Origin of the sequence: Acidovorax facilis, from assembly GCF_050626955.1 — a bacterium.
Taxonomy (GTDB): domain Bacteria; phylum Pseudomonadota; class Gammaproteobacteria; order Burkholderiales; family Burkholderiaceae_C; genus Acidovorax; species Acidovorax facilis.
This window is the reverse complement of sequence record NZ_CP192460.1, coordinates 2,591,153-2,646,476: the sequence shown is the minus strand read 5'-3', so window position 1 is coordinate 2,646,476 and position 55,324 is coordinate 2,591,153. Positions and strand designations below refer to the sequence as shown.

General features: G+C 64.1%; 55 protein-coding genes (2 of these 55 cut by a window edge). 36 read left to right on the top strand and 19 right to left on the bottom strand.

Annotated features, from left to right (window positions below; all coding sequences use genetic code 11):
• Positions 1–275, top strand: the 3' end of a protein-coding gene (locus ACQ4MJ_RS12000) for a hypothetical protein (RefSeq protein WP_431152538.1). Its footprint begins 484 nt before the window's first position; the window shows 275 of its 759 coding nt (coding positions 485–759); the start codon falls outside the window, past its left edge; it ends in the stop codon at positions 273–275.
• Here ACQ4MJ_RS12000 and ACQ4MJ_RS11995 read toward each other — a convergent pair whose 3' ends face one another.
• A complete protein-coding gene (locus ACQ4MJ_RS11995; RefSeq protein WP_218299375.1) occupies positions 276–458 on the bottom strand; it encodes a hypothetical protein in 183 nt (60 codons plus the stop codon). It abuts the gene before it with no gap.
• 13 nt (positions 459–471) lie between these two features.
• Here ACQ4MJ_RS11995 and ACQ4MJ_RS11990 point away from each other — a divergent pair, with 13 nt between their 5' ends.
• The 13 genes from ACQ4MJ_RS11990 (at position 472) to ACQ4MJ_RS11930 (ending at position 15,234) form a co-directional block, all read left to right on the top strand.
• Entirely contained in the window at positions 472–4,473 is a 4,002-nt protein-coding gene (locus ACQ4MJ_RS11990) for a tape measure protein (RefSeq protein ID WP_431152539.1), read from the top strand.
• Between the two features lie 3 nt (positions 4,474–4,476).
• A complete protein-coding gene (locus tag ACQ4MJ_RS11985) occupies positions 4,477–4,887 on the top strand; it encodes a hypothetical protein (protein WP_431152540.1) in 411 nt (136 codons plus the stop codon).
• Between the two features lie 2 nt (positions 4,888–4,889).
• Positions 4,890–8,576 (top strand): hypothetical protein, encoded by a 3,687-nt coding sequence (locus ACQ4MJ_RS11980; protein WP_431152541.1) that lies wholly within the window; start codon positions 4,890–4,892, stop codon positions 8,574–8,576.
• A 15-nt stretch (positions 8,577–8,591) separates the two neighbouring features.
• Positions 8,592–9,752, top strand: a complete 1,161-nt coding sequence (locus ACQ4MJ_RS11975) for a hypothetical protein (protein ID WP_431152542.1) — start codon at positions 8,592–8,594, stop codon at positions 9,750–9,752.
• A gap of 3 nt (positions 9,753–9,755) precedes the next feature.
• Positions 9,756–10,499: a hypothetical protein gene (locus tag ACQ4MJ_RS11970; protein ID WP_431152543.1), complete on the top strand. Its 744-nt coding sequence runs from the start codon at positions 9,756–9,758 to the stop codon at positions 10,497–10,499.
• Positions 10,496–10,867 (top strand): hypothetical protein, encoded by a 372-nt coding sequence (locus ACQ4MJ_RS11965; RefSeq protein ID WP_431152544.1) that lies wholly within the window; start codon positions 10,496–10,498, stop codon positions 10,865–10,867. Before ACQ4MJ_RS11970 ends, ACQ4MJ_RS11965 begins: the two co-directional genes overlap by 4 nt.
• Before the next feature lie 10 nt (positions 10,868–10,877).
• Complete coding sequence (locus ACQ4MJ_RS11960) at positions 10,878–12,719, top strand: hypothetical protein (protein WP_431152545.1); 1,842 nt, start codon at positions 10,878–10,880, stop codon at positions 12,717–12,719.
• An 8-nt stretch (positions 12,720–12,727) separates the two neighbouring features.
• Positions 12,728–12,949 carry a hypothetical protein gene (locus ACQ4MJ_RS11955; protein WP_431152546.1) on the top strand — a complete coding sequence of 74 codons (222 nt, stop codon included), beginning with the start codon at positions 12,728–12,730 and terminating at the stop codon, positions 12,947–12,949.
• 81 nt (positions 12,950–13,030) lie between these two features.
• Positions 13,031–13,588 (top strand): glycoside hydrolase family 19 protein, encoded by a 558-nt coding sequence (locus ACQ4MJ_RS11950; RefSeq protein WP_431152547.1) that lies wholly within the window; start codon positions 13,031–13,033, stop codon positions 13,586–13,588.
• Positions 13,585–13,995: a DUF1353 domain-containing protein gene (locus tag ACQ4MJ_RS11945; RefSeq protein ID WP_192429854.1), complete on the top strand. Its 411-nt coding sequence runs from the start codon at positions 13,585–13,587 to the stop codon at positions 13,993–13,995. Before ACQ4MJ_RS11950 ends, ACQ4MJ_RS11945 begins: the two co-directional genes overlap by 4 nt.
• Positions 13,992–14,138 carry a hypothetical protein gene (locus tag ACQ4MJ_RS11940; protein ID WP_192429855.1) on the top strand — a complete coding sequence of 49 codons (147 nt, stop codon included), beginning with the start codon at positions 13,992–13,994 and terminating at the stop codon, positions 14,136–14,138. The genes ACQ4MJ_RS11945 and ACQ4MJ_RS11940 overlap by 4 nt, the downstream gene beginning before the upstream one ends.
• Positions 14,135–14,299 (top strand): hypothetical protein, encoded by a 165-nt coding sequence (locus ACQ4MJ_RS11935; RefSeq protein ID WP_431152548.1) that lies wholly within the window; start codon positions 14,135–14,137, stop codon positions 14,297–14,299. Before ACQ4MJ_RS11940 ends, ACQ4MJ_RS11935 begins: the two co-directional genes overlap by 4 nt.
• 140 nt (positions 14,300–14,439) lie before the next feature.
• Entirely contained in the window at positions 14,440–15,234 is a 795-nt protein-coding gene (locus ACQ4MJ_RS11930; RefSeq protein ID WP_431152549.1) for a DNA adenine methylase, read from the top strand.
• Between the two features lie 520 nt (positions 15,235–15,754).
• Here ACQ4MJ_RS11930 and ACQ4MJ_RS11925 read toward each other — a convergent pair.
• Genes ACQ4MJ_RS11925 through ACQ4MJ_RS11915 form a run of 3 tightly spaced genes read right to left on the bottom strand, consistent with a single transcriptional unit; the run spans position 15,755 to position 16,475 of the window.
• On the bottom strand, positions 15,755–15,937 hold the full coding sequence (locus ACQ4MJ_RS11925; protein ID WP_431152550.1) for a hypothetical protein: 183 nt from the start codon (positions 15,935–15,937) through the stop codon (positions 15,755–15,757).
• Complete coding sequence (locus ACQ4MJ_RS11920; RefSeq protein ID WP_431152551.1) at positions 15,934–16,161, bottom strand: hypothetical protein; 228 nt, start codon at positions 16,159–16,161, stop codon at positions 15,934–15,936. The genes ACQ4MJ_RS11925 and ACQ4MJ_RS11920 overlap by 4 nt, the downstream gene beginning before the upstream one ends.
• A complete protein-coding gene (locus ACQ4MJ_RS11915) occupies positions 16,134–16,475 on the bottom strand; it encodes a hypothetical protein (protein ID WP_431152552.1) in 342 nt (113 codons plus the stop codon). The genes ACQ4MJ_RS11920 and ACQ4MJ_RS11915 overlap by 28 nt, the downstream gene beginning before the upstream one ends.
• Before the next feature lie 141 nt (positions 16,476–16,616).
• On the opposite strand from ACQ4MJ_RS11915, the gene ACQ4MJ_RS11910 reads away from it, so the two are divergent.
• The 4 genes from ACQ4MJ_RS11910 (at position 16,617) to ACQ4MJ_RS11895 (ending at position 19,225) form a co-directional block, all read left to right on the top strand.
• Positions 16,617–17,276, top strand: a complete 660-nt coding sequence (locus ACQ4MJ_RS11910; protein ID WP_431152553.1) for an SOS response-associated peptidase — start codon at positions 16,617–16,619, stop codon at positions 17,274–17,276.
• Positions 17,273–17,581 carry a hypothetical protein gene (locus ACQ4MJ_RS11905; RefSeq protein WP_431152554.1) on the top strand — a complete coding sequence of 103 codons (309 nt, stop codon included), beginning with the start codon at positions 17,273–17,275 and terminating at the stop codon, positions 17,579–17,581. Before ACQ4MJ_RS11910 ends, ACQ4MJ_RS11905 begins: the two co-directional genes overlap by 4 nt.
• 305 nt (positions 17,582–17,886) lie before the next feature.
• Positions 17,887–18,525, top strand: coding sequence for a DUF6806 family protein (locus ACQ4MJ_RS11900; protein WP_426307409.1), 639 nt, complete (start codon positions 17,887–17,889; stop codon positions 18,523–18,525).
• Positions 18,526–18,688: 163 nt separating this feature from the next.
• Complete coding sequence (locus ACQ4MJ_RS11895; RefSeq protein ID WP_426307411.1) at positions 18,689–19,225, top strand: M48 family metallopeptidase; 537 nt, start codon at positions 18,689–18,691, stop codon at positions 19,223–19,225.
• 84 nt (positions 19,226–19,309) lie between these two features.
• On the opposite strand, the gene murI is transcribed toward ACQ4MJ_RS11895, so the two are convergent.
• The 3 genes from murI to ACQ4MJ_RS11880 form a co-directional block, all read right to left on the bottom strand.
• Positions 19,310–20,179, bottom strand: coding sequence for a glutamate racemase (murI, locus tag ACQ4MJ_RS11890; RefSeq protein ID WP_055399529.1), 870 nt, complete (start codon positions 20,177–20,179; stop codon positions 19,310–19,312).
• Positions 20,180–20,347: 168 nt separating this feature from the next.
• On the bottom strand, positions 20,348–21,934 hold the full coding sequence (locus tag ACQ4MJ_RS11885; protein ID WP_431152555.1) for a fumarate hydratase: 1,587 nt from the start codon (positions 21,932–21,934) through the stop codon (positions 20,348–20,350).
• Positions 21,935–22,128: 194 nt separating this feature from the next.
• Positions 22,129–22,491, bottom strand: coding sequence for a hypothetical protein (locus ACQ4MJ_RS11880; RefSeq protein WP_431152556.1), 363 nt, complete (start codon positions 22,489–22,491; stop codon positions 22,129–22,131).
• Positions 22,492–22,827: 336 nt separating this feature from the next.
• Between ACQ4MJ_RS11880 and fumC the strand changes: the two genes are divergently transcribed.
• Positions 22,828–24,213, top strand: a complete 1,386-nt coding sequence (gene fumC, locus ACQ4MJ_RS11875) for a class II fumarate hydratase (protein WP_218299394.1) — start codon at positions 22,828–22,830, stop codon at positions 24,211–24,213.
• Between the two features lie 112 nt (positions 24,214–24,325).
• Here fumC and ACQ4MJ_RS11870 read toward each other — a convergent pair whose 3' ends face one another.
• The 7 genes from ACQ4MJ_RS11870 to ACQ4MJ_RS11840 all read right to left on the bottom strand — a co-directional run bounded on the left by ACQ4MJ_RS11870 (position 24,326) and on the right by ACQ4MJ_RS11840 (position 31,021).
• Complete coding sequence (locus tag ACQ4MJ_RS11870) at positions 24,326–25,099, bottom strand: Crp/Fnr family transcriptional regulator (protein WP_431152557.1); 774 nt, start codon at positions 25,097–25,099, stop codon at positions 24,326–24,328.
• Positions 25,100–25,244: 145 nt separating this feature from the next.
• Positions 25,245–26,405, bottom strand: a complete 1,161-nt coding sequence (locus tag ACQ4MJ_RS11865) for a DNA topoisomerase IB (RefSeq protein ID WP_431152558.1) — start codon at positions 26,403–26,405, stop codon at positions 25,245–25,247.
• A 212-nt stretch (positions 26,406–26,617) separates the two neighbouring features.
• Positions 26,618–27,316 carry a response regulator gene (locus tag ACQ4MJ_RS11860; protein WP_431152559.1) on the bottom strand — a complete coding sequence of 233 codons (699 nt, stop codon included), beginning with the start codon at positions 27,314–27,316 and terminating at the stop codon, positions 26,618–26,620.
• Positions 27,313–28,896: an ATP-binding protein gene (locus ACQ4MJ_RS11855; protein WP_431152560.1), complete on the bottom strand. Its 1,584-nt coding sequence runs from the start codon at positions 28,894–28,896 to the stop codon at positions 27,313–27,315. Before ACQ4MJ_RS11855 ends, ACQ4MJ_RS11860 begins: the two co-directional genes overlap by 4 nt.
• 20 nt (positions 28,897–28,916) lie before the next feature.
• On the bottom strand, positions 28,917–29,219 hold the full coding sequence (locus ACQ4MJ_RS11850) for a hypothetical protein (RefSeq protein ID WP_233573368.1): 303 nt from the start codon (positions 29,217–29,219) through the stop codon (positions 28,917–28,919).
• A gap of 165 nt (positions 29,220–29,384) precedes the next feature.
• Entirely contained in the window at positions 29,385–30,245 is an 861-nt protein-coding gene (locus ACQ4MJ_RS11845) for an intradiol ring-cleavage dioxygenase (RefSeq protein WP_431152561.1), read from the bottom strand.
• 203 nt (positions 30,246–30,448) lie between these two features.
• Positions 30,449–31,021 (bottom strand): TIGR00645 family protein, encoded by a 573-nt coding sequence (locus tag ACQ4MJ_RS11840; RefSeq protein WP_218135473.1) that lies wholly within the window; start codon positions 31,019–31,021, stop codon positions 30,449–30,451.
• A 223-nt stretch (positions 31,022–31,244) separates the two neighbouring features.
• Here ACQ4MJ_RS11840 and acs point away from each other — a divergent pair, with 223 nt between their 5' ends.
• Together acs and ACQ4MJ_RS11830 are read left to right on the top strand one after the other, a co-directional pair.
• Positions 31,245–33,239: an acetate--CoA ligase gene (acs, locus tag ACQ4MJ_RS11835; RefSeq protein ID WP_431152562.1), complete on the top strand. Its 1,995-nt coding sequence runs from the start codon at positions 31,245–31,247 to the stop codon at positions 33,237–33,239.
• A 268-nt stretch (positions 33,240–33,507) separates the two neighbouring features.
• Positions 33,508–33,990 carry a LapA family protein gene (locus ACQ4MJ_RS11830; protein ID WP_121506940.1) on the top strand — a complete coding sequence of 161 codons (483 nt, stop codon included), beginning with the start codon at positions 33,508–33,510 and terminating at the stop codon, positions 33,988–33,990.
• 156 nt (positions 33,991–34,146) lie between these two features.
• Here ACQ4MJ_RS11830 and ACQ4MJ_RS11825 read toward each other — a convergent pair whose 3' ends face one another.
• Positions 34,147–34,452 (bottom strand): c-type cytochrome, encoded by a 306-nt coding sequence (locus ACQ4MJ_RS11825; protein ID WP_055400490.1) that lies wholly within the window; start codon positions 34,450–34,452, stop codon positions 34,147–34,149.
• Positions 34,453–34,565: 113 nt separating this feature from the next.
• Here ACQ4MJ_RS11825 and ACQ4MJ_RS11820 point away from each other — a divergent pair, with 113 nt between their 5' ends.
• Genes ACQ4MJ_RS11820 through ACQ4MJ_RS11795 form a run of 6 tightly spaced genes read left to right on the top strand, consistent with a single transcriptional unit; the run spans position 34,566 to position 39,944 of the window.
• Positions 34,566–34,808, top strand: a complete 243-nt coding sequence (locus ACQ4MJ_RS11820) for a TIGR04438 family Trp-rich protein (protein ID WP_055400492.1) — start codon at positions 34,566–34,568, stop codon at positions 34,806–34,808.
• Positions 34,809–34,856: 48 nt separating this feature from the next.
• Positions 34,857–35,933, top strand: coding sequence for a GDP-mannose 4,6-dehydratase (gene gmd / locus ACQ4MJ_RS11815; RefSeq protein ID WP_431152563.1), 1,077 nt, complete (start codon positions 34,857–34,859; stop codon positions 35,931–35,933).
• Positions 35,934–35,982: 49 nt separating this feature from the next.
• Entirely contained in the window at positions 35,983–37,104 is a 1,122-nt protein-coding gene (locus ACQ4MJ_RS11810; protein ID WP_431152564.1) for a glycosyltransferase family 4 protein, read from the top strand.
• Between the two features lie 37 nt (positions 37,105–37,141).
• On the top strand, positions 37,142–37,945 hold the full coding sequence (locus ACQ4MJ_RS11805; RefSeq protein WP_431152565.1) for an ABC transporter permease: 804 nt from the start codon (positions 37,142–37,144) through the stop codon (positions 37,943–37,945).
• A gap of 26 nt (positions 37,946–37,971) precedes the next feature.
• Complete coding sequence (locus ACQ4MJ_RS11800; protein WP_431152566.1) at positions 37,972–38,736, top strand: ABC transporter ATP-binding protein; 765 nt, start codon at positions 37,972–37,974, stop codon at positions 38,734–38,736.
• Positions 38,733–39,944 (top strand): hypothetical protein, encoded by a 1,212-nt coding sequence (locus tag ACQ4MJ_RS11795; protein WP_431152567.1) that lies wholly within the window; start codon positions 38,733–38,735, stop codon positions 39,942–39,944. Before ACQ4MJ_RS11800 ends, ACQ4MJ_RS11795 begins: the two co-directional genes overlap by 4 nt.
• Positions 39,945–40,047: 103 nt before the next feature.
• Here ACQ4MJ_RS11795 and ilvD read toward each other — a convergent pair whose 3' ends face one another.
• A complete protein-coding gene (ilvD, locus tag ACQ4MJ_RS11790; RefSeq protein WP_121419613.1) occupies positions 40,048–41,754 on the bottom strand; it encodes a dihydroxy-acid dehydratase in 1,707 nt (568 codons plus the stop codon).
• Positions 41,755–41,875: 121 nt separating this feature from the next.
• On the opposite strand from ilvD, the gene ACQ4MJ_RS11785 reads away from it, so the two are divergent.
• Entirely contained in the window at positions 41,876–42,802 is a 927-nt protein-coding gene (locus ACQ4MJ_RS11785) for a LysR family transcriptional regulator (protein WP_306554119.1), read from the top strand.
• A 24-nt stretch (positions 42,803–42,826) separates the two neighbouring features.
• Entirely contained in the window at positions 42,827–43,654 is an 828-nt protein-coding gene (gene lgt / locus ACQ4MJ_RS11780) for a prolipoprotein diacylglyceryl transferase (protein ID WP_218299405.1), read from the top strand.
• 103 nt (positions 43,655–43,757) lie between these two features.
• Here the strand turns inward: lgt and ACQ4MJ_RS11775 are convergent, their stop codons facing one another.
• Positions 43,758–44,597 (bottom strand): alpha/beta hydrolase, encoded by an 840-nt coding sequence (locus ACQ4MJ_RS11775; protein ID WP_431152568.1) that lies wholly within the window; start codon positions 44,595–44,597, stop codon positions 43,758–43,760.
• 518 nt (positions 44,598–45,115) lie between these two features.
• On the opposite strand from ACQ4MJ_RS11775, the gene ACQ4MJ_RS11770 reads away from it, so the two are divergent.
• The 6 genes from ACQ4MJ_RS11770 (at position 45,116) to ACQ4MJ_RS11745 (ending at position 51,860) form a co-directional block, all read left to right on the top strand.
• Entirely contained in the window at positions 45,116–45,784 is a 669-nt protein-coding gene (locus tag ACQ4MJ_RS11770) for a GntR family transcriptional regulator (RefSeq protein WP_121508748.1), read from the top strand.
• Positions 45,781–47,304, top strand: coding sequence for a malonyl-CoA decarboxylase (locus ACQ4MJ_RS11765; RefSeq protein ID WP_121419616.1), 1,524 nt, complete (start codon positions 45,781–45,783; stop codon positions 47,302–47,304). The genes ACQ4MJ_RS11770 and ACQ4MJ_RS11765 overlap by 4 nt, the downstream gene beginning before the upstream one ends.
• Positions 47,305–47,476: 172 nt before the next feature.
• Positions 47,477–48,478, top strand: coding sequence for a Bug family tripartite tricarboxylate transporter substrate binding protein (locus ACQ4MJ_RS11760; RefSeq protein ID WP_055401430.1), 1,002 nt, complete (start codon positions 47,477–47,479; stop codon positions 48,476–48,478).
• 141 nt (positions 48,479–48,619) lie between these two features.
• Positions 48,620–49,423, top strand: coding sequence for an enoyl-CoA hydratase/isomerase family protein (locus ACQ4MJ_RS11755; RefSeq protein ID WP_431152569.1), 804 nt, complete (start codon positions 48,620–48,622; stop codon positions 49,421–49,423).
• 50 nt (positions 49,424–49,473) lie between these two features.
• Positions 49,474–51,027 carry a malonate--CoA ligase gene (locus ACQ4MJ_RS11750; RefSeq protein ID WP_431152570.1) on the top strand — a complete coding sequence of 518 codons (1,554 nt, stop codon included), beginning with the start codon at positions 49,474–49,476 and terminating at the stop codon, positions 51,025–51,027.
• Positions 51,028–51,431: 404 nt separating this feature from the next.
• On the top strand, positions 51,432–51,860 hold the full coding sequence (locus ACQ4MJ_RS11745; RefSeq protein ID WP_431152571.1) for a hypothetical protein: 429 nt from the start codon (positions 51,432–51,434) through the stop codon (positions 51,858–51,860).
• 227 nt (positions 51,861–52,087) lie between these two features.
• Here the strand turns inward: ACQ4MJ_RS11745 and ACQ4MJ_RS11740 are convergent, their stop codons facing one another.
• Complete coding sequence (locus ACQ4MJ_RS11740; protein ID WP_431152572.1) at positions 52,088–52,786, bottom strand: LysR substrate-binding domain-containing protein; 699 nt, start codon at positions 52,784–52,786, stop codon at positions 52,088–52,090.
• A 137-nt stretch (positions 52,787–52,923) separates the two neighbouring features.
• Complete coding sequence (locus tag ACQ4MJ_RS11735) at positions 52,924–53,367, bottom strand: universal stress protein (protein ID WP_055395188.1); 444 nt, start codon at positions 53,365–53,367, stop codon at positions 52,924–52,926.
• A 107-nt stretch (positions 53,368–53,474) separates the two neighbouring features.
• On the opposite strand from ACQ4MJ_RS11735, the gene ACQ4MJ_RS11730 reads away from it, so the two are divergent.
• A protein-coding gene (locus tag ACQ4MJ_RS11730) for a heavy metal translocating P-type ATPase (RefSeq protein WP_242701167.1) crosses the window boundary here: on the top strand, positions 53,475–55,324 show its 5' portion. It continues 592 nt past the right edge of the window; 1,850 of the gene's 2,442 nt are visible here — the first part of the coding sequence; it begins with the start codon at positions 53,475–53,477; the stop codon falls past the right edge of the window.

Sequence of the window (55,324 nt, the reverse complement as noted above, 5' to 3'; positions counted from 1 at the left end):
AAATCAAGATCTCTGGTGACTACAACGCCGTCGACGGGAAGAAGATCCTGGGCGGCCGGGTGCCTCAGATCCGGTGCCGGGCGCGCTTCGACGGTGCCAACCTCGTTGATGGCGCGCCGGTTGAAGCGGACGTGTTTGAGGCAGTGCTGGGCGCCGGAAACGAGTTCGACTTTCTGTCCGACAACTTCACCGCCACTGAGCTGTCGGGAGACATCGTGACACCTCCCGGTAAGGAGCAGGGCTACGAGGTCGTCTGGCCGACCCTCACTGCCTGATCAAGGCCGCCGTACAGACGTCTGTACGGCGCCCATCAGCACCAGCACGGGCCATCCCACTACCACGGTGGCGATGGCCCCGCCACCCAGCGCCATCAGGCGCTCCGAATCCACCAGCAGGCCCAACAGGGCCAGCGGAATGCCCGCGCCCGCCAGGGCAATGCACCACACCAAACCCTTCATCTGATCCTCCAACATGGCCGATCCCAAGATCAAATACGACATCGAAGCCGCCGTCAAGGGCGAAGCCGATGCCGATCAGCTCGCCAAGGCGCTGCGCGGGGTTGGAGACGTCTTGGAGGGCGACCTCCAAAAGGGTGCGCTGGATGCCGCACGCGCCCTGGAAATGCTCGGGACCAAGCAGCGAACTCTCGAAACCTTTCAACAGCTCAAGAATGAATCGGGAGCCCTGGCGATAGAGCTGGCCGAGGCGCAGGGCAAGCTGCAGCAGATGGACGCCCAGCTCGCACAGGTCAGCGCTACTACGCAGCGCTTTGTGCAAGCGGAGCTGGGGGCAAAGGCAGCTCTTGAATCCAAGCGTTCAGAGCTTGCTGCCGTGAAGAAGGGGTATGAAGACCTGCAATCCAGCACGCTCGGAGCGGCTCGCAAGACGGACGAGTACCGTACAGCGAGCACGACCGCAAAGGAGCGGGTCCAGCAGCTCTCAGTTGAAATCAGGCAGCAAGCGCGAAGCCTGAAGGATGCCGAGGCCAATACGCGCACCGCGCAGCAGGCCGAAAACCGGCTCTCTGCCCAGCACCAAGAATCTACTGCCGCGTTGCTCCAGGCGCGGTCTGCGCTGGATGCCAATAACGCTGCTCTTGGGCTTGGAAGAGAAAGCCTCCGGGCGATGGGCGTCGAAGCATCGAACCTAGCCCAGGCAGAGCGCAACTTGCAGGCCGCAGTTGCGCATGTGCGGCAAGAAGTAGCGGCCATGGCACCTGCATATCAGCAGGCCGCATCCGCCTCGACTCAGTCCACGCAGGTGCAGGCGCAAAACCAGCGCACCTTGCGTGAGGGCATGACCTCCATCAGCACCCAGCTCGCCCGCATCCAGCAGGTGGCCACGGTGGCACTGGGTGGTAGCTACGTGGGCGGCCTAGCTAAGTCGGTGGCAGACACCGCCGACGAGTTCCGCAACCTCGAAGCCCGCGTCAAGTTGGCGACGGGCGAAGGCCCGCTGTTTCAAGCCGCCTTTGATGGGGTAGCGCAAGTCGCTCTGCGCACGAACACCGCGCTCAATGAAACGGGCACGCTGTTCGCGCGCCTGGCGAAGGCAGGGACAGAGGCCGGCCAGTCTGCCCAACTCGCGCAAGACAACGCGCTGCGCCTCACTGAAACCATCAATCAAGCCATCCAGCTATCGGGTGGCTCTGCCGACTCGTCCAGGGCCGCGATCACGCAGCTCATCCAGGGCTTGCAGTCGGGTGTGCTGCGGGGTGAGGAGTTCAACTCCGTCATGGAACAGGCGCCGCGCCTTGCACAAGCCATGGCCAACGGCCTGGGTGTGACGACTGGCGAGCTGCGCAACTTGGCCGGGCAGGGCGCCCTCACTGCCGAAGTGGTGATGAAGGCTCTGCGCGGCCAGGCCGACGTGGTGGCAAACGAGTTCTCCAAGCTGCCGCCCACAGTGGGCCGTGCTCTGCAGAACCTCACCACGCAGTGGACGCTTTATGTCGGCCAGGCGGACAACGGCTTGGTGAGCAGCGCAAACGCTGCCAAGGTGATCAACGCGCTGGCAAGCAACCTTGACACCCTGGTGACCACGCTCACCGCTGCGGGCAAGCTGTGGGCGGCCATCAAGATTGCGGGCTTGGCGGCTGACTTTGGCGCCTGGGCGCTCAAGACCCTGTCGGCCACGGCTGCGGTCGAAAAGAACACCCTCGCGGTGGCGGCGAACACCTCGGCGCAGGTGGGCAATGCAGCTGCCCACGCTGCCAACACCGCCGCGCAAACCGCCAACATCGCCGCCACCACGGCGTCCACAGCCGCACGCACCGCCAATGCCGCGTCGTGGGCGTCGATTGCCACCTTCACGGGCCAGGCCACCAAGGCCACCACAGCGGCCACGGCGGCGGCTGTGGCGAACACGGCAGCAACGGGTGCCAAGACCGCAGCATTCGGCCTTCTGGGGGGCGCGGTGCGCGGGGTCACCGGCCTCCTGGGCGGCCCGCTGGGGTTGATCGCAACGGTGGTGCTGTTCAATGGGGAGATCAGGCGCGGTGCCACATCGGTCTTTGAGTGGGCGATGAGCTTCACCGAGGCCGGTAGAACCCTCAAGAACTACGAAGCTCAACAGCGCGCAGCCACCGAGGCCGTAGCTCGTGACACAGAGGCCCGCAAGGCACAGGCGGCGGCCTTGCAGCTGCAGAACGACAAGATGGTGGAGGCCCGCAACAGGGTATTCGACCTGACCAAGGAGAGCGTGGGCCTCATCGCAGAGTTCGACAAGCTGCGCACCTCGGGCGACTCTGTCGCTGATGCGGTCGGCAAGATCGGCAAGGATTTTGACCTGTCGAACTCCCCAGGCATCCGCACCGCCTCTGCCGTGCTCGACAAGCTGCTGGCAGACGGCAAGCTGACGGCCAGTGAGTTCCAGGCCGCCTGGGCAAAGGCGCTCGATGGGCAAGATCTTGCCAAGTTCGAAGTGCTCGCCCGCACCGCCTTTTCTGCTGCTGCGCAAGACGCGAAGAAGCTGCAGGACCAGCTGCAGCAGGCCATCACCAACGGCGCATCCGAGACGGTGCTCAACGACCTGCGTGATCGCATCAAGTCAACCCTTGAGGCAGCGGGCCGCGAGTCTGAGCGCGTGTCCCAGATGATGGACAACGTACTGCGCGAAGCCGTCAAGCGCACAGGGCTGGAGTTCGAGCAGCTGCAGGGCAAGATCGGCGCTGCATCGCGCAGCGCGTTGAACGACCTCGATGTCGTCATCGGTGGCCTTGACCGTTTGAAGGCGCAAGGTGTGGATGCCGGGCGCGTGCTGGCCGCCAGCTTCACCCAGGCCATCAACACGGCAGACAGCCAGAAGGCTCTGGACGAAGTCCGCGCCCGTGTCGAACAGGTACGCAGGGCGCTGGGTGACAAGGTGGCCGATGGCCTGCTTGATCAAGCCAAGCAGAAGGCCGAGGAGTTGAAAGCCGCACTTGATCAGGCCACGCCTGGCATCAACAGCGTTGCTGAGGCCATGAAGCGGCTGGGCCTGGAGTCTTCGGCCAGCCTGCAGCGCACCGCAAGCGAGGCCCAACAGGCGTACGCGGTGATCGCCCAGGCAGGTGCCCAAGAGGGCGAGTCCTACCTGGCATGGCAGCGCCGAAAAGAGCAGGCGGCCCTGGTCATGATTCAGCGCATGGTGGAGGCCAATCGCGGCATCGTAGACGCGAACATTGCTGCGCAGGCCTCGGCGGCGGGTCTCAAAGTCGAAGTAGATGAGAGCGGCCGCACCATCGTGCGCTCCATGCGCGATGCCGAGGAAGCCACACACCGCGTGGGCCGTGCAGCCGGTGGCGCTGCAGGCGGCTATCGGGATATGGCCGCTGCGGCGGCGCAAGCAGCTGCGAACGCCAAAGCCGTCGAAAAAATCTACGACAAACACCGCCTCACACCCGGTGGCGACAAGGACAAAAACACCGTGGGCGACGGCTCCGACCTGATCGGCAAGTCCCGCGACATCCGCTATGCAGGAGTGAACGACACCGATATCAACCAGCAGATCGCCGCCCGCTATGGCGAGGAGGCTGTGGGCAATGAACTTGCCATGAAGGCCTGGCAATTGCGCCTGCAGCTCCAGGCCTACCAAAAGAACTACGGGAACATGCGCAGCAAGCAGAGCCTGCTGGAGCAACGGAACATTGCTGCGGAGCTTGAACGCATCGAACGCGAGCTGGCCAAGTCGCTCGGGAAGGATGGATCGACCTCCTCCCGCCCTGGTGGCGCTGGTGGCAGTGCCGGTGGCGGCGGTAGCTCCAGTGGTGGCGGTGGCAACGGTGCAGGCGGCAGAGGCGGCGGCGTTTCATCCGGTAGCGGTGGGCTTGACTCCGGCAGTCAAGGCGGCGTATCGCGGCAACCCCCTGGCGTCCCAGTCCATCTTCACTACGGCAATCGGAACCTGGGTGCGGTGAACACCGACGCTGCCGGGCGCGAGGTGCTGGAGAACTTTCTCACCGCGCTGGCCGACAGCAAGCGTGTCTCAAGGTAGCCCATGGCCATCACTCTCACATACGGCTCCACCACCCTGGAACTGCCTGAAGACCTCCTGTGGGTCAATGAATTTCGCTGGTCTCCGGTGGCCCAGGCCACAGAGCGCAGCCTCACCGGCGCGCTGCTGGTAGACGCTGCCCCCCGGGTAGGCGGCAGGCTGATCACGCTGGCAGGCAGCGAAGACAGCGCCTGGATTCTCCGTTCCGGCATGGAAACCCTACTTGCCTGGGCCGCACTGCCCGAGCAGCAATTCACGCTCACGCACAACGGCGTGGCGCGCACGGTCATTTTTGACCACGGCACCGCAGAAGAAAGCGGCGCCATCAAGCAAGTGGAGCCCGTGGTCCCTTACAGCGACCCCGAGCCCTCCGACTACTACTGCAGCCTCGAACTCAACTTTTTGGAAGTCTGACCATGTCCATCGCATCCGGCGACATCAAATTCTTTGCCTCCAAGAACATGACCGATACCCCGGACGGCGGGGGCGGCCCGACCGGCGTTGTCATCCCCGATGGCGCCAGCAACGCCATCTTCCCGGACATCAGCGAACTGGACCGGGCTATAGGCCGCGTGAACATCCGCCAGGTCGTGCTGGGTGTGACCACGCCGGACACGGACACCTACCTGGGCGCGCACGTCATCATTGCCGCGCCGCCCAACGACCCGCGCGTGTCGGTTGTCATGGTCAAGGTCGATAACCTGTTTGCCAACCGCGACGAGATGAAGCGCCGCATCGAGAGCTACCTGGCGGGCGGCTCCTCTTACCCCGGTTACCTGTTCGGCGACATGCTGCAGGGCCAAAGCTCCATCGCAATTGCGCAGCGCGAGGGCGTACCCTTGCCCAACATCGGTGATCGCCTGGTGCTGCGCAAGAACTTCGGCCTGCCAGGCCAGGTCGAGCAGTTCGTGGCCGTCACATCGGTCAGCAACCTGCTGCGCATCTTCTCGGACAGCGCCGGTGACTTCCTGCGCAACATCGTCTCGCTGGGCCTCAGTGATCCGCTGGAAGCCGACTTCGACGGCTTCGACGCCATGCGTATCGACCCCAGCGCCGAAGAGATCAAGGCCCGCACCAGCATCAACGAAGCCGTGGTGGCCAATGCCGCCAGCTTCTACGGCGCCGTGCCGCTGGCCGAGCCCGCCAGCATTGGCGACTTCACGGTGCGCGCCAGCACCATCCGCGTGCCCATCGTCCCCAGCGCACAGGCCGAGACGCCCATTGCCGACGCGAGCACCAATGGCATGGCATACGCCCTGGTGGCGGCTGGCGGGCCGGTGGTGCAGGCGGTGTTTGCAAACTGGTCTCCCAGCCAGTCCTTGTTCGTGGGCGGTAGCCTGCTGCCTGGCAGCGTGTCTGTCGAGCGCGATGGCATCACCATCATCGACAAGGGCGGGCGGCTGCTGCAGGCCGGTGCCGAGGTGGGCAGCATCGACTACGACAACGGTGTGGCATCGCTGTCTGTGGATGTGTTTGGCACGGGCGCAGGATCGCACACGATCACCGCCACCCCCGCCGCCACACCGCAGGCCGCGCAGCGCTCCTTGGGCATTGCCATCACGCTGCAAAACCGTGCCCTGAACTATGTGGTCACCATCGTTCCCCCCGCGCGGCGCAGCCTGGTCGCGCACTACCTGGTGGCGGGCCGGTGGTACACCCTGCGCGAAGACGGCTCGGGTGCCTTGCGCGGCCTGGACGCATCCTATGGGGTGGGCAACCTCAACCGCACCACGGGCACCCTGCAGATCACGCTGGGGGCCTTGCCCGACGTCGGCAGCGCGCTGATCCTGCAGTGGGTTGACGAAGTGACCAGCCAGGCGCTGAGCAACACCACCTTGCGCATGAGCACGCGGCTCTACACGCCCCTCAATACCTCCGGGGCGGCCTCCGACGCACCTGGCGCACGCCCCATCCAGCCGAACAAACTGAAGATCACCTGGAACGACGGTGCCGCCAAATCTGCATCGGATGACGGCAATGGCGTCATCACCGGCGATGCCACGGGCGTCGTGGATTACCAGCGCGGCGTGGCGCTGCTGGCGCCCACCGCGCTGCCCGCACCCGGCACGGTCTTTACCCTGAAGCAAGAGAACGCGCCGGGCGTGCCCGCCAGCGGTGCCATCGCGGTGACCAAGACCGACATGGTGTGGACCACTGGCGCCCCCGTGCGGACCTCGACGGTGGGCGCGACCATTGCGGCGGGCACGGTGGCGTTCGACCTGCAGATCGTGGCAAACGGCACGGCCACGGGCCTGCCTGCGGGCGCGCAGCTCTACCAGTCCCGCGCGCATGGAGACAACGGCCTGCGTACGTCTGTGAGCATGAAGGTCAATGTCACGGACGACGGCACCGGCAACCTCAAAGCCCTGGGCCAGACCATCGGCTCGGTTAACTACGGCTCGGGGGTGCTCAGCATCAACCCCGCGCTGTTCAGTACGGCTGCGATGACAGGGTGGCAGGCCCTGCTGGTTGCCACTGTCGATGGCACCGGACAGAACTGGCTGCTGATGGGTGGCCGCCTGGGCGACTACGCAGGGGCAGGCTTCACGTTTGATGCTGACTGCACCTTCAACCCGTTCAACACCCTGGTTTACATCCCGGGCACAGCCTCCACCGACCCTATCGACCCCGTGTCCGTCACGGTGGACTCCTATATCAACCGCGTGCTGACCCTGGCGGACGGCTACACGCTGCAAGGTGTGTCTTTCGAGCTGGCGGGCGGGCGCCTGCTGGCGGCCAATACCGGCGTGCTGCTGGGCAGCATCAACCCCGCGACCGGCGCAGGGGTGCCGGTGGGCACGGTGAGCGCAGCCCTGGGCATGCTCGAACTCACCACCTGGACCCCGGGCACAGCCAATGCGCTCACCGAATGGCGCGCGGTGCAAGCGCCCCCAGTCTCTGGCTCGGGGGACATCTCCGGTAACACGAAGGTGATGTTCCGCACCGCCACGGCGCCGCTGCGCCCGGGCAGCTTCTCGCTGGTGGGCGAGATGGAGGATGGCACGCCCATCAACGTGACGGCGGGCACCAACGGCAAGATCGACGGCGCCCGAGTCAAGGGCACCATCAACTACGACAACGGGGTCGCGGAGCTGGTGTTCTGCAGCCCGGTGCCCACCAGCCTGGGCACTGCAGACCTGTCGTACATGGGGATTGCCGGGGTGGGCGTGGTTGATCTGGACACAGCCCGCGCCAGCACGCTGCGCTACAACGCGGTGGCCTACACCTACATCCCGCTGGATGCCTCCATCGTGGGCATCAACTCGGTGCGCCTGCCCACCGATGGTCTGGTGCCCGTCCATGCGGCGGGCCGGGTTGCTGTGGTGGGCAACGTGCAAAAGCTGGCGCCCGCCACCGTAGCCAACGGCGACACCTTCGACTGCGGCCGAACCCGCCTCTCGCGCGTGCGCCTGCTGGGCCATGACGGTCTCACGATCAACACCGGTTACACGGTGGATCTCGAAACCGGCCTGGGCTCCTATACGAATGTCACTGGCTACAGCCAGCCGGTAACCGTGGAGCACCGCATCGAAGACACGGCACTGGTGGGGGACGCGCAGCTCAGCGGCCATATCCGCTTCACACGCCCCCTCACCCACAACTACCCGGTGGAGGGCACCTACGTCAGCAGCGCGCTGCTGCTGGGCGACATGCGTGCCAGGGTGTCGCTGAAGTTCGACCAGATGAGCTGGAACGGCATCACCTGGCTGGACGCCCTGGACGGTGACCAGGCCCTGGCCTCCTACAACGACACATTGGCCCCCATCGAGGTGACCAACGAAGGCGCCCTGACAGAACGCTGGGCGATGCACTTCGAGGTCAGCGGCACTTCGTTTCGGATCGTCGGCGAGAACGTCGGTGTCATTGGCACGGGCTCCACAGGCGCCGACTGCGCACCCATCAATCCCAACACCGGCGAGCCGTATTTCACGGTCCGTGAATCAGGCTGGGGCGCGGGCTGGGTGGCGGGCAATGTCCTGCGCTTTAACACCGTGGGCGCCATGGCATCCGTGCCCCTTGTGCGCGTGGTCCAGCAAGGCCCCGAATCAGGCACTAACTATTCCTTCTCGGTTCTCGCACGCGGCGACGTGGACCGTCCCTAAAAGAGGCACAACCACATGACTTCTCCTGTCGATACCTCCGTCAAATGGGCGCGCAGCAGCATGCCGGGCGCGCCCACGCTCACCCGCGCCGCTGGCAGCCTGATCGCGCTGCTGGACGCCTTGCTGGTCAATGGCTGGGGCCAGCAAACCGCGTCCAGCGTGGTCGTTGCGGGCGGTGTGGCCACGGCGACGTTTCCGACCGACCACGCAGCAGCAAAACATGCTGTAGTGCTGGTGGACGGCGTGACGGGCACGCTCACGGCTTTAAACGGCGAGCAGAAGGTGACAGCCGTGGCGCCCAACGTCATCAAGTGGGCCACGGCGGCTGCGGATGGCGCGGCCACGGGAACCATCACCGTGAAGATGGCACCGGCTGGGTTTGCGAAGCCTTTTACTGGCACGAACCTCGCGGCCTACAAGTCGGCCCACCCAGCCGCGCATGGCCAATACCTGCGCGTGGCCGATACCACCGTCGAGTCGGCCCGAGCTGTGGGCTACGAGACCATGACAGCCATCTCCACTGGTACGGGTCTGTTTCCCTCTGCTGCGCAAGTGAGCGGCGGCGCCTATTGGGGCAAGTCGGACGCGACCAGCGGCACAACACCATCGCCCTGGTTGTTTGCCTCGGATGGCCGGATTTTCTACTTGATGGTGCAAGGCTGCTTTGAATCCAATGCTGGGTTGGGTCATGCCGTTTTGGCCTTCGGGGACCTCGTCCCAGAGTCGCCCGCTGGAGACCCCTTTGCCACGGTATTGGCAGGTTCCCCTGACTCGGGTTGGAACGCGGTGGGGGGGAACTATGTCATCGACTACGGCGCAGTGAATTACGCCGTGGCCACACCAAGGGTCTTCCTCGGAACGGGCACAAGTTCTCGCGGATGTGCCTCGACAGAGTCTCGGTTTGGCGCCTCTTCAGATCCCCTTCCAAACCCCATCACGGGCGCGATTCCCCTGAGCCGTATCGGCTACAAGGACACGGTGGCTGGGTTTCAAAGGGCCACCTTTCCTGGGCTGCTGTATTGCATCAACCCGAAGGCGGAGGCACTTATCGCCAATCACCAGGTTGTGGAATTGCCAGGTGGCAAGGCCTACGCGGCTTCCTTCCATGGCAATCAGGTGTACGTCAGCTCCATGCTGAACGTAGCCATGCTGGACATCATTGGTCCTTGGAGGTGAGTCATGGCAGCCCATAAGTATTGGCAGGCCCTGGCAATGGTGTCGCCGACCCCCGCGACCTTGGAGCTGTCGGAGTTTCACCTCTACGATGGGGTGACCCGCGTGGACGCGGCAGCGACCCTCACGGCCAGCGCCGCACCCTCTGGCGCGCTGGCGAACCTCAAGGACGACAGCACCGCGACCGGCTGCTACTGGGCGGCGGGGGGCGATGCCGTGGTGCTCACCTGGACGTTCCCCACGGCGCAAAACGTGGACGGCATCGTGATTGGCGCCCGCACCACCTCGTCGCGCTACCCTTCGGCGTTGGTGCTGCGCGGCGGGGATACCACCACGGGCACAGGCCCGAGCCCGGAATACTCGCAGATCCAGTTCTATGGCCTGGGGCGGTTCGTGTCTGCCACTAAGACAGCCGTCCTCAAGCCCCTGGGCAATGCTTCGGCCGTGGTTGCAAAGACCCGGGATCTCTACCTATGTTCAGGGATCGGCCGCATCCCCTTTGAAGTGGTCAAGGAAGTGCTGCCTGCGACCACCCCCAAGACCTACACGCCCCAATGGGCCAAGGTGCGCCTGGAGCGTGACATTGACGGCAAGGTGATGCGCGAGCAGTGGAGCGATCCGGTCACCGGGCTGGGTGTCTTCGAGGACGTGGATGAAAACTTCACATACACCCTCACCGCGATCTATCCCGACAGTGGCATGCGCGCCGTGATTGCGGACCGCATCAAGCCCGAGGGCTACCCAGAATGAGCGACCTGGTGCTCACCGACGCGGGCGCTGTGGCCATGCTGGAAGGCTTGCTGGCGCGCGGCGCTGCATCGCGGCTGCATTTCCTGAGCGCCACGTCGGTCACGTTGGCCGTCATGGTGCTCGCGTCCCCCTGCGGCGAGATCGTGGACAACAAGCTGGTGCTTGCGCAGGCCGACCCGGACGGTGACCTGATCGCTGCCAACGGGCTTGCCGCTTTGGCCCTCTGGTACAGCTACGACAACGAACTGCTGGCCTCGGGCGCGGTGACCGATGAGGAGGGCGAGGGGCCGTTCAAATTGTCGGGCAGCGCGGGCACCCTGCTGCTCGCGGGCGGTCGCGCGATCCTTGGCCTGACCGAGCTGACCTGAGCACCGCACCATGACAGTCAATCGCCTCGTCTTTACCCAGGCACCGCTGCCCGATGAGCTGCCGGTGCGCGTTGTGTTTGGCGAGACCGAAGGAACGCCCGAGCCACCAGTTAACAGCACCGTCTCGCTCGTGGCCCGGGTCACCCGCCTGCGTGGCGCGGTCAATGTGCAGTACGACAGCAACACGCCCCGCCTGGTCGAGGGGATTGTGGGCAGCTCGTGGCAGGACGCCAAGCCGCTGCAGCGGGACTTTATGTCTACCTGGCAGAGTGCCGCGCCCCTGCGCGTACAGCGGCATTCGCACTGGCAGGACGGGCAGCGCCTGCAGCGCGGGCTCTCAGGCGCCTGGATCGATGCTGATCGCACCGTGCGGCCGGGGGCCGTGGTGGTGTTCCAGCAGGCTGTTGCCGTGGGTGCCTGGCCGCTGCTGGCCGCTTGGCAAGAGGCGGCCCGCCTGCGCAGGGCCGTGGCATCCCGGTATCAGGACGCGCAGCGCGTGGGCAACTGGCCGGTGGCTGCAGCGTTTGAGCAGGCGCTGCGCGACCGGCGCGCCTGGGTGACATCGGCGTATCAAGAGGCCATCGGCCTGTCGGCTGGGTTTGCCGAGATGTCCACCGATGCGGCCCCCCTGCGCGCCGAGCTGCTGAGCCGCTATCAGGAGGCCCGGCGCGTCCCCGTTGGCCGCTGGGTGCGCCCGGTGGACCCGCCAGCGCCAGACCCTTGCTATGTGCCTGAACTGCCCGTGCGGCTTGTGTTCTCTGAGGTGGGCGGCGCGGGCATGCCCCTGGTTTTTGTTTGTGAACGGCACACATCGCCGCCTGATCCGGGCACGGTGGTCGTTCCAGTACGGAGGGTCTACATGACCATCAACAACATCACCCTCATGCGCGTTGAGGGCGCTGTGGATATTCCCGCCGACAGCTTCAGCATGAGCATCGATGTGGATTCGTGGACCTGGCAGTGGTCCGCATCCTTGCCGGGCCACGCGCTTGATCTTGTGATGCCCGATAGCAGCGGAGATCCGGTGGACGTGCTGGCTACCATCAACGGCGTGCCATACCGCCTTGCCGCAGAAAGCGTCACGCGTGAGCGCTCTTTTGGCCGGGCGCGCGTCAACGTCAAGGGGCGGGGCAGGGCGGCCATTCTTGATGCGCCCTACGCACCTGTGCGCAACCACGGTAACACTGCCAACCGCACCGCGCAGCAGCTCATGGCCGATGTGCTCACCGTCAATGGCGTCAGCATCGGGTGGGATGTGGAATGGGGCCTGACCGACTGGCTGGTGCCGGGCAATGTGTGGAGCCACCAGGGCAGCTATATCAGCGCGCTGCTCGACATTGCTGACGCGGCCGGGGCCTACCTGCAGCCGCACGACACAGCTCAAACCCTGCGCGTGCTCCCGCGATACCCCTCCGCGCCGTGGGACTGGGCAGGGCTAACGCCCAACTTCGAGCTGCCCAGCGATGCGGTCAGTGTCGAGGGCATCGAGTGGCGAAGGAAGGCCCCTTACAACCGTGTTTTTGTCAGTGGCACCAGCGCTGGTGTGCTGGGGCAAGTCACGCGTGCCGGCACATCCGGTGGGGTGGTTGCGCCGATGGTGACCCACCCGCTGATCACCCACGCAGATGCAGCCCGCCAGCGCGGCCGGGCCGTGCTGAGCGATGCGGGTAGCCAGGCGCAAATCAGTCTGCGGTTGCCTGTGCTGGCGAGCACTGGGGTCATCAAGCCAGGTGCCCTGGTGCGCTATGTGGACGGCAGCACCACGCACCTCGGCTACGTGCGATCCACCTCCCTGGAGTTTTCGCGGCCCACGCTGCGCCAGGTGCTCTCGGTTGAAACCCATCCTGCGTGAGGCAACCCATGACAAACCCGTACCGAGTTTTTAAAGAGATCTTCCCCGACGCGCCACTGCAGTGGGGCGAAGTGTTGGTTGTCACTGGGGGCACCGCAATTGTTGAGCTGCCGGGTGGCGGCAAGTTGACAGTGCGGGGCGAGGCCACCGTAGGCCAGAAGGTGTACGTGCGCGATGGGGTGATCGAGGCCGAAGCACCCAACCTGACGCTGGTGACCATCGAAGTCTAGTCAACACACATCCCTGCAACGCCCGCCGAGTGGCAACACCGGCGGGCGTTGCTGTTTCTGCAACCTTGAAAGGAGTTCCCCATGCACCTCATCACCGTCGAGGCGCTGCGCGCTATCGGCGCATCACCCGCCCGCGCGCAGCGATGGCTGGAGCCCTTGCGGGCCACGTGCCAGGCGTACGACATCAGCACACCCAAACGCATCTGCGCGTTCCTGGCACAGATCGGCCACGAGTCGGAGGGCCTGCTCTACACCACCGAGATCTGGGGACCAACGGACGCGCAGCGGCGGTACGAAGGCCGCGCCGACTTGGGCAACGTGAACCCTGGCGATGGCCTCCGGTACCGGGGGCATGGCCTGATTCAGATCACTGGCCGCAGCAACCATGCGCAGATGCGCGACCGCTTGCGCAAGCGGCTGGGTGCGCACGTGCCGGACTTCGAGGAATCCCCCGAGCTGCTCGCCCACGAGCCATGGGCAGCGCTGTGCGCGGGGGACTACTGGGATTCCCGCAGCATCAACCCGCTGGCCGATGCCGACGACTTCAAGGCCGTCACGCGCAAGGTCAATGGCGGCCTGAATGGGTACGAAGACCGCTTGCGGCGGTGGCGCGCTGTGCGTCGGGAGATGGGCCTGTGATTACCGTCACCTTCCTGATCGACCCCTTGCTCAAGCCCCTGGGCAACAGCAACGAATGGGAGCTGGTGGACAACTTCACGGTGCGCATCGAGGAAGACGGCAAGCCCGCCGAAATCGTCACGGTGCCCCGTGGGTTCACCACCGACCTGGCCAGCGTTCCCCGCTTGCCCGGCGCGTACCTGTTGTTCGCCAACCGTGCCCGGCGCAGCGCCATCTTGCACGACTACCTGTATTCACAGCACCGGCCGCGCAAGTGGGCCGATGCCGTGTTTAACGCCGCAATGAAAAACGAGGTGTCCTTTCTGCCGCGCTTCTTTATGTGGCTCGGCGTACGCATCGGCGGCGGTGCGTACTACGAAGACGTCACCTCGCAACCACCCCTCTACAACCAAGGAGAAGCACCATGAACCGCACCAAGATCGCCCTCATCCTCGCGCTTGCAGCCGTTGCCACGCTGTCTGGCTGTTCCAGTTTCAAGCTGGGCGCCTTTTGCTATGTGCCCGCCGCTGGGGGCCAGTGCGCAGCAGCGGCATCACCCGTGAGCGAATGAGCGCACCAGCCACCTCGGCCCCCCGGGGCCGAAAGGCCGGGCGCCGCAAGCAGCAGCGCCTGCAGCACGAGCTGCGCGAGCGGCAGCGTGAGATAGAGGAGCGCGCCTCCCGATCCGCAGCCCCCCGCGACGATGATGCGCCCCCGCCGCGCATCGACTGAACAAAAAAGAACGAGGCGACCGCCTGGGTGCTACGAACACCCGGACGGCCACCAAGACCACTGAACACGCCAGTGAGCCCAGCCAAGGCCCCGCCCACCTGTACAGGCCGGGGCAGTGTATCAATACCCTGGAGCCCATCATGGCAACACCCATCATCCCGTGGATCGGGGGCAAACGACGCCTGGCCGACATCATCATCCCGCGCTTCCCTGCGCACTCTTGCTACGTGGAGGTCTTTGCAGGCGGCGCCGCCCTGTACTTTTTGCGCCAGCCTGCCGAATGCGAGGTCATCAACGACGTCAATGGCGAGCTGGTCAACCTCTACCGCGTGGTGCAGCGGCACCTTGAGGAGTTCGTGCGCCAGTTCAAATGGGCGCTGAGCAGCCGCGAGGTGTTCAAGTGGCTGCAGATCACCCGCCCCGAGACCTTGACCGATATCGAGCGGGCGGCGCGGTTTTACTACCTGCAGCACCAGGCCTTTGGTGGCCGCGTGCAGGGCCAGACCTGGGGCACGGCCACTACCACCCCGGCGCCCACCGTCAACCTGCTGCGCCTGGAGGAAGACCTGAGCGCGGCCCATATGCGGCTGCACGGGGCCTACATCGAGCGGCTGGACTGGCAAGACTGCATCAAGCGCTACGACCGCGCACACACCCTGTTTTACATGGACCCGCCTTACTGGGAAACCGAGGGCTACGGCGTTCCGTTTGAGTGGAGCCAGTACGAAGACATGGCGCGCCTGATGCGCGAGATCAAGGGCAAGGCGGTGCTCAGCATCAACGACCACCCGGCCATCCGCGAGTGCTTCGCGGGCTTCCAGATGGACACGGTGCCCATCACCTACCAGGTGGCCGGTGGCGGCAAGGGTGCTGATCGCACCGAGCTGATCATCTACAGCTGGGACCGTGAGGCGGAGCCGGTTCAGCTGTTCTAACAAAAAAGCCGCCCCGAGGGGCGGCTTAGACGCTTTGATGCTCAGATCAGGTGGTCTTGACCTGGGAGTGCGCGACAGTGCTCGCATACGTGTTCGACCCGGCCAAGCCGAAAACGAACGTATGGATTCACGTGCACACTCTTGGGGTACATGCAGGTTGGCATGGTTAAGTCCCTAAAAATGTGTTTTTACATCTTGGGAATCTTGTCCTGTGCCTCCGCAGCCCGTAAACTGTCGGTGTCCGTCCAAAGACATGGCTAGGGGGATTCCCTCGAACCCGAATCAAGCCTCCAGCTCATAACTGGGGGTTTTTTTCGTTATGGGTGCCGCCATGGGCGCCTCCTTCCTTAATGAGCAGCCTGCGTTACGGCGTAAACTGCTAATGTGCGCACTATATATGGTGTGTTATATGCATTCAAGACACTACCGGTAGTGTACCGCCGGTATGAGTTCTCAATAGGTGCCCGGCAGTGGTGCGGCGCGTACCCGACTGCCTTGGAGGGCGCTTGCAGCAATGGTGTCATCCTTGAAACTGCGCGCTGATGAGGCTTCCCAGACGGTTTTGCTTGCGAAGAGCCGCCGACGTGGCTTTCGCGGTCTTGTGCAAACGCACAGGAAAAAAACGGTTGGTGTTTTTGATTCCGATGATGAAGTTCAGGTGCGCCTTCTTGATGGTGACGGATGGGATGCCTGTTTCACTCAAAAAGGCGCCGGTGACTCGATGACCTCCACCGGCCCAATCCCCCGGTACAGCACCTCGCCCGTGTGCTTGACGGTCACCGTCCATCGGTCGCCATCGATCTGGTCAACCCGGTAGGCCGTGGGCTCTAGCGGCAACACCATTTCATCGGGCATGCCGCCGTACCACGTCGGGTAACGCAGCAGCGTGGGGTACGGGATCAGGCTTTCACGTGGGTCTTGTGCCATTGCTCACTCACTGAGGGTTCGTTGCCCGTGCGTTCTTCCACCGGCAGTTTCTTCATCCATTTGCGTGCATCAAACCGAGGCAGGGCGGGTGCCTCGGGGCCACTCAGGGGCCGCACCAGCCACAGCTGCAGATGCTCGTACTGCCGCCCCTCCTGGGTGCTGATCACATAGCCGCGCAGCAGAAAGCCATCGCCCACCACATCCACAAACTCGGGGTCAAACAGCAGCATCGAGGTGATGGGGTGCGACACCCACTCCCCCATCAGCTCAGCCCTGCGCAGCGTGCGTCTGGCAGAGCAGTCGGCGTACGACATGTGGCACACCCGCAACAGCCCCCGCGCTGGCTCGGGCCATTCGTGGGGGCGCAGGCGTAGGCCAGCAGTTCGGAGGGTGATGACTTCGCAAAACACTGGGAAAGCATACAGTGTTTTTGAAAATCGGTGTACAGTGGTGCCATGTGCAACCGCTACACACCGCCAGCAATGGCTGAGATGGAACGCGAGTGGGCCATCGGCAGCCGCAACCCTGTTCGTTGGTGGGACGCTGAGCTGTTTCCACGCGGGCAAGGCCCCTTCATTCGTCGGGCTAAGGACGATGCTGGCTACAGCCGGGAGCTTGTGGTGGGGCAGTGGGGCCTGATCCCATGGTTTGCAAAGGAGCCCAAGCTCAAATACCCCACCAACAATGCGCGCTCCGAGGAGCTGGCGGACAAGGCCAGCTACAAGCACCCCTGGGCGCGTGGCCAGCGCTGCATCATCCCGGCCGCAGACTTCGATGAACCCAATTGGGAGAGTGGCAAAAACGTGTGGTGGCGCTTCCGCCGCGCTGATGCCCGCCCCTGGGGACTGGCGGGCTTGTGGAACACGTGGACGGACAAGGCCACGGGCGAGGTGCACGAGAGCTACACCATGCTGACCATCAACGCTGACGCGCATCCGCTCATGAACAGGATGCACAAGCCAGATCCAAAGCTGGCCGCTGACCAGCAGGACAAGCGCAGCGTCATCCCCATCGAGCCTGGGGACTATGACCAGTGGCTGGCTGGCAACCAAGCCGAGGCCCAGGCCCTGCTCAGGCTGGCGCCTGTCGAGTTGTTCAACGCGGGGCCAGCATGAAAGCGTCCGAGCTGCGCAGGGTGGCGAAGAAGGCTCGGGGCAATGCAACTTTTGAGCATGCGGCCGATGCGTTCGCGTTGCTGCGCGCGCTGGCGAGCATGTCGTTGCCCGCGTTCGCTTCTGACCTGGAGGCCATCTGGCAAATCCACGAGTTGCGGGAGCGCGGCCTTCTCACTGCTGATACCTATGTCTCAAGTGGCGAGGGAGAGGACTGGGGGCTCGTCATAGATCTGACCCCTGAGGGCCGGGAGGCAGCGGCGGATGAGCCAGCGTTGTGGAAATTGGCTGCGGACCGTGGGATTTAGGGTCCTGGCGATCTCAGGCGCTGCACTGCACAAGCCTGACTTAAGCGGGCGGCAGACCGGCACATTCGATCAGGCGGGCAGCCTGCTGAGCGTGACAGCAATGGACTTGTTTCATGGAGTGCCTGTCTAGTGGGCCTCTTCTCTCAGTATTGATCAGTTGGAGCCGTGAGAAAATGCGGGTATCGTGGCGCAGAGAGGTTGCGCACACAGAAAACGGTCCCCCCAATTTCCCCCCAATGTCGGCCCGCAAGTCAACAAACATGCGGCTTTCCGACCCCGGCTCGGGGCACCACTACGATTCAATCATGTCAAGTTACAACGCTCCCTTCGAAATCCACGTCCACGGACAAGTCCAGCTGCGCGCTGATGCGAGCTTTGACCAACTCCAGGAGGCGCTCAAACCCCTGTGGAAGTACGCCGGAGCCCGCTCGCTGGCTGATGGCGCAGCCAGCGCCTACGAAGAAGAGCCCGGCATCAAATACGACGCGCAGGAACACTTGCTGCAGATGTGCTGGACGGTGCGGGGGGATGAAGACTTTCGCCAAGTTCTGGACGAAATGTGCATGAGCCTCAATGAGCTTGCCGAGCAAGGTGCTGCCATCGAAGTCACGTTCTACGACGCAGATTTCGACGAAGACGAGGAAGAGCAGGGTGCGGAGTCGCGCGACGATTTCGTCATGCTGTTTGTCGGCCCCACGCCCGCCGCCATCATGCAGGTGCAGCGTGATTTGCTGGTGCAGGACGTTGTCAACATGATGGAGCGCCACTTTGATGGTGCCGAACTGGGCGGCGTGGTGGCCGAGATCGACAAGCTGTTCAGCCAGCGCTTTGATGCACTGGTGAACTCGCTGGAGATCGGAAAACCGCCGCGTGGCCCTGGTGGGGGCGGCTCCGGCAGTGGTCATGGTGGCGGTGGTGGTCGCCGTCCGCGCCACCTGCACTGATTCTTTCATTCAACCTCACAGTGGTGTCCCCGTGTGGGGTTGCCTTGCATGTGCTGGTGGCAAAAGTTGATCGACAGGCTGTGGCAATGACTTGTGCCTGTGTGCGTTGTATTCAATGCGGTCCTGCGCAGTTCTGTGATCTCTTCGAACTGTCGTGCTTTCCATGACCTCTGATCTACCGTATCTGCGTTCCTATCCGGTGTCTTTGCAGGACCAGGCGCGTGATCTGCTTGCGCAGGGGCGGCTGGGGGTCATGTTGCAGCGCAAGTATCCCCAGGCCCATGCGGTGCGCAGCGACAAGGCGCTGTATGACTACGCGCAGGAACTCAAGGCGCGGTACCTGCGCAATGCGGGGACGGTCAACAAGGTCCTTTTTGACAACAAGATCCACGTGGTGCGCCATGCCTTGGGGTTGCACACGGCGGTCTCGCGCGTGCAGGGCAACCGGCTGGCGGCCAAGCATGAGATCCGCATTGCGTCGATGTTCAAACAGGCACCCGACGAGTTTCTGCGCATGATTGTGGTCCACGAGCTGGCCCACCTGCGTGAGAAGGACCACGGCAAGGCTTTTTACCAACTGTGTACCCACATGGAGCCGCAGTACCACCAATACGAGTTCGACCTGCGCCTGTACCTCACCCATGTGGAGCATGCGGGTGAGCGGCTGTGGAGCGCTGCTGCAGAAACTAGTTCTGGGTAGAAGAAAAGTTGAACGCCACTTTGTTGATGGCATTTTGCAATTTGCGCTTGCTGGCAAAGCGCCAGGCCCTAACACAGCGGTTGGTCAAGGCACAGACACCGTTTCACAGCAGTCTGCCGGCAAACCCAGCCAGCGCTCTGCAGCCGCCTGAAGCATGGCCACCGGCCCGGTGGTCAACAGGCGGGTGCGTGGTGCATCCGTGGCCACGGCACCATCGGGCGCGGCCTTTAGCCCCGCAGTCTCCAGCAAGCGCCGCGTCTGGCGGGCGACGGGCTCACCCGTCTCGATGAACTGCACGCCCGGCCCGACCAGTGCGCGCAGCTCGTGCGCCACAAAGATGTAGTGCGTGCAGCCCAGAACCAGCGTGTCCATCTGCCCCGGGGCGGTGCCAAAACTACCCATGGCTTGGACATAACGCGCGCACAGCGCCCCGGTCTCCGTGGCATGGACGGGGCTGCCTTGGTCGGCCACTGGCAGCGCCACGCTGCGCTCGATGGCATGGGCCAGGCCGTCACAGGGTTGCACCACAAAATGCGCCTGGTCAGCCAGCGAGGCCATGAGCTTGCCGAACTTCGCACTGGTCAGCGTGCCCCGGGTGCCGATCACGCCCACGTGGCCTGTCTTTGTCACCGCGAGGGCGGGCTTGATGGCGGGCTCCAGGCCCACGAGGGGTAATTCCGGGTGGCTGCTGCGCACTTCGTGGATGGCCGCTGCCGTGGCGGTATTGCAGGCTACCACCAGCGCCTTGATGTGGTGCTGCTCGCGCAGGTACTCGGTGATGGCGTGGGTGCGGGCGGCCACAAAGGCATCGCCGCGCTCGCCATAGGGGGCGTTGGCGCTGTCTGCCAGGTACACGAAACGTTCGTGGGGCATGGCGGCCAGCAGGGCGCGCAGCACGCTCAGCCCACCGACGCCACTGTCAAAAACACCGATGGGAGAAGAGGCCTGCGGCATCGAGGAGCCAAGCTCTGGCAGTTGGAGGAAAGCGTGGATTGTAGGAAAGACGCAGCCTTCGTGCCGGAGTGGGCGAGCCTCAAGAAAAAACCGCCCGAAGGCGGTTGGGAGAGCGATTGCCCTGGTACCAGCGTCGAGTCTGCCGCCAGGGCAACGCCGAGTGGGGCCTCAGGCCGCAGCGACCCCGATGCCCTTGAATTCGCCCGAGGCGATGCGCTTTTGCCATTCGGCCGGGCCGGTGATGTGGGCGCTGGTGCCACCGGCGTCCACGGCCACGGTCACAGGCATGTCCACCACGTCAAATTCGTAGATGGCTTCCATGCCCAGGTCTTCAAAGCCCACGACCTTGGCGGCCTTGATGGCCTTGGAGACCAGATAGGCGGCGCCGCCCACAGCCATGAGGTAGGCGCTTTGGTGCTTCTTGATGGCCTCGATGGCGACCGGGCCGCGCTCGGCCTTGCCCACCATGGCGATCAGGCCGGTCTGGGCCAGCATCATCTCGGTGAAGCCATCCATGCGCGTGGCGGTGGTGGGGCCGGCAGGGCCCACGGCCTCGCCCTTGACGGGGTCCACGGGGCCCACGTAGTAGATGACGCGGTTGGTGAAGTCCACGGGCAGCTTTTCGCCCTTGGCCAGCATGTCCTGAATGCGCTTGTGCGCAGCATCGCGGCCCGTGAGCATCTTGCCGTTGAGCAGCAGCGTGTCGCCGGGCTTCCAGCTGGCGACTTCTTCCTTGGTCAGCGTGTCGAGGTTGACCTTCTTGCTCTTGTTGTAGTCGGGCGCCCAGTTCACGTTGGGCCACAGGTCCAGGCTCGGGGGCGTAAGGTACACGGGGCCCGAGCCGTCCATTACAAAGTGCGCGTGGCGTGTGGCGGCGCAGTTCGGGATCATGGCGATGGGCTTGCTGGCCGCGTGCGTGGGGTACATCTTGATCTTGACGTCCAGCACCGTGGTCAGGCCGCCCAGGCCTTGGGCGCCAATGCCCAGCGCGTTGACCTTTTCAAACAGCTCCAGGCGCAGCTCCTCGACCTTGTCGAGCGCGGGGCCGCCGGTCTTGGCGGCTTCGGCCTTGGCCTGCAGTTCATACATGTCCAGGTCGTCCATCAGGCTTTCCTTGGCCATGAGCACGGCCTTTTCGGCCGTACCGCCAATGCCGATGCCCAGCATGCCGGGCGGGCACCAGCCAGCGCCCATGGTGGGCACGGTCTTGAGCACCCAGTCCACCACGTTGTCGCCGGGGTTGAGCATGTACATCTTGGACTTGTTCTCCGAGCCGCCGCCCTTGGCCGCCACGGTGATGTCGACGGTGTTGCCGGGCACGATCTCGGTGAAGATCACGGCAGGGGTGTTGTCCTTGGTGTTCTTGCGGGCGAACTGCGGATCGGCCACGACCGAGGCGCGCAGCGTGTTGTCGGGGTGGTTGTAGCCCCGGCGCACGCCTTCATTGATGGCGTCGTCCAGGCTGCGGGCCTTGCCATCGACGCCAGCATCGAAGCCATCCCAGCGCACGTCCATGCCCACTTTCAGGAACACGTTGACGATGCCGGTGTCCTGGCAGATGGGGCGCTGGCCGGTGGCGCTCATCTTGCTGTTGGTCAGGATCTGGGCGATCGCGTCCTTGGCTGCCGGGCTCTTCTCGCGCTCATAGGCACGGGCCAGGTGGGCGATGTAGTCGGTGGGGTGGTAGTAGCTGATGTACTGCAGCGCGGCAGCAATGGACTCGACGAGGTCGTCGTATTGGATTGTGGTGGTCATCGTGGTTCTGTCGTGAGGCGGGAACGAACGCATGCCGGGGCACGCAGCCCGCAATTATCCCACCCACCTGCTGACACGGCGCTGGCGCGGCCTTGGCGCAGACTACCTGTGGACAACGCGGCTATCGCAGTCTGGCCCGCCTCTCAAAGCTCGCTAGCCCCAACGGCAGACTGGCTGGAGGCCACGGCTTGCTTTTACGCTTCGGCACCGTCGCCGGAGTCCAGATCCAGCTCCGGGTCGTCCGCCGGGTCATCGGCCGGATACTGGTCGGCTCCCGCCCGCACATCGCCGTTTTCAGCCGTGTCGTCGTCGGTGTCCATCGACTCCAGGTGGTCGGGCAGGATGTCGCGCGACTCCAGCTGCAGTTCGGGCTCCACGCTCGCGCGTTCGCCGGTTCCGTAACGGTCGGTGTCATTGGCGGGGTCGGTGCCATACAACCCGGTGCTGTCGCTGCCCGAGTCGGATGCATCGCTGGGACCCAGGCTGTCGTTGCCCTTGGCGCTGTGAAGGGGAGAAAGGTTGTCGGCATCGATGCCAAGCAGGCTGCTTTTGGCCATGGTGGTCTCCGTGGATTTGCGGCGAGGAAAGTTGCTGCACCCCCATGGTGTGCCCGCTGGCGCCCGTGCGGTGTAAGAACAAGCCGACGATTGAGCGCGAGAAGGTGTGGGGCCTTGTCAAGACCTCACAGCGGGCCGAAGCGAAGCCCCCACCGGCAGTGATGGCGGTACCGCTTTTTGCGCTCTGCAGCGGGGCTTGCCACACACTGACGAGCGCATGCTTGCGCACCAGCAGTGCAGGGTATTAAATGAGAATGGTTATTTTTTGCATTATTCTGCCGGGCGCGACCCCGTTGCCAGGCCGCACCTGTTGTTTCACTTGGAGAACCGCTGTCCATGACCACCCGCACCGAACGCGACACCTTTGGCCCCATCGAAGTCCCGGCCGACAAACTCTGGGGCGCGCAGACGCAGCGCTCGCTGCAGAACTTCGACATCTCTGGCGAGCAGCAGCCGCGCGAGATCATCAAGGCGCTGGCCCAGGTCAAGCGCGCCTCGGCCGTTGTCAACCAGGCGCTGGGCCTGCAGGACGCGCAGAAGACCGAGGCCATCGTGGCCGCTGCTGACGAGGTGATTGCTGGCAAACATCCCGGTGAGTTTCCGCTGGTGGTCTGGCAGACGGGCTCGGGCACGCAGACCAACATGAACGTCAATGAAGTGCTGGCCAACCGCGCCAGCGAACTCCTGGGTGGCGAGCGCGGCGAAGGTCGCCTGGTGCACCCCAACGACGACGTGAACCGCAGCCAGTCGAGCAACGACGTGTTCCCCACCGCCATGCACGTGGCCGCCGTGGAAGCCCTCACGCACCGCCTGCTGCCCGCCATTGCCAAGCTGCGCGCCACGCTGGCGAAGAAGGCGCAGGACTTCGACGGCATCGTCAAGATCGGCCGCACCCATCTGCAGGACGCCACCCCGCTCACGCTGGGCCAGGAGTTCTCGGGCTACGTGGCCCAGCTCGACCATGGCGAGCGCCATGTGCGCGCGGCGCTGCCTCACCTGTACGAGCTGGCGCTGGGCGGCACCGCCGTAGGTACGGGGCTGAACGCGCCCAAGGGCTATGCTGAGCAGGCCGCCGCCGAGCTGGCGCGCCTCACGGGTCTGCCCTTCGTCACCGCGCCGAACAAGTTCGAAGCCCTGGCGTCTGTGGATGCGCTGGTGCATGCGCACGGCGCGCTCAAAACCCTCGCCGCCAGCATGATGAAGATCGCCAACGACGTGCGCTGGCTCGCCAGCGGCCCGCGCAGCGGCATTGGTGAACTCAGCATCCCCGAGAACGAACCCGGCTCCTCGATCATGCCCGGCAAGGTCAATCCCACCCAGAGCGAGGCGGTGACGATGCTGGCCGCCCAGGTGTTCGGCAACGACGTGGCCATCAACTTCGGCGGCGCCTCGGGCAACTTCGAGCTCAACGTGTTCCGCCCCATGGTGGCCCACAACTTTCTGCAGAGCGTGCGCCTGCTGGCCGACGGCATGGTGAGCTTCAACGACCAGTGCGCCGTGGGTATCGAGCCCAACCGCGAGCGCATCACCGAACTGGTGGATCGCTCGCTGATGCTGGTGACCGCGCTCAACACCCACATCGGCTACGACAAGGCCGCTTTCATCGCCAAGAAGGCCCACAAGGAAGGCACCAGCCTGCGCGAAGCGGCCGTGGCCTCGGGCCATGTGACGGGCGAGCAGTTCGACCAGTGGGTGGTGCCGGGCAATATGGTGGGGCGCTGAGGGTCAGCGCGGTGTGGCGTGGGTCAAAAGTTCAAGAAAAAATGACTGCCAGCGCTTTTCCAATAAGCGTAAGGTGCTATTGTTTTTGATTGACTGGTCGCAATGCGGCGCGCTATTCCTGCTGCGCCAGAGCTTCGAGTTGGTCTTGCTGGTAGACGACGATGCTGCGCTGGTGGATGCCGATGATGCCTTCGCGCTCCATCCACTTGAGCTCCACATTGATGCGCTGGCGTGAGCCACCCAGCAGTTGTGCCAGCTCGTCCTGCACCAGTGCCAGCCCGATGGCCCCGCGCTGGCCGGGCACGGCCGCACGCTCGCCAAAACGGCGCAGCACGTGCAGCAGCTGCTTGGCCAGCCGCGCGCGCAGGGGCAGGGTGGCCATGTCTTCCATCATCCAGTACAGATAGCGCATGCGGCGTGCCTGCAGCGTGAGCAGGGCCTCGCCGAACTCGGGGTGTTCGCGCAGCAACTGGCGGAACACGCCCTCGGCCACGCTCAGCACCGTGGTGGGGCCGTGGGCGTGCGCGTCGTAGGTGTTGGGCCCCCGGTGCAGCACCTCGGCCTCGCCCACCCAGATGCCGGGCTCCACATAGGCCAGCGTCACCTGCTTGCCCGACGGCGTGGTGCGCCGAAACCGGATGGCACCACTGGCACAGGCAAACCAGTCCTGCGCCAGATCACCCTGCTCCACGATCATCTGGCCGTGTGTGTAGCGCGTGATGCGGCCCAGCCGGAAGATGTCATGCCGCAGCGACGGCGTAAGTGCCGCGAACCAACGGCCCCGGTTGATGGCTTCACGCTCCGTCTGGCTGAGGAACGGGCGCTGCAGGTGGTGGTCGGCCACGGAATGGGCGGACTCTGGCAAGGCAATGGTGGCGGTGGGCATGGCGGCAGGCTGGAGTTGGGGGGGCGGCCTGTGCGCGGGGCCGGGCTGAAAGACGGTGACAAGGCGCAGCGTGCCAGTTTAGCGAGACAGCGCTCACCGCGATGGCCCTGAACGGCACTTGTGCGACACCCCAGCGGCACCATGCTTACGCTTTGGTGGTGGGGCGCGCCTTGTGCAGCTTTTGCGGCTTGCGCAGAAACGCCAGCAGTCGGCGCTCCGCCGCGCTCAAGCCCCGTGGCGATGTGGTGCCGCCAATGTGATTCCACACCGCCTGCAGGCCGGGCCCCGCGTCAGATGCCAATCGTGTGCCCAGCTCCAGCACAGCCGGGTGCACGTACGACTTCTTGCACACGGCGGGCGTGTTGCCCAGCTGGCGCGCCACCTCGGCCAGAATGGCCTTGGCGTTGAAGCGCACGTTTTTATCGGCGGCGGTGGGGGCAACTGGTTGCGTACAGGCCAGGCGCGTCAGCTCCAGCGCCTGCGTGGTGCCGTGCCAGGTGCGAAAGTCCTTGGCAGTGAAATGATCACCTTCTGAGTCTGCAGCGCCGTGCGTGATCTCGCGCAGATAGTCGTTCACGTCGCCCGAGCCTACGGTGCGCAAACTACCGTCTTCGTCCTCGTATTGAAAGAGTTCCTGCCCCGGCAGTTGTTGGCAGCGTCGCACCACGCGGGCCACGCGCGGGTCGTCCAGCTCGACCTCTTGCAACACGCCGCTCTTGCCGCGAAATCGCAGCTTGAGCTGACTGCCTTTGAGTTGCGCATGCCGCGTGCGCAGCGTGGTCAGGCCATACGAGCGGTTGGTGGCGGCGTATTCCTCATTGCCCACGCGCAGGTAGGTGGTGTCCAGCAGGCGCACCAGCGTGCGAGTCAGAGGCTGGCCGTTGCGGTGCGCTGCAAGGTCGCGCGCCACGCGGCTGCGCAGGCGCGGGAGCACGCGGCCAAACGCCTGAATGTGTTCGAACTTGCCCTCGTCGCGCTGCGCGCGCCACTGCGGGTGGTAACGGTATTGGCGCCGTCCGCGCGCGTCCAGCCCCGTGGCCTGCAGGTGCCCGTGGGGCAGGGGGCAAATCCACACGTCGGTATAAGCCGGTGGGATAGCCAGGCGTTTGATGCGGGCGACCTCGTCCGGGTCTTGCAGCCACTGGCCATCGGGCAAACGGTAGCGGAAAGCCTTGGCACCGCTGCGCACGCGGGTAAGGCCGGGCATGGCCGGTGTGACGTACACCAGGCCCCCGGGGAGCTTCTGGGGGCGGCTGGTGGGCCGGGGTGGTGCTGGTGCGCGGGGCGATGGGGGCAGGGCGGGCATCAGGGCGAACAGGTGAAAGTGGCCAGGGTGTGGCCCCGATCACACCCGTGCCCGGGCGGAGGTGGTGTAGGTGCGCTGCGTGCGTTGGGGTGAGACAGGGGCTGAATAGGCGGCCGCCACGCCACTATTTCGTGGTTAAAAATGGCCCCTGCGCATATTGGATAAGCGTCAATAGCTATTAAAAATGCAGCAATCTGCCCATCGGCTCAGGCTCACTCGGCCGCCGTCGGGTCCAGCGCAAAACCCACGCCGTACACCGAACGAATCCAGTCGCTGCCATCCGCGCTGGCGGCCTTGAGTTTTTTGCGCAGATTCTTGATATGGCTGTCGATCGCGCGCTCGTTCACATCGAGGGTGTCTTCATAGGCCTGGTCCAGAAGCTGCGCGCGCGAGAAGATGCGCCCCTGCTGGCGTGCCAGCACTTGCAGCAGGCGGAACTCGCGCCGCGTCAGACCCAGCGGCGTGCCGTGCAACGTGGCCTGCCAGTGCGATTCGTCCAGCATCAGCGCTGCCACCGCAGTGGTGGCTGCCGGTAGCTCCTGCGCGGCGGCGGTGCGGCGCAGCACGGCCTTGACGCGGGCCACCACCTCGCGCGGCGAAAACGGCTTGCAGATGTAGTCGTCCGCGCCCAGCTCCAGGCCGATGAGGCGGTCTACCTCTTCGACGCGGGCGGTCAGCATGATGATGGGGTGCTGGGTGTGGCGGCGCGCCTGGCGCAGGATTTCAAGCCCATCCAGGCCGGGCAGCATGATGTCCAGCAGCGTGAGGTCCGGCGGCGCGGCCATCATGCTGGCGAGCGCCGCGCGGCCCTCGGCCTGGTGTTCCACGGTGTAGCCTGCGTGGCGCAGGTAGTCCACCACGATGGCGGCGATGTCGGGTTCGTCTTCGATGACGAGGATGCGGTGGCTCATGAGGGGTTGTCCAGCAATGGCAGTTGCAGCGTGATGCGCAGGCCGCCCAGGGGTGAGGTGTCGGCCGTCAGCGTGCCGCCGTGCGCGAGCACGATGGCGCGGCAAATCGCCAGGCCCAGGCCAGAGCCGCCATGGTCGCGGTTGCGCGAGGTTTCTGCGCGGTACAGGCGGTCAAAGATGCGTGGCAGCTCGTGCGCGGGCACGCCGGGCGCGCTGTCGTCCAGCTGCACCTGCAGTTGGGCGGCTCCATCGGCCGGTGGCAACAGGCGTGCGGAGAGGCGCAGCAGGCCACCCGCGTCGGTGTAACGCAGGCTGTTTTCCAACAAGTTCAAGAACACCTGGTGCAGTTGCTGCGCATCGCCCCGCACCAGGGGTGCAGGCTGCGCCGGAACCTGCGCGGTCAGGGCGTCCAGGCCGGTGGTGTCCACGTCGATGCCCGCCTGCGCCAAGCGCGGGCGCATGGATGCGAGCGCCTCGTTCAGCAGCGACAGCGGGTGCACGGGCACCTGGGCCGAGGGCGCGCTGGTGCCCGCCGCGTCCAGGCTGGCGCGCAGGTCGCCCACCAGCTGGATCAGGCGCATCACCTGCCGGTGCAGGCGCAGCGCGGTCTTGTCGTCAAACGGGCGGATGCCGTCCTGCACGGCCTCGATTTCGGCGCGCATGGCGGCCAGGGGGGTGCGCAGCTCGTGGGCTACGTCGCCCAGCCACTGGCGGCGGCTGGCCTCGATGCTGCTCAGTTGTTCGGCCATGGTGTTGAAGGTGCGGGCCAGCTGGGCCAGTTCGTCGTTGCCGTGCACGGGCACGCGGGTGTGCAGGTGGCCCTGCGCAATGCCGCGTGCGCCGTTGGCCAGGGCCTCGACGGGGGCCAGCCAGCGCCGTGCCAGCCAGCCCGACAGCAGCAGTGCCAGTGCCAGCCCGGCCAGGCCTGTCCATGCCACAAAGCCCAGGTGTTGCGCCAGAAAGGCCTGGTCGGCTTCGCTGCGCACACCCTGTGGAGGTGCCAGCACCAGCTGGCCGATGGTCTTGCCGTCGGCTCCCGCAAGGGCCAGGCGCGCGCCACCCGGCTGGGGCGCCGTGCCAGCCACCAGGTGTTGCTGTGCGTCCACCAGACCCAGGCGGGGGAACAGGTCGTCGGGGTGACGTTGTGGGCCACCCGCGCCGCGCTCGCCCGGGGGCGGGCCGCCATCGGGGGGCGGTGGTGGGGGCTGCTGCAAGCTGCGGTCCGCTGCCGGGTTGCCGTTCGCCAGTTCGGGGGGCGTGCCGGGCGAACCGCTTCGGTCGGTGGGCGGGGTGCCTTCTGCGCCTTGGGTGTTTGATCGGCGCAGGCCGCTGCCAGGGTGGCTGAGCTGGCCCCAGAGGCGGGGCTGGTTGCGCAGGGTCTCCCAACCGCCCGTCTGCGTGTGGTGGGCCTGGAGGCGCTCGGCCAGCCAGTCCATGCGGGCCAGTTCGATCTCTGCCACATACGGCCCCAGGCCCCGCTGCAAGCCCAGTCGCGAAAAGCCTGCAAAGATCAGCAACAAGGCCACCAGCAGGGCTGCCAGGGCGATGAAGGCTTTGCGGTGAAGGGTCAGGTGGGGCATCGATGGGGCTGCAGGACGGTCTAGCGGGCGGGGGGCGGGCCGCCTGCACCGCCGGGGCCGCCAGGCCCGCCTGCGGGCATGGCCACCAGGGTGCCACCCATTGTGCGGCATGTGCCTGCGAGCGATTTGCCGTCAGGCATGGTCAGCGTCACGCTGGCGCCTTCGGTCTTGCCCTTGCAGGCGGCATAGGCTTCGGGCGGCGGAGCGGGCGGCTCTTGCCGGCCCTGGGATTGCGCCAGCACGGGGGTGGCGGATGTAGCTGCCAGTACGGTCGCGAGGGTCATGCGGGCCAGCAAGTGGAGGCGAAGAGAGTGCAAAGTCATGGTTTTTTCCGTCGGTGTAGTGGAGAAAAGCGTTCAACGAGTGGATTCGCCGCCAGAAACCGGCGCGGCCCAGGCCTGTGCACCCGTAGAACCGGCTTTGACGGGCCATCGGGTGCGTCCCCCTCCGGGGGATGGCGCCGAAGGCGACTCAAGGAGGGCTTTCAGTCAAGCCGCAATCGAGATCGTGATGCTGGCCGAGTACCCGCCGCCGCTGTTGGCCTGCATCGTGGTCATCTCCAGCGTGGTGCCATCGCTGAAGACGTTGTCGGTGGCAAAGGTGATGGAAGCCAGGTTGCGCACGCTGGCGCTGTAGCCGGAATTGGCGCTGTAGATGCTGCTGAGCAGCTCGGTGGGGAAGGCCAGCTGCGTGGTCTTGACCTTGTTGCGCGCATTGTTGGCCGACGCGAGCGTGGGGTAGATCTCCAGGTGCATGTGCGGCATGCGGCCCGCATAACAGCCGGGCACGACGGTGGTGAAGGTCACGGTGCCGCTGGCATCCGTGGCCTGCACGCCGCGCAGGTAGTTGTCGGCAATGTTGTTCGAGCTGTAGACCGAGTAGTTGCCGTCCTGCGTGCAGTGCCACAGGTAGATCGCGTAGCCTGATAGCGCTGCGCAGCTGGCGCTGGTGTTCGTCAGCGTGATGGTGATGGTCAGCGGCACGCCACTGACCTGCGTGGACGAGCCGATGGAGCTGCGGATGTCCGAGCGCACGATGCCGCTGAGCGCCAGCACGTTGTAGGTGTTGTTGCTGGCCGTGGAGCCATCGGCGGGGTAGGGGCCTGCGGTTTCTTCGGGGACAACCGAGCAGGTGGTTGTGGTGCCTGTACCCGTGCCTGTCCCCGTTCCGGTGCCTGTACCTGTGGTGTCGGTCGTGTCCGTAGTTTCGGTGTCTCCGCCCCCGCAGCCGAACAGGGTGGCCACGCCCAGGGAACCCAGGGCGTTCAGGGCAAAACGGCGGTTGGTGGGTGCCTGCGTGGCGGTGGCGAGGGGGGCGACGATGGCTTGGGCGGCGGTGCTGCGGTCCATGGATTTCTCCTGCAAGTGGGTATGGCCTGCACTGTGCCGCCCGATTGGGGAGAAATTTGGGAGCAGATATCGACCTAAATTGCTACTTTTTTTGTAGCTGTAAATCAATACCAGTTAAGCGTTAGCACTATTTTCAGCTCGAAAATAAGCAAAGAGGCCGCAATGGGCTGCCTCTTTCGGGTGCAGAGGGGGGAGGGCGGCCGTCAGTGGCGCGCGGGCGGTGTGGAATGCGCCATCAGGCGGTCTGTCAGGGCAATGGCCAACGCGCTGAGCAGGAACACCACATGAATGATGGTCTGCCACATCAGCACCTTGATGTCGTAGTTGGCGGCGTTGATGAAGGTCTTGAGCAGGTGGATCGAGCTGATGCCGATGATGGCGGTGGCCAGCTTGACCTTGAGTACCGAGGCGTTCACATGGCTCAGCCACTCGGGCTGGTCGGGGTGGTCTTCCAGGTGCAGGCGCGAGACGAAGGTTTCATAGCCCCCCACGATCACCATGATCAGCAGGTTCGAGATCATCACCACGTCGATCAGCGCCAGCACCACCAGCATGATGATGGTTTCGTTGAGAGAGGTCACCTCGAAGTCGCTCTTGTAGCCAATGCTGGAGACCAGGCTCTTGAGCGCGGTGGTGTTGCCAAAAGCGGCCTCGATCAGATGCACCAGCTCCACCCAGAAGTGGAAAACGTACACCGCCTGGGCCAGGATCAGGCCCAGGTACAGGGGCAGCTGCAGCCACCGGCTGGCAAAAATCAGCGAGGGCAGGGGACGCATGGGCGCCGGGGGGACGGGTTTTTTCGGGAGGGACATGAAATGAAGGGTGGATCTTGGGTCGCGCGATTCTAGGGGTGCCGCGTGACACCCCTCATCCGCAAGCGCTCTTCCGCCTGGTTGCAGGTGGCCTATTCTGTAAGCTTCGTGCCAGTCAGTGGCTTGTAAGTGCCACGGCCGACAGTACCGCCCAATTCCAATTCCATCAGACCCAGGAGACAACACCATGAGTGCGCCCACATCCGCCATCGAGTCCGTATTGGTTGAGAACCGCGTGTTCCCTCCCTCCGATGCGATCGTCAAAGCCGCCCGCGTGTCAGGCATGGCGGGCTACGATGCGCTGTGTGCCGAAGCCGACAAGGACTTCGAAGGCTTCTGGGCGCGCCTGGCGCGCGAGAACGTGCAGTGGTCCAAGCCGTTCACGCGCACGCTGGATGAATCCAACGCACCGTTTTACCAGTGGTTTGCCGACGGCGAACTCAATGCCTCGGCCAACTGCCTGGACCGCCACATCGGCACGCCCACCGAGAACAAGACCGCCATCCTCTTTGAGGCCGACGATGGCACGGTTACCAAGATCACCTACAAAGAGTTGCTGGCCCGTGTGAGCCAGTTTGCCAACGCCCTCAAGGCCCATGGTGTGAGCAAGGGCGACCGGGTGCTGATCTATATGCCGATGACCATCGAAGGCGTGGTGGCGATGCAGGCCTGTGCCCGCATTGGCGCCACGCACAGCGTGGTGTTTGGCGGCTTCAGCGCCAAGGCGGTGCACGAGCGCATCATTGACGCGGGTGCCGTGGCCGTGATCACCGCCAATTACCAGATGCGGGGTGGCAAAGAGCTGCCGCTCAAGGCCATCATCGACGAAGCCCTGGCCATGGGCGGCTGCGATACCCTCCGCAATGTGTTTGTCTACCAGCGCACGGCCACGGCCTGCAACATGGTGGCCGGGCGCGACAAGACCTTTGCCGAAGCACTGGCAGGGCAAAGCACCGAATGCGCGCCGGTGGCTGTGGGTGCCGAGCATCCGCTGTTCATCCTCTACACCAGCGGCTCTACCGGCAAGCCCAAAGGCGTGCAGCACAGCACCGGCGGCTACCTGCTGTGGGCCAAGATGACCATGGACTGGACGTTCGACCTGCGCGCTGACGATGTGTTCTGGTGCACGGCCGACATCGGCTGGATCACGGGCCACACCTACGTCGCCTATGGCCCGCTGGCTGCAGGCGCCACGCAGATCATCTTTGAAGGCATTCCCACCTTCCCGAATGCCGGCCGCTTCTGGCAGATGATCGAGCGCCACAAGTGCACCATCTTCTACACAGCACCTACGGCCATCCGTTCGCTCATCAAGGCTGCGGAAGCTGACGAGGCGGTACACCCTGCACGCTCGGACCTGTCGAGCCTGCGCATCCTGGGCAGCGTGGGCGAGCCCATCAACCCCGAAGCCTGGATGTGGTACCACAAGAACGTGGGCGGCGAGCGTTGCCCCATCGTGGACACTTTCTGGCAGACCGAAACGGGCGGCCATGTCATCACGCCGCTGCCCGGCGCCACGCCGCTGGTGCCCGGCAGCTGCACGCTGCCCCTGCCCGGCATTACCGCTGCCATCGTGGACGAAATGGGCAACGACGTGCCCAACGGCTCGGGCGGCATCCTCGTCATCAAGCGCCCCTGGCCCAGCATGATCCGCACAATCTGGAACGACCCTGAGCGTTTCAAGAAGAGCTACTTCCCCGAAGAACTCAAGGGCTACTACCTGGCGGGGGATGGTGCGGTGCGCAGCGCCGATCGGGGCTACTTCCGCATCACTGGCCGTATCGATGACGTGCTGAACGTCTCGGGCCACCGCATGGGCACGATGGAGATCGAATCGGCCCTGGTCTCCAAGACCGACCTCGTCGCCGAGGCCGCTGTGGTGGGCCGCCCTGACGATGTGACCGGTGAAGCCATCTGCGCCTTCGTGGTGCTCAAGCGTTCCCGCCCCACGGGCGAAGAAGCCAAGCAGATTGCCAACGAACTGCGCAACTGGGTCGCCAAGGAAATCGGCCCCATCGCCAAGCCCAAGGACATCCGCTTTGGCGATAACCTGCCCAAGACCCGAAGCGGCAAGATCATGCGTCGGTTGCTGCGCAGCATCGCGAAGGGCGAGGCCATCACGCAGGACACCAGCACGTTGGAAAACCCCGCAATCCTGGATCAGTTGGCGCAGACCAACTGATCCAGAAGGTGCCGTGTAACGGCGCCAGCGCGCAGCGCTTGCGGGGTTTGGGGACACTCACATTGCGTAGCGATGTGAAGTGGCCACACAATCCCGTCGCTGGTCCACCGCACTTGTGAGGCGCCCTAGGGCTCCGCGCCTCCCTAGTTCTCTTTGTAGGACACCGCCTGAAATCTCCCGCCTGCTGTCGGTGACGGCCCGTGCATGCGTTACAACGGCGCATGGCGCTTGCGAATCTTCGCCTGGGCGCTGCCTACAGGAGGTTCTCATGCATCTGCGTTCCATCGTTCTTTGGGTGACGGTTTTAGCCATTGCTGCACTCGCCGCCCTCAATTGGCCCACTCTTGCCGCACCGTCCCTGGTGTCGCTCGGCATTGTGGTCTTTGAGGCTCCGCTGGGGCTCATCATGTTGGGCCTTACGGGCTTGCTGGGCATCTTTTTTATCGTCTATGTCTTGTCGCTCCAGGGTTCGGTATTGATGGAGACGCGACGTCATACCAAGGAAATGCAGGTCCAGCGCGAACTGGCGGACAAGGCGGAAGCCTCGCGTTTTACGGAGTTGCGGGCTTTTCTGGATGCTCAGCACCAGCAGGCGCACGCCACTGTGTTGGCGCGGCTGGATGAACTGGAAGCGCACCTGGCAGCGCGTGCCACTGAGTCCGACAACTCCACCGCAGCGTATGTGGGGCAGCTTGAGCACCAGCTGCGAACGCGCGGGCTGGAGGCGGTGCCGGTCGTTTCTCGGGTGTGATCAGAGGGGCTCGCAGCTTTTCGTTGCTGTGTCCTGCAATTTGCCAGCGCCCTGAAAAGCAAAACAGGTTCTAGAAACTAAAAAGGCCGCGTCACAGTGCGTGGCGCGGCCTTTCACCAAGGGGCTATGCCGCCCCCGGGGTGAGTTTGAGGCGATTTACTTCTGCGTCAGCACCCACGCAGCCAGCTTCTTGGCTTCTGCATCGTTGACCTGGGCGTTGGCAGGCATCGGAACTGGACCCCACACTCCCGCGCCGCCCTTGACGATCTTGGCGGCCAGCTTGTCCACAGCATCTTTCTGACCGGAGTATTTGGCAGCCACATCCTTGTACGAAGGGCCCACCAGCTTTTTGTCCACAGCGTGGCAAGCCATGCAGTTCTTCGAGGTTGCCAAGGCCAGATCGGCCATGGCGGGTGCCGCAACCGACAGCGTCATGGCAAGGGTGATCAGGGTACGCTTCATGGTGGGAATTCCTGTGGTTGAGTTACAGTTCTTTAATGGAATTGTAGTGGCTTGGGTTGACAGGGATTTGTCCGGGGTCAACCGGGCGGTTTCGGCCTTTTCTGGAGATCGCGATGTACCTGCTGGGTCTTTCACTGTTGCTTCTGGCATTGAAGTATTTCGAGGTTGGACCCGTGGCCGCCTGGTCCTGGTGGTGGGTGCTGGCGCCCTTTGGTGCCACGGCCTTATGGTGGGCCTGGGCTGATTCCACGGGATATACGAAACGTAAAGCCATGGAAAAGATGGAGCAGCGCAAGCAGGATCGGATCAACAAGAACAAGGAAGCCCTGGGCATGCGCCCGCGCAAGCCTCGTTGACTCCAAGACTCTGCAGCCGCCGGTCTTCGCTCCGATCCTGGGGCGGGTATGGCAAGGTTGTGTTACAGAAAAGAGCCCATCATCGCTGCACGTGGCAAGACGGCCATCATTACGGGTGTCACCGGGCAGGATGGCGCCTATCTGGCAGCGTTTCTGCTGAACAAGGGTTACCAGGTCATAGGCACCCATCGACGCACCAGCAGTGTGAATACCTGGCGCCTTCAGGAGCTGGGCGTGATGGGCCATCCCCATTTGCTGCTGGTTGATTTTGATCTGACGGACCCCGGCTCTGCCATTGCACTTCTGCAAAAATTCCGTCCGGACGAGTTGTACAACCTGGCGGCACAGAGCTTTGTGGGAGCGAGTTTTGACGCTCCGACCACTACGGCGCTGGTCAATGGCCAAGGGGCATTGAATCTGCTGGAAGCTGTCCGGCTGGTGGACCCCCACATACGCTACTACCAGGCCAGTTCCTCAGAGATGTTCGGTGGGGTGGGTCAAACGCCGCAGTGCGAGTCCACCCCCTTTTGTCCGCGCAGCCCTTATGCGGTGTCCAAGCTGTTTGCCCACTGGATGACCATCAACTACCGGGAAGCTTATGGCATGTATGCCGTCAGCGGCATTCTGTTCAACCATGAAAGCCCCCTTCGGGGAAGTGAATTTGTGACACGCAAGATATCGAATGCGGTGGCCCGCATGGCCCATGGCGAAAGGGGGGTGCTCGAATTGGGCAACCTGGATGCGCGTCGCGACTGGGGTTTTGCGGCCGAGTACGTCGAAGGCATGTGGCAGATGATGCAGGCAGACAGGCCTGGTACCTACGTGCTGGCAACCGGCCGCCAGCAGACCGTGCGCGACTTTGTGCGTATGGCGTTCTCGATTACTGGCATATCCCTGGAGTTTGCGGGTGCCGCTGCTTCGGAAGTGGCCGTGGATGTGGGGACGGGGCGCGTTGTGGCGAGCGTGGATCCCAGTTTCTTTCGCCCAGCAGAGGTGGAAATCCTGGTGGGCGACGCCTCCCGGGCCCGGGCCGAACTGGGTTGGGAGGCGCGCACCTCCGTAGAGCAGATCTGTCGAATGATGGTGGAAGCAGACTTGCGGCGCACTTATCCCGGGGCCCGATGATGGTGAACCACTACTGTGCGCCCTGCTGGCTGCTGTGTGAGGTGGCCCGATGAGGGTAGCTTTTGGCGTCAGCGTGCTGGCACGTACTGTCCAGCAGGGTGGTGTGGATGGCATTGGTACCTACACCCGGGAGCTGATGGCTGCCATGCCGCCGTCAGCGCAACTGCAGCCGTATCTGTTCGATGCTCCGGCGAGCCTCTGGCAGGGCGCGACACCTGCGATGTCCTTTGGACCTTTTGCGCGGCAGGCCCTGGCCGCCACGCTGCCGGGGGTGGACTTTGGCAGGGTGCGCCGCGCGCTCTGCTCGGGGATTGATGTCATCCATGCCACCGACCATCTGGTCCCGCGCTTGCGTGGAACGCCGGTGGTGGCGACGATTTTTGATGCGATCCCGCTCTCTCACCCCGAGTGGGTCCGATACCGGTTCAAGGGCCTGAAAAACGAATTGTGGCGGCGTACTGCGTTCTGGGCGCAGCGGGTCATCACGATTTCCAATTACTCCCGCCAGGAGATCGCTACGCACTTCCGCCTGCCCGAAGAGCGGATCACTGCCATTCCTCTGGGTGTAGGTCCGCAGTGGTTTGCTCCGGTCGATGAGTCCGTGGAAAAAGCCGTGCGGGATCGGCATGGATTGCCAGACCTCTATTTTGTGAGCGTCGGTACCCTGCAGCCGCGCAAGAACATCAGCCGCCTGCTTTTGGCCCACGCCAGCCTGCCCGAGCCTCTGCAGCGGGAGTTTCCGTTGGTGGTGGTCGGCAAACCGGGCTGGGGGTGCGAAGACGTTGTCGCCCAATTCACCGGGGGCGCGCTCAAACATGTCCGCTGGCTGCAGCACTTGCCGGATGCCGATCTTCAGGTGGTTATCAAGCGTGCAACGGCCTTGGTGTTCCCGTCGCTCCACGAGGGATTCGGACTGCCGGTTCTGGAAGCCTTTGCGGCGGGGGTGCCGGTGGTGGCGTCCAACACGACCTCCATCCCGGAGGTTGCGGGGGATGCGGCCTTGCTGATTGATCCTCTGCGCATCGACGAACTTGCGGATGCGATGCGCCGAGTTGCCGAGAACTCAGAACTGGCGGGCCAGCTGGTTGCGCGCGGGCGTGATCGCGTGCGCGCTTTCACTTGGCAAGCGTGCGCAGAAAAAACCCTGCGCGTCTACGAGTCGATGGCTTGATATTGCTGTGATGGCTCATTCAACCGCCAATCCCCCCGTGTCTGCGCGTCAGAGGCAAGTTCAATTGTTGGGGCTTGACATCTGGAGCGCCATGGTGGCGTGGCGCTTCTGGTGTTTTATGGGCTGGAACGATGTCGCCAAGCAGTATCGGCGGACCTTTCTGGGGCCTGTCTGGATTACGCTGCACACGGCCATTTTCATCGTTGCATTTGGCTTGATCGGCGCCCAACTGTTCAAGTACCCGGCCGAGTGGTACCTGCCGTATTTTTGTGCCGGGCATGTGCTGTTCGGGTACTTCAGTGCGCTGATCAATGAGGGCTGCTTGACCTATATCGGCTCGGACGCGTTTTTGAAGCAGACGCCTTACCCCAAGATGGCGTTTGTGTTCCGCACCGTGTTTCGATGCTCCATCCTGATGCTGCACAGCGCGGTCATTGTGTTGGCCGTGTTGTGGTGGGCGGGGCGGCTGGGGGCTGTGCATTGGGGGGCGCTGCTTGGCGCCACCGCCCTGACTTTGCTGGCTGCCAGTTTTGTGGTTGCCATTCTGGGGGGGCTTGCGGCCCGCTTCCGCGACGTGACGGTGGCCCTGGGCAGCCTGATGCAGGTCAGTTTCTTTGTGACCCCCGTGCTCTGGGTGCCTGACCAGCTGACCGAACGTGCACAGTGGGTGGTACGCCTGAATCCATTGGCGCTTTTCCTGGACCTGACGCGCAGCCCCTTGATGGGAGAGATCCCCAGCCTGCAGACCTGGGGTGCCGCAGTGGGGGTGGTCTTGCTGTTGGGTTTGATTTTCTTTTGGCAGTACGTCGCGATTCGGCGGCGGATTGTGTACTGGCTGTAGGCGCCGCCACCCTTCGGTATCCCAAGATGGCCCATATCCGGTTGTCCAACGTATCCATCGACTTTCCCGTGTTCACTACGCGGTCACGGGGCCTGCTCAATACGGTGCTGGGGCTTCCTATGCGTGACAAGGCCCGTGTGGAGGCCAGCGGTTTGCGGCAGGTCAGCGTGCATGCGTTGCGTGATGTGAGCCTGTTGCTGCGTCCGGGGGATCGGGTCGGCCTGATTGGTTCGAACGGCGCTGGCAAAACCACGCTGCTTCGCGTGCTCTCGGGCGTCTATGAGCCCATGCAAGGCGAGCTGTCCTTCAGTGGCCGGATTGCAGCGCTCACAGACATCATGCTGGGCATGGATGTCGATGCCACTGGGTACGACAACATCATCATGCGAGGCATCGTGATGGGTCTGACGCGCAAGCAGGCGATGGGCCTCATACCCTCGGTAGAGGCATTCACACAGCTGGGCGAGCATCTTCAGTTGCCGGTCAGGACGTACTCACAGGGCATGCTGCTGCGCCTGGCGTTTGCCGTTTCCACGAGCGTGGTTCCCGATATTCTGCTCATGGACGAGATGATTGGTGCTGGTGATGCGAAGTTTTTCAGCCAGGCCAAGGAGCGCATCAACGGGCTGATCGAGCAGGTCTCCATTCTGGTGCTGGCATCCCATAACGAGGTCATTCTCAAGAGCTTTTGCAACAGAGCGTTGGTCCTTAAAGATGGATGCGTGGTGATGGATGGCAGTGTGGACGATGCCTTGGCGTTTCACAACATCCAGCAAGGAGTTTCGCCATGAGACTGGCATGCATCGGCCCCGCAGAGGTGTTGGACGCCATTGCATCCATGGGGCGAACCGAAGATGTGAGCTGGTCGCCCGACGGACGCCGTGTGGCGCTTGCTGCCATCACCCTCGACAGGGTGCTGGTCGTGGGGATGGACTGCCAGTTTGAAAACGGGCAGAAGGTGCTCTACCTGACGGATGCCGTGGAGGTTGCGTCCACCAGCCTCCAGCGCCCCCATGGCCTGTGCTGGATCAGCAACAGCATCATCGCGGTCGCCAGCCGGGAGGGCAATGTATCGCTGTTCGACATTCCACGGGCGGATGGTCTGACCGCGTTGCACACGTTGGAGCCCCTGTCCGTGATCGGCAAGCAGGAAACGGAACTCCTGAGCACCCCAGGAAGCCTGTGCGCACGGGATCTGGGCGCGGGCTTGCACGAGCTGTGGGTGTGCAACGGCTTTTCCCATTACGTGACCCATCACCTGCTGAACGCGGCTGCCGGTTTTTCCCATCTGGATGCGCAGCTTCTCATGCAGCACGGGCTGGAGGTTCCGGATGGTGTGGCGCTGGACCTCAATGCTGAATGGGTGGCGGTCAGCAACCACGACCGCCACATTGTCGCGCTCTACCGCAACGATGAGTTTCTTGCGCCTGGCAACGCGCCTGCGGCACAACTGCGTGGCGTCAGCTACCCCCATGGGCTGTGTTTCCTGGCGGGCGGGCGCATTCTGCTGGTGGCGGATGCTGGCGCCCCCCATGTGGCCGTGTTTCACCGAGATCCTTCCGGGTGGGGCAGCCTGGCCGAGCCGAATGCCGTGTTCCGCGTGCTGGAGGACGCTGTGTTTGAGCGGGGGCACCACAACCCGCGCGAGGGCGGCCCCAAGGGCATCGATGTGCACGAGCCCTGGGGCCTGATGGTGACCACCTGTGCAGAGCAGCCCCTGGCCTTTTTCGACATCCGCGACATCGCGGCGGGTGTGGATGCCTCGGCGCCAGAAGATGCGGTGAACCCAGGCTCGCCCAGTGCCTCACCTGCAGACCGTACACGGGTGACCGTACTTCGGCTGGTGCGGGATGTAGCGGCCCGTGAGGCTGCCGTGACGGCGGCCGTGCGAAAGGAAGTGGGATTGATGCGCGCGAGCTGGTCCTGGCGTGTGTCCGCGCCATTGAGAGCTTTGGCGGGCGGCTGGATCCGGTGGCGGTCGAGGCGGCGCGGGTTTTAAGACGCAAGTCACGCGGGGGCACACAACGCGGATGCCATGGTCTTGGCTGCAAAAAAAAGCCCGCCGGGAGCGGCGGGCTTTTGCTTTTTGAAAGCGCTGGACGTCAATACGCGTCGAGCACCGCACCCTTGCTGGCGCTCGATGCATTGAACGCGAACTTGGCCTGCACCCCGCGCGTATAGCGCGGTGCGGGGGCCGTCCAGGCAGCGCGGCGCTTGGCGATCTCTTCTTCGCTCACGTTCAGCTCCAGCAGCAGTTGGCGTGCGTCGATGGTGATGCTGTCGCCTTCGTTCACGAAAGCGATGGTGCCACCGGCTGCCGCTTCGGGCGCCACGTGGCCGACCACCATGCCCCAGGTGCCGCCCGAGAAGCGGCCGTCGGTGATCAGGCCCACGCTCTCGCCCAGCCCGGCGCCGATGAGCGCGCCAGTGGGTGCCAGCATTTCGGGCATGCCGGGGCCACCCTTGGGGCCCAGATAGCGCAGCACCATCACGTCCCCCGCCTTGATCTTGCCGGCCAGGATGGCTTCCAGCGCCGATTGTTCGTCGTCAAACACGCGGGCCGGTCCGGTGATCACGGGGTTCTTCAGGCCCGTGATCTTGGCCACAGCGCCCTCGGGGCTGAGGTTGCCTTTGAGGATGGCCAGGTGGCCTTGGGCGTACATCGGGTTGCTGATGGGGCGGATCACGTCCTGGTCGGCGCGCGGCTCGTCTGGCACATCCTTGAGCACTTCGGCAATCGTCTTGCCTTCGATGGTGATGCAGTCGCCATGCAGCAGGCCTGCGTTCAGCAAGATCTTCATGACCTGCGGAATGCCGCCTGCGCGGTGCAGGTCCACAGCCAGGTATTTGCCGCTGGGCTTGAGGTCGCACAGCACGGGGGTCTTCACGCGCACGCGTTCGAAGTCGTCAATGGTCCATTCCACGCCCGCTGCGTGGGCAATGGCCAGGAAGTGCAGTACCGCGTTGGTGGAGCCACCCGTGGCCATGATGACGGCCACGGCGTTCTCGATGGACTTCTTGGTCACGATGTCGCGCGGCTTCAGGTCCATCTTGATGGCCTCGATCAGCACCTTGGCCGATTCCTTGGCCGAGTTCATCTTTTCGTCGTGTGGGTTGGCCATGGTGGACGAGTAGGGCAGGCTGATGCCCAGGGCCTCGAACGCGCTGGACATGGTGTTGGCGGTGTACATGCCGCCGCACGAGCCCGTGCCGGGGATAGCGCGCTTTTCGATCTCCTTCAGGTCAAAGTCGCTCATCTTGCCGGCGGCGTTCTCGCCCACGGCCTCGAACACGCTGACGATGTTCAGGTCCTTGCCCTGGTAGTGGCCAGGCAGGATGGTGCCGCCATACACGTAGATGGCGGGCACATTGGCGCGCAGCATGCCCATCAGGCCGCCTGGCATGTTCTTGTCGCAGCCGCCTACCACCAGCACGCCGTCCATCCATTGGCCGCCCACGCAGGTCTCGATGCAGTCGCTGATGACTTCGCGGCTCACCAGGCTGTACTTCATGCCTTCGGTGCCCATGGCCATGCCGTCGCTGATGGTGGGTGTGCCGAACACCTGGGCGTTGCCGCCCGCTTCCTCAATGCCAGCGATGGCCGCATCGGCCAGCTTTTGCAGGCCGCTGTTGCAGGGCGTGATGGTGCTGTGGCCATTGGCCACGCCCACCATGGGTTTCACGAAGTCGCCTTCCTCGTAGCCCATGGCGTAGTACATGGAGCGGTTGGGTGCGCGCGACTTGCCCTGGGTGATGTTGGCGCTGCGGCGGTTGATGGGCTGGATCGGGATGACTTTGTTGTCTGCCATGGTGTGTTTTCCTTCGTGGAGCGAATCTTGTGGGTGGAGAAACTTTTCGCAGCCGCGAGTATGCGGCGATTGGTGGGCGCCATCCAATCCATTTGTACAGGGCGATTAATATGTACAGCATATGAAAGAGCCATTCATTGATATGCGTTTGTGGCGGCAGTTTGCCGCTGTGGCTGAGGAACTGCACTTTGGTCGCGCGGCGCAGCGCCTGCACATGACACAACCGCCGCTCACGCAGGCCATCGCCGGGCTGGAGCGCACGCTGGGCCTTCAACTGTTCGACCGCACCAAACGCAGCGTGCAGCTCACTCCGGCCGGGGCTGCCCTGTTGCCGCAGGTGCTGGATTTGCTCGACCGCGCCCAGGCGCTCCCTGCACAGGCGCGCGCGGCGGCAGCGGGCGAGGTGGGGCGGCTGCGTCTGGCGTTTGTCTCGACCGTGGGTTTTGGGATGCTGCCGCAGTGGGTGCGAGCCTTCCGGGCCCAGTGGCCCGGGGTGCGGCTTGAATTGATCGAGGCGACGGGCGACGTGCAACTTCAGGCGCTGGAGCGGGGGGAGATTGATGCCGGGCTGCTTTTGCACACGCCCGGCCAGGCGCCACCTGCCCTGCGAAGCCTGTGTGTGGCGCAAGAGCCGCTGGTGCTTGCGCTGCCTGAGCATCACCCGCTGGCGCGCACGCCCACCGTCCGGTTCTCTGACCTGCTGCGGGAGCCTCTGGTGATTTTCCCCCGCCCGATCCTGCCCTCGCTGTACGACGCGATCGTGGCGCTGTACCACGCAGCGGGGCAGGTGCCGCAGGTGGCCCAGGAGGCCATCCAGATGCAGACCATCGTCAACCTGGTGTCGGCCGACCTGGGGTTGGCCTGGGTGCCTGCCAGCGTGCAGCAGTTTCAGCGGCCGGGCGTTGTCTACCGGCAGCTGGGCGGCAAGTCTCCCCTGGCGCCCGTGTGCGAAACCAGCCTGGTCTGGGGCGCCACTGTGCCGCCCGCACTGGCCCGGTGGATCGACTTTGTGGCCCATGAGGTGCAGGCCAGCGCCCTGAAAGGGTAGTGCTGCGCGTGCACAATCGCCCCCATGCTGACTTATCCCCACATCGACCCTGTCGCCCTGCAGATCGGCCCGCTGGCCATCCACTGGTACGGCCTGACCTATCTTGCGGCTTTTGGCCTGTTCATGCTGCTGGGCATCCGGCGCCTGCGGCACGAACCGTTTGCCTCCATCACCGGCCCTGGCGCATGGTCGCGCAAGGACGTGGAAGACATCCTGTTCCTGGGGGTGGCGGGTGTGGTGGTGGGGGGGCGCCTGGGGTATTGCCTGTTCTACAAACCTGCGTATTACCTGAGTCACCCCCTGGAAATCTTTGCCGTGTGGCAAGGGGGTATGGCCTTTCACGGTGGCTTGTTGGGCGTGATCGTGGCCATGTTGTGGTTCGCACATTCGCGCAAGCGCCCCTGGCTGCAGGTGGCCGACTTTGTGGCGCCCTGCGTGCCCACGGGTTTGGCCGCAGGGCGGGTGGGAAATTTCATCAACGGCGAACTGTGGGGCCGTTTTGCCAGCCCGGACCTGCCGTGGGGCATGGTGTTTGCACACAGCGGTTCCCTGCAGCCACGCCATCCGTCGCAGGTTTACCAGTTCCTCTTGGAGGGCTTGCTGCTGTTCATCCTGCTGTGGCTGTATGCGCGCAAAGAACGTCGCCAGGGCCAGGTGGCCGCCGCATTCCTGGTGGGTTATGGCACCTTCCGCTTTATTGCCGAATACTTCCGCGAGCCCGATGCGTTCCTCGGCATCCTGTCCTTGGGTATGAGCATGGGCCAGTGGCTGTGCGTGCCGATGATTGCAGCGGGCGTCCTGCTGTGGGTCTGGGCGCAGCGCCAGCCCGTGGTAAGGCAAAAAATCAAGTAAAAATGGCCTCTAGCGCTTGATGGATAAGCGTAAGTAGCTATAAAAAATGTAGCATATTGGGCTTTGCGCACGGTGCCTTGCCAGAGGGGGGCGGCCGCTTGATCTACGGGAAAAACCGCGTCAGCGCCTCTTCGAACGCCGGCACATCGGCGCCCACGTGGGTGGTTTCGTACTCGGCCTTCAGCAAGGTCAGTCCTGGGTTGGTCTGTGCGGCCATCTGTGTGTACAAGGGCGTGACAACAACGGACCCATTGCTGCTGCGGGCGCCAGCGAGGAACAGCGTGGCAGGCAGGGCCTTGCCATCGAGCTGCTTTTCAAACGCTCGGTAGGCGGCGGGGTCCGCGTGTGCCCCGAAGCTGGACTCGGTAGAGAGGTAGTGCGAGAAGCTCAGCGCCCCCGCAGTGCCCTCCAGCACCAGGGCCGCAACAACGAAGTAGCCGCCATGGGAGAGGCCCGAGAGCGCCCTGCGCTTGGGATCGGCGCGGTACTGGCGTTCAATCGCAGGCGCGAGTTCCTTGGTGATGAAGTTCAGGTAGCGCGTGGCGCCGGGCAGCAGAAAGTCCGTGCCGCGCTGGGATGTGCCGCCGATGCCTACCAGGATGGCTTGGGTGCCTCGCCGCTGCATCACCTGCTTGAAGGATTCAAATCGCGAGACTGCCGTACCCCCGGGTCCACCTGCGCCGTAGGGTGCGTCGCCTTCAGTGGCGTAGATGACGGGCAGCATGGTAGTGCCCGTGGCGTACGACTGGGGCAGGAAAACCTGGATGGCGTAGGTAAAGCCGTTTGATTCGGACCGCAGCGTGGAGTTGATGACCTGCCCGCTGGGTTCGGCAGGCGGGTCGCTGCTGGACGAACCCCCGCCGCATGCAGACAGCGCTGCAACCAATACCAGCAGCGCTGTGCGCCGCACCATGCTGTCGTTCGAGTGCATTGTTCCTGGCATTCTGGCGCCTCCTTTCGGGCCATTGTAGGGAGAGGTGCGCGAACGGATGTGTCACCGCCAATCGACAGGTCTGAGCGCGGTGAACGTGTCTGGCACGGCGGTTGGCCGAGCCATGCTTTTGGCTGGGATGGGGTGTTTTCAGCGGGTGTGCTGCCATAACGAATAGACCGGAATGGGCCGTAGGAGGAGTCGCAGAACGGCACGTCGCGTGTGCGCCTGATCCCTTGCCTTTGTCCGCTTGGCCCTGGGGCCGTACCCAAGGCGCGCCAGCGGGCCAAGCGCGCATGCCCTTGCCTTCGCCTACTGGATGTTGCGCAACCGCCGCAAGACACTGTTTTTTGCCCAACGGCACCCGGATTCGGGTATTTGCCTCTTGTCATTTTACGTAATTATGAGAAATTACAGTCTTCCGCAAGAATATCATCTATTTGCAGGCACTTGGAAGCACGTTGGCGGCAAAAGCTGCAAGTCAGCTGCCCGCCCGCCGTTGAAGATCACTCTGGAGTTTCACCCGCACCATGCGCCCGGTTCCCAACTCACTGCACGACGAAGCCGCTTCGCGCTTGCGCGAGCAAATCTTTGCGGGCGCCTTGCCCCCCGGGAGTTTTCTGGACGAAGCGGCCTTGTGCGAGCGGCTCGCTATTTCGCGCACGCCGCTGCGCGAGGCGCTCAAAGTGTTGGTGGCGGAGGGCTTGCTGCGCCACGAGCCACGCCGGGGATGTTTTGTGGCCGAGATCACCGAACGCGACCTAGATGACCTTTTCCCGGTGATCGCACTGCTTGAAGGCCGCGCAGCGCATGAGGCCACACGCAAGGCGGTGGCGGCAGACATTGCCGCGCTCGACGTGTTGCACCAGCGGCTGCAGCAATTTGCGTCCGAAGGCCTGATCGCCGACTACTACGAAGCCAACTACGCCATCCACGAGGCCTTCATCACACTGGCGGACAACCGCTGGCTGGCCCAGGTGATTGGCGACCTGCGAAAGATCCTGCGCCTGGCCCGGGCGCAAACGCTGCATGTGCCCGGCCGCCTGCAGCAAAGCCTGGCCGAGCATCTGGCCGTGTTCGCTGCGCTCAAGGCGCGCGACTGCGATGCCGCTGAAGAGGCCATGCGCAACCATCTGTTGCGCCAGCGCGATGCGCTGCGCGACGTAGCCCGCAACCAGCAATCGAGGCTCACCCCATGATCAACAGCACCCCCGAATGGATCACCCGCAGTGTGTCGCGCCTGCGCACGGCAGCGCCCGCCGCAGACAAGCCCGCTGACAAAACCGGCGAGAAGGCAAGCGAGAAGGCGACCGACAAACCGGCCCGCGCCGGGCTCGACAAATCGGTGACCGATGTGGTGGCCAAGGTCGCCGTGCCACGTTCCACCAACGAGCGGCTGCAGGCCACGCTGCGGCGCGGGCAGGAGGCTCTGTCGCCCCGCGCGCTGCGCCGTCTGCTGGCCGACCTGCAGGAGGTGGTGGCCCCGCAGGTGAGCGAGATCGAAGGCGGCCGCCGCGCCCAGGCCGTGGCCGAGTGGTATGCCAAGGCCGAGCCCGAAGAGCGCCGCGATATGTGGCTGCTGATGTGCGAGCAGTTCGCCCCCGACGCCACGCGCTTCAAATCGGCCCGCCAACGCTACGAAGCGGCGGCTGGCACGGCCGAAGAAGGCCAGGCCGAGATCAGCCTGCGCCGCGCACTGGTGTCGCCGCGCACGCGGCTGCTGCAGCGTTTTTCTGCGTTCCCTGAAGGCATGCGTTTCTTGCTGGACATGCGTGCCGAGCTGCTGCCCCTGCTCAAGTCCGACAAGCGCCTGTTGGCGCTGGATGCCGAGCTGGAGCACCTGTTCTCGACCTGGTTTGACGTGGCCTTTCTGGAGCTACGCCGCCTGTCGTGGGACTCGCCCGCTTCGCTGATTGAAAAGCTCATCAAGTACGAGGCCGTGCACGACATCCGCAGCTGGGCCGATCTGAAAAACCGCCTGGACAGCGACCGCCGCTGCTACGGCTTCTTTCACCCGCGTTTGCCCAACGAGCCACTGATCTTTGTGGAGGTGGCGCTGGTGGACAAAATCTCGTCCAGCATCACGCCTTTGCTCGACGAAGCGGCGGCACCCGCTGACATCGGGAGGGCCACCACGGCGATCTTCTATTCGATCAGCAACACCCAGACCGGGCTGCGCGGTGTGAGCTTTGGCGATTCACTCATCAAGCATGTGGTGGAGACCCTCACGGCCGAATTTCCCCGGTTGCGCACCTTTGCCACGTTGTCGCCGATTCCGGGTTTCCGCGCTTGGTTGGGCAAGCATGCCGGTGCGATGCTGGAGCGCCTGGATGACAAGCGCCGCACCGAGCTGGGCCGGGCCGTGGGCTTTGAACCCCCGCAAGCCACCCATCTGCTGGCTGCGCTCGACAAGGCCACCGACCTCGATGCACGATCGCCCGTGCGCCAGATGCTGATGGAGTGCGCCGCACGCTACCTGGCCCGTGAGCTGCAGGACGGAAAGCCAGTGGACCCGGTGGCCCGCTTCCACCTGGGCAACGGAGCGCGGGTGGAACGCCTGAACTGGGCGGGAGACCCGTCCAGCAAAGGACTGAAACAATCGTACGGGCTGATGGTGAATTACCTGTACGACCTCAAGCGCATCGACAAGCACCGCAGCTTGCTCGCGCAAGGCAAGGTGCCGGTGTCGGGGGACATCGACAGCCTGTGCCGTGACTGACCGCAGGCTCCGGTGCCGCGCAATGCCATCATCGTCATCATCGGCGCAGACAATGGCCGATGGACCCCCTCAGAGGGGAGCCAGCCGATGGTGGCAAGTGCTTGGCACGGTTTGAACGGTGGGGCACCGTAGGCCTGCTTTCCTTTTTTACAACGACGACAGGAGACAAGGAATGAAAGACATGCGAATTCAGCGCCGTGAGGTGTTGCTGGGGGCTGCTGCCACAGGTTTGGGGCTGGCCACGGGCACGGTGCCTGCATGGGCCCAGGCATCGGCCTGGCCCACCAAGCCGGTGAACCTGGTGGTGCCGTTCCCTGCGGGCGGCGGCACCGATGCCTTTGCGCGCCCCTTGGCAGCGCAGTTCTCCAAGGCCACCGGCAAGACGCTAGTGATCGACAACCGAGGGGGCGCGGGCGGCACCGTGGGGGCCAGCTTTGCCTCCAAGGCTGCACCAGACGGCTACACGCTCTTCATGGGGGCCGTGCACCACGCGATTGCCCCGTCGATGTACCCCAAGCTCGACTACGACCTGGAGAAGGACTTCATTCCGCTGTTCTTGCTGGCCAACGTGCCCCAGGTGGTGGTGGTCAACCCCAAGAACGTGCCGGTCAATAACTTTCAGCAGTTCATGGACTATGTGAAGCGCAACCCCGCCAAGCTCAATTACGGGTCTGCGGGCGCTGGCACGTCGCACCACCTGGCGGGCGAGCTGTTCAAGCAGCAGACGGGCACCTTCATCACCCACATCCCCTACCGGGGTGCCGGCCCCGCGCTGCAGGACCTGATTGGTGGGCAAGTGGACATGATGTTTGACGGGCTGGGTTCCTCGGCGTCCCACATCAAAGGTGGGCGTATCAAGGCGCTCATGGTGTCGGGCCCCAAGCGCAATGCCGCGTTCCCAGACGTACCCTGCGCCGCCGAAGTTGGCCTGCCCGACTACACCGTCACCACCTGGTACGGCCTGTGGGCACCCAAGGGCACTCCCGCCGATGTGCAGGCGCGCATCGTGGACGAGGTGCGCAAGCTGGGCAGCGCCGACGAACTCAAAACGATCTGGGCCAACAACGGCGCCGAATACGGCGGCATGACCCAGCAGCAGTTTGCGGGCATGGTCAGCAGCGAGGTCAAGCGCTGGGCGGCGGTGGTGAAGGCCTCTGGCGCAAAGCTTGATTAACCCCCTGTGGCGCTTTGCGCCTTCCCCCTGAAGGGGGACGCCACCCGTGGCCCGGCAAAGCCGGTTCCACGGTGGCACTCGCGATGGCGTAGCGCGGGCTTTCAGGGCTGAGTAATGTGCATAACTTGATAGGTTGCCGAGATGTCGGGTGAAGTGTTGATGGAATCGGGTGAGCGTGGAGTGGCGCACGTCACCCTGCGCCACTCCGGGCGGCTGAACGCCATGTCGCGTAGCATGTGGCGGCAGCTGCGTACGGTGTTTGAAGACATCCAGCAGCGCAGCGATGTGCGCTGCGTGCTCATTGCGGGGGAGGGCGATGCCTTCTGTGCGGGCGGTGACATTTCGGAGTACCCTGGCTTTCGGTTTGATGTCGCTGCCTTGCGCGACTTTCATGAGAACGACGTCTGGGGTGGGCTCAACGCCATGCTCCAGTGCGACGTGCCCATCGTGGCGCAGATCCGTGGCGCCTGCATGGGTGCCGGGGTGGAGATCGCCAGCTGCTGCGACATCCGCGTGGCGGGCAGTGGTGCGCGTTTTGGCGCGCCGATTGCCAAGCTCGGTTTCCCGATGGCCCCGCGCGAGGCGCAGCTGGTGGCGGGTGCTGTGGGTGACGTGACCGCACGCCAGATGCTGCTGGAGGCCGCCACCTTCAGCGCCCCTGACATGCTGGCACGCGGCTTTCTGAGCCGTGTGGTGGCCGACGACATGGTGGCCACCGAGGCCCAGGGAAGCGCACTGCGCATCGCCGCACTGGCGCCGCAGGCCGCCCGCATGAACAAGCAGACATTTCGGGCATTAAAAATGCCTCTGGCGCTTGATGGGAAAGCGCAAATAGCTATGAAAAATATAGTAAACGGGGCGCCTGACCCCTATGCCTACGCGGACAGCGCCGAGCACCGCGAAGGCATCACCGCGTTCCTAGAAAAACGCGCGCCGTTGTTTTGACGGGCCCCGCCCGCCTTGTTGATCCAAACCTTTAAAACCGTCCAACTGCCATGAGCCAAAACAACCTCTTCAGCGCCCTGCGCGCAGCCTTCCCGTCTGACCTGGACAGCACCGCCGTCGAGACCATGGCGGCAGATGGCACCCCGCTGTTCTACACCTGGCGCGACCTGGACCGCGCCAGCGCCCGCATCGCCAATCTGCTCGCATCGCTCAAGCTGCCCCAAGGCAGCCGCGTGGCCGTGCAGGTGGAAAAGTCCGTCGAAGCCATGGCGCTGTACCTGGCCACGCTGCGTGCGGGCTACGTCTTTTTGCCGCTCAACACCGCCTACCAAAGCGCCGAGATCGAATACTTCATCGGCAACGCCGAGCCCGCGGTGGTGGTGTGCTCGCCCGGCAACTTCGGCTGGGTCAGCAAGATTGCCTTCACGCTGGGCACGCAGCATGTGTTCACCCTGGGCGACGACCGCACCGGCAGCCTGCTCGAGCGCGCCACCCACCACAGCGATGAGCACCAGGCCGTGGCCCGCAGTGCAGATGACCTCGCCGCCATCCTCTACACCAGCGGCACCACCGGCCGCAGCAAGGGCGCCATGCTCACGCACGGCAACATGCTGAGCAACGCCGTCATGCTCAAGGACTACTGGGGCTGGAAGAAGGGTGACGTGCTCATCCACGCCCTGCCCATCTTCCACGTGCACGGCCTGTTCGTCGCCATCCACGGCGCGCTCATCAACGGCAGCAAGATGATCTGGATGGCCAAGTTCGACCCGAAGGCCGTCATCGCCGCCATGCCCCGCGCCACCGTGTTCATGGGCGTGCCCACGCTCTACGTGCGCATGCTGGCAGAGCCCGGCTTGACCAAAGATGCGGTGAAGAACATGCGCCTGTTCATCGCAGGCTCTGCACCCCTGCTGATCGAAACCTTCAAGGAATGGCAGCAACGCACCGGCCACACCATTCTGGAGCGCTACGGCATGAGCGAAACCATCATGCTCACCAGCAACCCCTACAGCGCCGACAAGCGCTACAAGGGCCAGGACGAGCGCCGGGGCGGCACCGTGGGCTTCCCCCTGCCGGGCGTGAGCCTGCGTGTGCAGGGCGACGACGGCAAAGACCTGCCCACGGGCGAGATCGGCGGCATCCAGGTCAAGGGCCCCAACGTGTTCAAGGGCTACTGGCGCATGCCCGAGAAGACGGCGGAAGAGTTCACCAAAGACGGCTACTTCAAGACCGGCGACGTGGGCAAGGTCGATGAACGCGGCTACGTCCACATCGTGGGCCGCAGCAAAGACCTCATCATCAGCGGCGGCTACAACGTCTATCCGGCAGAGATCGAGGGCTACATCAACGACATGCCCGGCGTGGCCGAAAGCGCCCTGGTCGGCGTGCCGCACCCCGACTTTGGCGAAGTGGGCGTGGCCGTGGTGATTGCCAAGCCCGGAGCCAGCCTGAACGCTGACGCCATCGTGGCCCAGCTCAAGTCCCAGCTGGCCAACTTCAAGATCCCCAAGAAGTGTTTTGTGGTGGCTGAATTGCCCCGCAACACCATGGGCAAGGTTCAGAAGAACCTGCTGCGGGAGCAGTACAAGGGGTTGTTTGTGTGATGCGTTGAGGCGGGTCTTGTGGCCGCCTTTGCATGCCCGCCATCGTGCGGGCCTGTTTCGCTCTTATGGGCTCTTGTGGTCTTGGCATGCTGGTATTGGGTGGCGCACTTCAGATGTGAGACCGGTTTTTTCGCTTGATCCGCGATGTCTGGGGCGTGATTCTGTTTAAACATGCGCTCCTGTAGAGCGTAAAGCGCTGAGATGTTCAGGAAGTGCTTGAGAAGTTCGATATGGAAATGCCTTGTCAGCTTCGACTGGTTCGAGCGTTGTCCTCTAGATCTTGTCAGCCCGCGTCAGAGTCCATGGCCATAGCCCACAACCTTTGTCGGTACGCCTGATGTTCATATGACGCTTTGTGGCCTTGGGCCTCCAAGCGCCTCTCGTGTCACCTTTGGGCCACACAGTTGAATCGCCGCATCCTCTCCATCCCTCTCGGAATCGCCCTGATCGCGATCATCGGAGCATCACTCGCCCCTCTTTTTCTGACTCCGAAAGTTTCACCGTGCGCCTACCTCAGCGCACCGGTGCGGTTTCTCAAAATTGATAGCCGCCCGGTGAAAGTAAATCGAGGCACTCGCCCGTTCCCAGTGGTGGAATACAGCTACGTCGTTTCCGGCAAGAGCTATACCAGCACCAAGGTGTTTTGCTCAGAAAGCGATGGGTTCAAAGCGAATTGGTCCAAGGTCGACCGCTTCTTTCACGTTGCCAAAAATGGGGGTGAAATTGTGGCTTGGTTTCCACCGTTTTCCCCCGAGTCGGCGTGCATCTCCATCGATGCGGAGTTCGACTACTCCGTGGTGTCAAGCACCTCTTCTCAGTGCCGGGCGGATTGAGGCCTGCCCTTGGCTGGGTGAGGGGGCTTCCCGGCATCGGGTGGTGATGCTGCCGACTCCTTCGTGTTGGAGTTTGGTGATGCAAGAAGTGTTTGCTATTTAATTGATAGCTTGTTGCGCTTTATCTATAAGCGCTAGAGCCTGGTTTTTGCGAAGCAGACTGTTCGCACAAAAACCGGCGGTGCCAGCACACGCAGGTTCACCAACGCACAGGCCTCATCACCCCGCTACGGCAGCGGCAGTAGTGACGGTGTTGGCTTCACCACACCTTGCTGTGGCGCACAAAAGATGCATTCCGGCCCCGCCTCTGTAGTCGCAGGCGCAGCAGCCCCTTCCGCATGGTTGCAGCAGTGCTCCAGCCACCCGGCCACCAGCCGGTACACCGAAATTTTGGTGCGGGCCGTGGGCGCGCAGAGGTAGTAGCCCAGCGGACTGTCAAAGCGGTCTTTCAGGGGCTCGACCAGCGTACCTGCCTGTAGTTCGTCCTCCACCAAACAGGTGGGCACGATGCTCACACCAAAGCCTGAGACTGCTGCCCGGATGATGAGCGAGTAAAGGTTGAAGCCCGGCCCGAAGCGGCTGGCGCAGGTGTCCAGGCGATGTGCTTCCAACCAGTCTTGCCAGGCCAGGGGCACCTCGATGTGTCGCAGCAGCGTGGCGCGCACCAAGTCTTGCGGAGTGTGCAGGGGCAGGGCGTCGCGCAGTTGGGGGTTGCAGACGATGCAGGTCTCTTTGCCGATCAGATAGCGCGCATTGGCGCTGGGCCAGTTGTCGTAGCCGTACTGGATGGCAGCGTCGAACTCGTGCGGCGTCGCAAAGTCGTGCGCGTGCTGGTAGCGCACAAAGTTCAGCGACACCTGCGGCAGCGTGCGCTTGAAGTGGCCCAGGCGCGGAAACAGCCACGGCACCCCAAATTGGGCAAGCACGAGGCGCCGAACATTTGGACGGGAATGAAAAAACACCGAGCGGGCGTCTAGTCTTCTCGGTGTTTTGCTATGTATTTAATAGCTTTTAGCGCTCTATGGACAAGCGCTAGAGCCTGTTTTGATGCTTGAATTTATGCTTAACGCAGCACAAGCACAGGGATGTGCGAGTGCGTCAGCACATGCTGCGTCTCGCTGCCCAGCAACAGGCGCTTGAGGCCCTTGCGGCCGTGCGATGCCATCACGATCAGGTCGCACTTGTGCTTCTTGGCGGCCGAGATGATGGCTTCGGCCACGAGGTCGGACTTGGCGATGACGGCCTTGACTGCCACGCCTTGGGCGTCGCCCTGGGCCTTCACGCCATCGACCATGGCCTGTGCCGCATCGCCCCATTGGGTTTCGATGCGCTTGACGTCGTTGGTATCGACGGGCATGCCGCCCTCGAAGTAACTGCGGGGGTAGCGGGGCACCACCTTGAGAGCCACGGCAGAGGCGCCGGTGAGCGCGGCCAGCGACAGTCCGTGTTCCACGGCCTTGTCGGAAAGGGGTGAGCCGTCCGTTGCGATCAGGATGCGTTTGTACATAAAGGTCTCCTCAAAGTGATGGAACAAGCTTAGGATGAATCATGTTCTGGGACTTGATGCAGGTCAATGTACCTGTCATGCCCGAACGATAGGCTTGAACCATGTCAATGTTTCGACCCGGTGCGCCGGCCTCCTCCCCGGCACATCCGCCCGATGCTGTTTCCAATGCGGAGCCTGCCGCGCACGCCGTGCTGCTGGACGACCCGCAGGAGTGGTCGGCGTTCGGTCGGCCTGTGGGGCCAACTGGCCAGGCTGCCGAAGATCCCGCCAGCTGTGCCTGGGACTCCCAGGTGGTGCTGGACGGCATGCACTGCGCGGCCTGTGCCCTCACCATCGAAGATGCCCTGCGCAGCGTGCCCGGCGTGCTGCAGGCGGATGTGAGCGCTGCCACGCGCCGTGCGCGCGTGGTGTGGCAGCCCTCCCAGGTGCAGCCCTCGCAGTGGATGGACGCTGTGCACAAGGCAGGCTACCGCGCCATGCCCGCCATGGATGCCTTTGCGCGCGAGCAGCGCCAGCGTGAGAACCGCCGTGCCCTGTGGCGCTGGCTGGTGGCAGGCTTTTGCATGATGCAGGTGATGATGTACGCGTGGCCCGCGTACGTGGCGCAACCTGGCGACCTGACGGGCGAAATGGAGCAACTGCTGCGCTGGGCCTCGTGGGTCATCACGCTGCCCATGGTGGTGTTCTCGTGTGGGCCGTTCTTCAGCAGTGCGCTGCGCGATATTCGCCTGCGCCGCGTCAGCATGGACCTGCCCGTGGCGCTGGGCATGGCCATCACCTTTGTGGTGAGCACGGCGGGCACCTTCGACCCTGCAGGCATCTTCGGCAAGGAGGTGTACTACGACTCGCTGACGATGTTTGTTTTCTTCCTGCTCACGGGCCGCTGGCTGGAGCTGCGCCTGCGCGACCGCACCGCCGGTGCGCTGGAAGCTGTGATGAACCGCCTGCCCGACAGCGTAGAGCGGCGCACGGCCGATGGCAGCTTTGTACGCGTGGCCACGCGCCGTGTGGTGGCGGGAGACACCATCCGTGTGCTGCCGGGCGAGGCGTTTCCGGCCGATGGACGCATCACGCTGGGCAGCACGCACGCCGATGAATCCCTGCTGACGGGCGAGTCCACCCCCGTGGCGCGCCCCGTGGGCAGCACGGTCACCGCGGGCAGCTACAACCTGCAGGCGCCGGTGGAGGTGCATGTGGAAGGCACTGGCGGGCAGACCCGCTTCGCCCAGATCGTGGCGCTGATGGAAAGTGCGTCGCTGCAAAAGCCACGCCTTGCCCAATTGGCGGATCGCATTGCGCGGCCGTTTCTGGTGGCGGTGCTCGTGGCAGCGGGCCTGGCTGCGGTGTACTGGTGGCCGTCCGACCCGGGACATGCCCTGATGGTGGCGGTGGCTGTGCTCATCGTCACCTGCCCCTGCGCGCTGTCGCTGGCCACGCCGGTGGCCATGCTCACCGCCGCTGGCACGCTGGCGCGCCATGGTGTGCTGGTGCGCAATCTGCAGGGGCTGGAGGCGCTGGCCCATGTGGACACCGTGGTGTTCGACAAGACCGGCACGCTCACGCGGGACGGCATGGCCTTGCAGGCCGTACACACCGCCCATGGGTGGAGCACGCAAGAGGTGTTGGCTCTGGCGGCGTCTTTGGCGCGCCACTCGATGCACCCTGCATCGCGCGCCGTGGTGGCTGCGGCTGCTGCGCTGGACGATGGTCGCTGGGCGGTGACCGATCTGCAGGAAGAAGCCGGGCAGGGCCTGGTGGCCAGGGTGCACGACAGATTGGGGGCCGGACAGCCCGCGCGCCAGGTCCGGCTGGGGTCTGCGCACCATGCAGGCGTGGCGCCTGAAGAAGCGGGGTCGGCGCTGCAGGTGGTGCTGTCGGAGCAGCATGTCAGCGGCGCAGTGTCCGAGTTGGCCCGTTTCGATCTGGTGGAAGACCTGCGCGCGGAGGCTCCTGCGGT

Bases quoted from the DNA above. Each gene is read 5' to 3' on its own strand.
- ACQ4MJ_RS11995 (WP_218299375.1), bottom strand. From the start codon at position 458: ATGAAGGGTTTGGTGTGGTGCATTGCCCTGGCGGGCGCGGGCATTCCG.
- ACQ4MJ_RS11990 (WP_431152539.1), top strand. From the start codon at position 472: ATGGCCGATCCCAAGATCAAATACGACATCGAAGCCGCCGTCAAGGGC.
- ACQ4MJ_RS11985 (WP_431152540.1), top strand. From the start codon at position 4,477: ATGGCCATCACTCTCACATACGGCTCCACCACCCTGGAACTGCCTGAA.
- ACQ4MJ_RS11980 (WP_431152541.1), top strand. From the start codon at position 4,890: ATGTCCATCGCATCCGGCGACATCAAATTCTTTGCCTCCAAGAACATG.
- ACQ4MJ_RS11975 (WP_431152542.1), top strand. From the start codon at position 8,592: ATGACTTCTCCTGTCGATACCTCCGTCAAATGGGCGCGCAGCAGCATG.
- ACQ4MJ_RS11970 (WP_431152543.1), top strand. From the start codon at position 9,756: ATGGCAGCCCATAAGTATTGGCAGGCCCTGGCAATGGTGTCGCCGACC.
- ACQ4MJ_RS11965 (WP_431152544.1), top strand. From the start codon at position 10,496: ATGAGCGACCTGGTGCTCACCGACGCGGGCGCTGTGGCCATGCTGGAA.
- ACQ4MJ_RS11960 (WP_431152545.1), top strand. From the start codon at position 10,878: ATGACAGTCAATCGCCTCGTCTTTACCCAGGCACCGCTGCCCGATGAG.
- ACQ4MJ_RS11955 (WP_431152546.1), top strand. From the start codon at position 12,728: ATGACAAACCCGTACCGAGTTTTTAAAGAGATCTTCCCCGACGCGCCA.
- ACQ4MJ_RS11950 (WP_431152547.1), top strand. From the start codon at position 13,031: ATGCACCTCATCACCGTCGAGGCGCTGCGCGCTATCGGCGCATCACCC.
- ACQ4MJ_RS11940 (WP_192429855.1), top strand. From the start codon at position 13,992: ATGAACCGCACCAAGATCGCCCTCATCCTCGCGCTTGCAGCCGTTGCC.
- ACQ4MJ_RS11935 (WP_431152548.1), top strand. From the start codon at position 14,135: ATGAGCGCACCAGCCACCTCGGCCCCCCGGGGCCGAAAGGCCGGGCGC.
- ACQ4MJ_RS11930 (WP_431152549.1), top strand. From the start codon at position 14,440: ATGGCAACACCCATCATCCCGTGGATCGGGGGCAAACGACGCCTGGCC.
- ACQ4MJ_RS11920 (WP_431152551.1), bottom strand. From the start codon at position 16,161: ATGGCACAAGACCCACGTGAAAGCCTGATCCCGTACCCCACGCTGCTG.
- ACQ4MJ_RS11915 (WP_431152552.1), bottom strand. From the start codon at position 16,475: ATGTCGTACGCCGACTGCTCTGCCAGACGCACGCTGCGCAGGGCTGAG.
- ACQ4MJ_RS11910 (WP_431152553.1), top strand. From the start codon at position 16,617: ATGTGCAACCGCTACACACCGCCAGCAATGGCTGAGATGGAACGCGAG.
- ACQ4MJ_RS11905 (WP_431152554.1), top strand. From the start codon at position 17,273: ATGAAAGCGTCCGAGCTGCGCAGGGTGGCGAAGAAGGCTCGGGGCAAT.
- ACQ4MJ_RS11900 (WP_426307409.1), top strand. From the start codon at position 17,887: ATGTCAAGTTACAACGCTCCCTTCGAAATCCACGTCCACGGACAAGTC.
- ACQ4MJ_RS11895 (WP_426307411.1), top strand. From the start codon at position 18,689: ATGACCTCTGATCTACCGTATCTGCGTTCCTATCCGGTGTCTTTGCAG.
- murI (WP_055399529.1), bottom strand. From the start codon at position 20,179: ATGCCGCAGGCCTCTTCTCCCATCGGTGTTTTTGACAGTGGCGTCGGT.
- ACQ4MJ_RS11885 (WP_431152555.1), bottom strand. From the start codon at position 21,934: ATGACCACCACAATCCAATACGACGACCTCGTCGAGTCCATTGCTGCC.
- ACQ4MJ_RS11880 (WP_431152556.1), bottom strand. From the start codon at position 22,491: ATGGCCAAAAGCAGCCTGCTTGGCATCGATGCCGACAACCTTTCTCCC.
- fumC (WP_218299394.1), top strand. From the start codon at position 22,828: ATGACCACCCGCACCGAACGCGACACCTTTGGCCCCATCGAAGTCCCG.
- ACQ4MJ_RS11870 (WP_431152557.1), bottom strand. From the start codon at position 25,099: ATGCCCACCGCCACCATTGCCTTGCCAGAGTCCGCCCATTCCGTGGCC.
- ACQ4MJ_RS11865 (WP_431152558.1), bottom strand. From the start codon at position 26,405: ATGCCCGCCCTGCCCCCATCGCCCCGCGCACCAGCACCACCCCGGCCC.
- ACQ4MJ_RS11860 (WP_431152559.1), bottom strand. From the start codon at position 27,316: ATGAGCCACCGCATCCTCGTCATCGAAGACGAACCCGACATCGCCGCC.
- ACQ4MJ_RS11855 (WP_431152560.1), bottom strand. From the start codon at position 28,896: ATGCCCCACCTGACCCTTCACCGCAAAGCCTTCATCGCCCTGGCAGCC.
- ACQ4MJ_RS11850 (WP_233573368.1), bottom strand. From the start codon at position 29,219: ATGACTTTGCACTCTCTTCGCCTCCACTTGCTGGCCCGCATGACCCTC.
- ACQ4MJ_RS11845 (WP_431152561.1), bottom strand. From the start codon at position 30,245: ATGGACCGCAGCACCGCCGCCCAAGCCATCGTCGCCCCCCTCGCCACC.
- ACQ4MJ_RS11840 (WP_218135473.1), bottom strand. From the start codon at position 31,021: ATGCGTCCCCTGCCCTCGCTGATTTTTGCCAGCCGGTGGCTGCAGCTG.
- acs (WP_431152562.1), top strand. From the start codon at position 31,245: ATGAGTGCGCCCACATCCGCCATCGAGTCCGTATTGGTTGAGAACCGC.
- ACQ4MJ_RS11830 (WP_121506940.1), top strand. From the start codon at position 33,508: ATGCATCTGCGTTCCATCGTTCTTTGGGTGACGGTTTTAGCCATTGCT.
- ACQ4MJ_RS11825 (WP_055400490.1), bottom strand. From the start codon at position 34,452: ATGAAGCGTACCCTGATCACCCTTGCCATGACGCTGTCGGTTGCGGCA.
- ACQ4MJ_RS11820 (WP_055400492.1), top strand. From the start codon at position 34,566: ATGTACCTGCTGGGTCTTTCACTGTTGCTTCTGGCATTGAAGTATTTC.
- gmd (WP_431152563.1), top strand. From the start codon at position 34,857: ATGGCAAGGTTGTGTTACAGAAAAGAGCCCATCATCGCTGCACGTGGC.
- ACQ4MJ_RS11810 (WP_431152564.1), top strand. From the start codon at position 35,983: ATGAGGGTAGCTTTTGGCGTCAGCGTGCTGGCACGTACTGTCCAGCAG.
- ACQ4MJ_RS11800 (WP_431152566.1), top strand. From the start codon at position 37,972: ATGGCCCATATCCGGTTGTCCAACGTATCCATCGACTTTCCCGTGTTC.
- ACQ4MJ_RS11795 (WP_431152567.1), top strand. From the start codon at position 38,733: ATGAGACTGGCATGCATCGGCCCCGCAGAGGTGTTGGACGCCATTGCA.
- ilvD (WP_121419613.1), bottom strand. From the start codon at position 41,754: ATGGCAGACAACAAAGTCATCCCGATCCAGCCCATCAACCGCCGCAGC.
- ACQ4MJ_RS11785 (WP_306554119.1), top strand. From the start codon at position 41,876: ATGAAAGAGCCATTCATTGATATGCGTTTGTGGCGGCAGTTTGCCGCT.
- lgt (WP_218299405.1), top strand. From the start codon at position 42,827: ATGCTGACTTATCCCCACATCGACCCTGTCGCCCTGCAGATCGGCCCG.
- ACQ4MJ_RS11775 (WP_431152568.1), bottom strand. From the start codon at position 44,597: ATGCCAGGAACAATGCACTCGAACGACAGCATGGTGCGGCGCACAGCG.
- ACQ4MJ_RS11770 (WP_121508748.1), top strand. From the start codon at position 45,116: ATGCGCCCGGTTCCCAACTCACTGCACGACGAAGCCGCTTCGCGCTTG.
- ACQ4MJ_RS11765 (WP_121419616.1), top strand. From the start codon at position 45,781: ATGATCAACAGCACCCCCGAATGGATCACCCGCAGTGTGTCGCGCCTG.
- ACQ4MJ_RS11760 (WP_055401430.1), top strand. From the start codon at position 47,477: ATGAAAGACATGCGAATTCAGCGCCGTGAGGTGTTGCTGGGGGCTGCT.
- ACQ4MJ_RS11755 (WP_431152569.1), top strand. From the start codon at position 48,620: ATGTCGGGTGAAGTGTTGATGGAATCGGGTGAGCGTGGAGTGGCGCAC.
- ACQ4MJ_RS11750 (WP_431152570.1), top strand. From the start codon at position 49,474: ATGAGCCAAAACAACCTCTTCAGCGCCCTGCGCGCAGCCTTCCCGTCT.
- ACQ4MJ_RS11735 (WP_055395188.1), bottom strand. From the start codon at position 53,367: ATGTACAAACGCATCCTGATCGCAACGGACGGCTCACCCCTTTCCGAC.